The sequence below is a fragment of the Streptomyces sp. XH2 genome (assembly GCF_049725035.1).
In the GTDB taxonomy this organism is placed as follows: domain Bacteria; phylum Actinomycetota; class Actinomycetes; order Streptomycetales; family Streptomycetaceae; genus Streptomyces; species Streptomyces roseoverticillatus.
Genome location: NZ_JBMMMZ010000009.1, coordinates 61,710 through 119,380 on the forward strand (window position 1 = coordinate 61,710; position 57,671 = coordinate 119,380).

A 57,671-nucleotide genomic window follows, 5' to 3' on the forward strand; every position below is an offset into this window, starting at 1 on the left:
CCGGCCGTGACCAGCGCGTAGCGCCCTGCGGGCGGCATTCCGGCGTCGTGGTCGCGCGCAGCGGCGGCGAGTGCCGGCCCGCCCGCCGGCCCCGCGTCACCGAAGCCGCCGCGGCGGCGATCAGCCACCGCGGCGGCGACCGGCGGTGCCGGATCCGCCCGAAGCCGGCCCGGCACCACCGAACCGCACCATCGTGGTCACGCGCCGGCCGCGGCGGAGGGATGCGCCGGCCTCCGGCCCTCCTTCATCCGTCCGCCGCCTCCGGCCGACCGAGACACCTGGAGCCGTCCCGACATGCGCAGTAAGCCCGATACACCCCATGACGAACCCGTCGCGATCGTCGGCATCGCGGCGCTCTATCCGGGCGTACGGGGAGCCGACGCCTTTTGGAGGCACCTGGCCGAACCACCGCCGCCGCCCGGGGCGGCGGCCCCGTCGCTCGCGGACATCGAGGTCGACGTCGCGCAGTTCGGCATTCCGCCCGCCCAGGCCGGCGCGCTGACACGGATGCAACTGCTGATGCTGGAGGCGGCGCGGGAGTGCCTGGAGGACGCCAAGGCCGGCGACCGGACGCTGCAGGCCGAGCGGACGGACGTGGTGGCCGGGGTCTGTGCGGGCCTCGACCGGCAGTACGCCAACGCCTTGCGCGTCGAGGGCAGCAGGTACGCCCGCGAGTTGGAACGGGCGCTGACCGCACCGGAGTTCGGCGGGTCGGCCCGTACGGCCGCGCAGGCCGCCGACGAGCTGCGCACCGCTCTCGTACGGCGCCTCGGGGCGTCGCCGCACGACCGGGTCGGGGAGATGGCCAGCACCATCCCGGCCCGGATCGCGAGCGCCTTCAAGCTGCGGGGCCGCACCCTGGCCCTGGAGTCGGCCGACGCGACGTCGTTCCTCGCCCTCGCGCACGCCCTGGACAGCCTGCGCGGCGGCCTGTCGGAGGCCGTTCTGGTGGTCACGGGCCAGCGCGAGGAGGGGCCGTTCCTGCGGGCGGCGCTCGCGGCGAAGGGCCTCGTCGCCGACCGGACGCGGCCGTTCGCCGCGGACGGCGGCGGCTTCGCGCTCGGCGAGGGCGTGGGCGCACTGCTGCTCAAGCGGCTGTCGTCCGCCGTCCGCGACGGGGACCGCGTCTACGCGACCGTCCGCGGCTGTGCGGTGCGCCACGAGGGGCGCCCGGGTGTGTTCCGCTACTCCACGTCCGTGGAGCGGCGCGCCCGGACGGCCCGCGCCGCGCTGGACGCGTGCGGGGCGCCGCCGTCGTCCGTCGGCTACGTGGAGTGCGGCGGCTACGGCGTGGCGCACGAGACGCGCGCCGAACTCGACGCGCTGAAGGCGGTGTACGCGGAGGCCGGCCCCGGCCCCGTGGTCGTGGGCAGCGTGCGCGACCGGCTCGGGCACACCTTCGCCAACGCGGGCCTGGCGAGCGTCACCAAGGCGGCGCTGGCCCTGTACCACCGGCGCCTGCCGGCCCACCTCGCGCAGGCGCCCGAGCCCGGCCCTCCGTTCCGTACGCTGCCGGAGCCGCGGAAGTGGCACCAGGAGGCGGGCGCCGGGCCGCGCCGGGCCGCGGTCAGCGGCGCGTCGCTGACCGGCACGCTCTGCCACCTCGTCCTGGAGGAGCACGACCCGGACACCGCCGGGCCCGCCGCGGAGCGTCCGCGTACCGCCCGTGTGTCCGCCGCCCCGGAGCCCATCGCCATCGTGGGCTACGGGGGCCGCTTCGGGGACGCGCCCGACGCCGACGCGTTCTGGGCCGCCATGCTCACGGGCGAGGACCGCATCGGGCCGCTGCCGGACTCCCTCCTCGACCGCGAGCTCTACTACGAGCCCGGCAGGCTGAGCCTCACGCGCAGCTACACCGACCAGGGCTCGCCGCTGGAGGTGCCGGCGGCGCCCCCGGAGGGGTTGCGCATCCCGCCGCGCCGCTGGGCGGTCATGGACGCCGCGCAGCGGGTGGCCCTGTCCGTGGCCGGCGAGCTGATGGCGCGCCGCGGCCCGGCCGCCGCCGCGCTGCGCGGTCCGGGCCTGGTCGCGACCGGCACCAATCTGAGCCTGTCCCGGGAGCGGCGCGCGGCCGCGGGGCTGGCCCTGGGCGAGGTGGAGTCGGCCGTGGGCGGGCTCGCCGCGCTCGGCCGGCTGGACGCGACCGAGACGGCGACCCTGCTCGACCTGGTCCGCGAGCGGTACGCGGCGGAGCCGGCCCCGCGCGCGCCGGAGGACCTCGACGGTTCCCTGGCCGGCGGCGTCGCGGCCGTGATCGCGGGCGAGTACGGCCTGGACGCCGTTCCGCTGGGGATCGAGGCGGCGTGCGCGTCGTCGCTCGCCGCGCTGGACGTGGCGGTGGGCCGGCTGCGCTCCGGCAGCGTGGACTACGCGCTGGCGGGCGGCGTCGAACTGCCCTGCAACGCCCGGGACATGGTGCTGTGCTCGGCGCTGGGGCTGCTCTCGCACGGGCGGATCACCCCCTTCGACACGGCGGCGGACGGCTTCACGCCGGGCGACGGCTGCGCGCTGTTCCTGCTCAAGCGCTACGCGGACGCCCGGCGCGACGGGGACGCGATCCACGGCCTGGTGTGCGGGATCGGCGCGTCGAACGACGCGAAGTCCCTGATCGCCCCCGACGCGGACGGCCAGGTGCGGGCGATGCGCCAGGCGTTCGGGCAGGCGGGCTTCGACCCGGCCGACGTGGGCTACCTGGAGGCGCACGGCACGGGCACCCGCGTGGGCGACCGGGTCGAGATCGCCGCGGTCGCGCGGGTGTACGCGAGCCCGCACCGGCGGCGGCCGCTGGAGGTCGGCTCGGCCAAGTCGTTCTTCGGCCACACCTTCGCGGCGGCGGGCGGCGCCGGGCTGCTGCGCGCGCTCCACGCCCTGATGACCGGGGTGCTGCCGGCCAACGCGGGCCTCACCACCGTCAGCCCGGAGCTGGACCTGGACCGCGTGCCCGCGCGCGTCTCCACGGCGACCGGGCCGTGGGAGTCCGCCCCCGGGCGGCCGCGGCGCGCGGGCGTCAGCTCCTTCGGTACCGGCGGCATCAACTATCACGTGCTGATCGAGGAACACCTGGACGGGTCACGATGAACTTCGACTTCGACACCGAGACCGCGGAGATGCGCGACATGGTCGTGCGCTTCGCCCGGCGCGACCTCGGCGACGGCACGGCGGCGCACGACCCGGAGGACTTCCGGCGCCGCTGGCAGCTCGCGGGCAAGCAGGGCATCACCGGTGCGAGCGTGCCCGCCGCGTACGGCGGCAGCGGGCTCGACGCCGTGACGACCGCGGCGCTGATGGAGGCCCTCGGCTACGGGTGCGCCGACCAGGGCTTCGCGTTCTCCGTCGCCGCGCACCTGTTCGCGGCCGTCATGCCGATCACCGAGTTCGGCACCGAGGAGCAGAAGCAGCGCTGGCTGCCGCCTCTCGCCTCGGGCGAGGCGATCGCGGCGCACGCCATCACCGAGCCCGAGGCCGGCTCGGACGCCCTCAGCCTGCGGACGCGGGCCGAGCGCAAGGGCGACGCCTACGTGCTGAACGGCAGCAAGTGCTTCACCACCAACTCCCCCGTGGCGGACGTGTTCGTGCTGCAGGCGGCGACGAAGCCCGGGGGCGGCTTCTTCGGCCTGACGACCTTCGTCCTGGCGGCGGGCACACCCGGCCTGACGGTGGGGCCGCGCTACGACAAGGTGGGCCTGCGGGGCTCGCCGATGGCGGACGTGTACCTCACGGACTGCGTGGTGCCGGCGGCGGACGTCCTCGGCGAGGAGGGCTCCGGCGCGGGCATCTTCTCCTCGTCGATGAAGTGGGAGCGCACGTGCCTGTTCGCCACCTACCTCGGGGCGATGCAGCGCGTGCTGGAGTCCACCGTGGAACACGCCCGGGAGCGCGAGCAGTTCGGCCGGGCCATCGGCGGCTTCCAGGCCGTCAGCCACCGCATCGTCGACATGACGGTGCGGCTGGAGTCGGCCAGGCTGATGCTCTACAAGGCCGCGTGCGGGCTGGCCGCGGGCAGCGACGACGAGATCGCGCCCGCCCTGGCGAAGCTCGCGGTGAGCGAGGCGGCCGTGCAGCTCGGGCTGGACGCCGTGCAGTTGCGCGGCGCCCTCGGGATCCTCGGCGGCGAGGCCGAGACGCTGCTGCGGGACGCCCTGCCCTCCCGCGTCTTCTCCGGCACCAACGAGATCCAGAAGAACAATGTCGCCCGCGCACTGGGCCTGGGCGGGCGGCGCTCCCGAAAACTCCGGCAACGGTGAACCGCATCGGAATACAGAAGGGACTTCCGGCATCGTGGACCTGATTGTGCACCGAATTCGGCTCCGCCCCGGCGTCACACCCGGCCGTTTCGAAACATGGGTGCGGGAGACCGACTACGCGACCTGTCCGGAGCTCCCGAGCGTGCTGTCATTCAGCGTGCAGCGGGTTTCCGGTGACCCGTCCGCGCCGGTGCACTTCTTCGAAGTCATCACGGTGCGCAGCCGGGCCGAGTTCGAGCGGGACACCACGAGTCCCGCCTTCGGCCGGCTGGTCGCGGATTTCGGGGAAATGGCCGAGGTGGTGGACGAAATCACCGGGGTGCGGGTGGAGCCCGGATACCGTGCCGGCGTGGGCTGACGGGCTCCGCTCGGCGGCGCCGGCGGGGTCAGGGGCGGCGCTCCGCCTGCCGCTCCATGGCGTCGATCAGCCCCGTCTCGTAGGCGATGGCGACCGCCCGGGCGCGGGTCCCGGCGTCCAGCTTCCGCAGCACGTGGTGGACGTGGGAGCGGACCGTCGTGTTGGAGATCGAGAGCTTCTCGGCGATCTCCGCGTTGGACCGGCCCTGCGCGAGCAGCAGCATCACCTCGGCCTCGCGCGGGGTCAGGGCGCCGGCCGGCGGCGGGGCGGGGGCGGGGGGCTGCTCGGTGCGGAGCTGGTCGAGCGCCTTGCGGGCGGTCAGCGGCGCGACGATGGCGTCGACCTCGATGACCGTCTTGATCATGCGGATGAGTTCCTCCGGCGGGTCCTCCAGGGAGAGCACGGCGCGGACGCCGATGCGCAGCGCCTCGAAGGCCCTGGGCGTCGTGTCGGACCGGGCGAGCAGGATGACCTTGGCCATCCGGGAGAGTTCGGCGAGTTCGTGGGTGTCGTCGATGCTGAGCGCCGGGGCCACGACGACAATGGCGTCCGGCGCCATCTCCTTGGCGGCCGCCACCGTGCTGCGCACGGAAGTTTTCGTATGTGCTTCCAGGCCGTGCTGGCCCAGCAGTGCCTGCATACCCGCGCCCAGGATGAGCTTGTCGCAGCACAGCAGTATGCGCATACTCATCGAGCCTGCTTCCAGTAAACGGAACGGTTCCTAACGGAGTCGCTTCGGGGAGCAGGCGCTATTGTGGCCGCCGGGGTAGAGGGGGTGAAGACCACCCGAGTCCCCCCGCCGGCGGTGCGATGGCTGATTGACGTCATCTCCGTGGCCACGGCTTCCCCCTGAACGTCTCACCCGACTGTACGCCAGCGGCAACTGACGGCCGGGCGTCCCGCCAGGTTTTGGCGGGAATCTGTCACGGTAAAGACGGGGCAAGGGAGCAGTATCCCCGACCCCGCGCCGTACGCGATCCGGGGCTGGCCGGAATGCTCCGCTGCTTTCCCGTCCCCGGTTCAGACCGTGCGGTGGTCCGCAGCGCCGAGACACCGGGGCGCCGGCGGGAAGGCGGTACGGGGCCGGCCCACACGGCTCGCGAAGAAGAGCCTGCCGGAAAGGCCCAGCCGGTCCTGGAGCACCGTGCGCAGGGAGTCGTGCTGCAGGACGACGCTCAGCGGGTGCAGGGCGAGACCCGCGGACGCCGCGTGCAGCCAGTAGTCGGCGATGCGCGCGCCGCCCCGGAAGGCGTCGGCGACCCCGGGGGACTCGTCGGCGAAGTGCATCAGGACGACGGCGGGGGTGCGCCGGACCTCGGCGGCCAGTCCCCCGGCGAGCGAGCGGTCATAACCGAACCGGCACAGGAATTTCATCACCGGCGGAGCGAGTGCGATCCGCTTGGCGAGCCGCTGCCGGGCCGACATCGGTCCGAAAAGCTGCGTCGCGGGGAAGCCGTCGCCGTGGGCGCGGACCGCCGCCGGGCTCCATCGGATGTAGGAGTGCGTTTCCCGCCAGGCGGCCGGGTGGCTGAAATCTATTCCCCCGTGACGGGCCAGGAACTCGGCGAATATGCCACGTTCATGAATCGCCGTCAGGTGCCGGACGGCGATCGCGGGGCCGCCCGCGGGAGTCCGGCGCGCGAGGTCGCGGAGCAGCCCCGGGGCGAGCGGCTCGTCGTCGTACGGGCCGCGGTTGGTGTGCCGGGCACGGGCCGCGGCGTCCAGGGCGGTCAGGCTCTCGGCGGGCTCCCCGGTGCGGCGCAGCGCGGCCGTCCACAGCAGCGACCAGTCGCGGGGCCACGGGCCGCCGGGCAGGCGGGCGTCCGCGGCTCCCCCTGCCTCGTGGGCCCGTTCCCGGACGAGCGCCCAGCCCTGCGCGGCCAGGGCCCGGCAGAGCATGCGCCAGTACGCGGCGCAGCTCAGCCGCATCTCCAGGGTGTGGGCGGGCAGGGCCCTGAGGCTGCGCCGGCGGTCGGCGGCGAGCGCGAGGTAGACGGTGGAGCCGTCGTCGGGGCAGCCGAGCAGGTCGGCGGCGGCGCGGCGGGCCGGCGGGCTCTCCAGGCGGGCGAGCGCCCAGGGCTGGCAGTTGTGCGAGGAGGGGCTGAGGGCGGCGATCGCGGTGGCGCGGCGCAGCGCCTCGGGGAAGGACTCGCCGAGGCCGGGGGTCCGGGAGTGGGTGGGTGTCATGGGTCCGCTCATCACGTCCATACCAGGGCGAGGAAGTATCCGTCGATGCGCCGGGCCCAGCCGTGCGACGGGCCGTCGCCCGCCGCAGGGGCGTGGCGCAGGAGTCCGGGGCCGGGCCGCCACGTGAAGGCGTGGTCACGGCGCCAGGTGTGCAGGGCGACTTCGCGGGGGTCGACGCGCAGCCCGAATCCGTAGTGCTTGAGCACGGCCTCCTTGCAGGCCCAGCGCAGCGGCAGGGGCATGGTGGCGAGGCGGCGGCGGTCGGGGTCGGCGTGGGCCGCGGCGCGGTGGTCGTCGGCGGTCAGCATGTCGGTGAGCAGGGGCGGCATGCGGCGCTCGTGCTCCAGGTCGACGCCGACGGGGCGCGGCCCGCACACGGCGACGGCGAAGTCCCCGGAGTGCGAGAGGCCCACGTCGACGGGGGCGTTGACGACGGGCCTGCCGGCGCGCAGCCCGTGCGCGACGGCGCCGACGCGGATGTCGCGGGTGCGGCCGGGCCGGCGCCCGTGCCGCCGGCCGTGGGCGAGGACCCCGTGCTTGACGGCGAGGCGGCCGGCGAGCCATTCGTAGCGCCGCTTGGGCAGGTGCAGGCCCGCCGCGTGCTCGGCCTCGTCGTCGGTCAGGTGCCGGGCTTCGAGCGCGGCCCGGACGGCGTCACCCCGCGCGCGCAGCCAGGCGATGGAGACGACGGCCGCGGTGAGCCGGCCGTCGAGCGGCGCGAGGTGCAGCGGCCGGGCGGGGTCGAGGGTCAGCGGCTCGCCGGCGAGCCGGCCGGCGCGGGGGCGCGGCGGGGCCGGGAGGAGGGCGTCAGCGGTCGACATCGGGCGGCAGCAGGAAGGGGTAGGGGCGGTGGCGGACCTTGAGGTGCCAGGCGCGGTCGGCCTTGCGCAGCCGCTGGATGAGCTCCCACATCGCGGCGTCGCCCTTGTAGTACTTGGCGACCTCCTCGGCGGTGAGGGCCGGCGCGATGCGGGCGTTGGCCTGTTCGAGGAAGCCGGGGACGAGGGCGGCGAGCTTCTCCTTGTGGAGGTTGCCGAGGAAGTCGAGGACGACGCCGCGCGGTGTGTAGAACTTGTCGAAGATGGACTTGGCCATGGCGATGCGGACGGCGTCGCGCAGGATCCACGGCAGTGAGGTGAAGAACAGCCGGACGTCGAGGAGTTCGCGGCCGCGGGCGTCGCGCATGAGCGGCGAGGTGACGTCGAGGTAGACGAGGTCTCCGTCGAGGTCGATCCAGTTGGAGGCCTGGGCGTCCAGGCCCAGGGACGGGGAGACGGCGCCGTGCACGGTGTCGAGGAAGCGGGCGAAGAAGTCCTCGGCCCAGTCGCGGCCCTCGCTGTGCAGGAGGCGGGAGACCAGCCGCTTGCCGGGCAGGGCCTCCTGGACGCAGTAGCCGACCGTCCTGCCGGAGGGCAGTGCGGTGTCCCACAGGCGGGTCTCGGCGACGTGGACGCCGGCCGCGGACAGGCGGCCGGTGTACTGGCCGAGGGTGTGCCCGTAGGCCTCGTAGCGCTCGCGGCCGTCGAAGACGGGGAGCCGCTTGCACGCGAAGGCGCCGCGGCCGGTCTCCAGGGCGAGGACGAGGGTGACCTCGCCGTAGCCGAGGACGGTCAGCCCGCGGGGGTCGCCTGCGGCGAGCGCGCGCTGAACCTGCAGTTCGAGTTCCCGGAGGTCGTCCTCCGGGACGGTCAGTGTCATGGCCGGGCCTGCTTTCCTTGTCGGTAGCGGTCATCGCGCATGCCTCCGGACCCTCGCCGCGGGGGGGTCCGCCGTGGCGGCGGGCTCATCTCCCGCCGGAGCCGGCGCATCCTCCTCCCGCCGCGGGGCGGGCACCTCTCCTCTGCCGGGGCCGGCGGACTTCTCCCCCGCCGCGCGGGTCTCCCCCGGTGACGGCGGGCCTCCTTCCGTCGAAGGCCGACCCCCTCCCGCCGCCACGGCGACCCGCCACGACGGCGGTGGGTCCGGCGGAATCCGCGCCCGGCCGGCACCGCCGCGTGAACGGGGTCCGCCGGAACGGCCACACACACCGCCGCGTGAACGCGATCCGCCCGAACGGCAACACACACCGCCGCGCGAACGCGATCCGCCCGAACGGCATCACGCCGCCGTGAAGACCAGCGCCGCGTTCTGCCCCCCGAATCCGAACGACGTGGACAGCGCCGCGTCGAGGGACACCTTGCGCGGGTCGCCCGCGACGACGTCGAGTCCGATCTCCGGGTCGAGCCGCCGGAGGTTCGCCGTGGGCGGTACGAGCGACCGCTCGACGGCGAGGACGGTCAGCGCGGCCTCGATCGCGCCCGCCGCGCCGAGGGTGTGCCCGAGGACGCCCTTGGCCGAGGTGACCGCCGCGCCGTCGCCGAGGGCGCGGCGCAGGGTCGCGGCCTCGATCGCGTCGTTGAGGCGGGTCGAGGTGCCGTGGGCGTTGACGTGGCCGATGTCGCCGGGCGCCGCGTCCGCCTGGCGGAGCGCGGCGCGGACGGCCGCGAGGACGGCCCTGCCCTCGGGTTCGGGCGCGGTGAGGTGGTGGGCGTCGGCGGAGGCCCCGTAGCCCGCGAGGAGCGAGCGGACCCGGGCCCCCCGGGCGCGGGCGTCGGCCTCGCGCTCCAGGACGAGGATGCCGCTGCCCTCGCCGATGACGAAGCCGTCGCGGTCGGCGTCGAAGGGCCGGGAGGCGGCGGCGGGATCGTCCAGCCTGCGGGAGAGCGCGCCCATCTGGGCGAAGCCGGTGACCATGAGGGGGCTGACGCCGGCTTCCGCGCCGCCGGCGACGACGATGTCGCAGGCGTCCTCGCGGAGCAGCTGGGCCGCGGTGCCGATGGCGGTGGCGCCGGAGGAACAGGCCGTTGCGGTGACGAAGTTGGGGCCGGTGGCGCCGAGGTCGATGGCGAGGTTGCCGGCGGCCATGTTGGGCACCAGCATCGGGACGAGGAGCGCGGACACCTTGCCGGGGCCGTGTTCGAGCATCCGGCGGTGCTGTTCCTCCCAGGTGCTCACGCCGCCGAGGCCGCAGCCGACGACGACGCCGACGCGCGCGCCGTCCCACCGCCGCGGGTCGAGCCCGGCGTCGGCGACGGCCTCGCGGGCGGCGACGATCGCGAGCTGGGTGAAGCGGTCGTGCATCAGGACGCTGCGGCGGCCGACGTGCCGGGCGGGGTCCAGGCCGGGGACGGTACAGGAGATGTCGACCGGGAGCCCGTCGAGGGCGGGGTTACGGGCGGCCGCGGAGGCGCCCGCGCAGACCCCGTCCCAGGTCGCCTCGGTGCCGATGCCGGCCGCGGTGACGAGGCCGAGGCCTGTGACGGCGACGGGGGCGACGGGCCTCGCGGCCTTCCCGGGGCCCGCGCCCGCCCCGGCGTCCGTGGCCGTGCCGGCGCCCGCGGCTGTCGTGGCGCTCACGACGCCGTGGCCGCGATCTCGTCCGTGATCACCTTCACCACGGTGGCGATGGTGTCGGTCGGCGCGGCGGCCTCCTCGCCGATCTTCACCTGGAACTCGGACTCGATGACGAGGAGGAGCTCCACGAGGAACAGGGAGTCCATCTCCAGTTCCTCGAAGGTCACGTCCGGCCCGATGGCGCCGCGGTCCACCGCGAAGCGGTCGGCCAGCAGGTCCACCAGCTTGTCGTAGACAGGGCTCATGGTGCGTCCGCCTTTCGTGTGCGTGCACGCCGTCCGGCGCGGTGTGCCGGTCAGTCTGGACGGCCGCGCTGACGGCGGGCTGACCGATGCCTGACCCCGCCACGGGTCAGCCATCCGTCAGCGTCCGGTCAGCCCGGGTGAGCAGACTCGGCACGCCGGAGCCGTCCGCAGTGGAGGAGCGCTCTCGTGGTTCGCACACCTTTCGGGAATGCAGGAAACGCACGGCGTGCCGGGCACGGGTGCCGGGCCCGCGGCGGTGCCCGGTGACGCGGGCGGCCGTGGTGGCCGGCGTGGGCAGCGCGCTGCCGCCGGTGCCCGTGACCAACGCGGAGCTGGTGGCCGCGCTCGACACCTCCGACGAGTGGATCCGGACCCGTACGGGCATCCGGCAGCGCTACTTCGCCCCGGACTCCATGGCCACCTCCGACCTGGCGGCGGGGGCCGGCGCGAAGGCGCTGAAGTCCGCGGGCGGCCGGCCCGTCGACACGCTCGTCGTGGCGACTACGACACCGGACCGGCCGTGCCCGGCGACGGCGCCCACCGTGGCGGCCAAGCTGGGCCTCGGCAGCGTCGCGGCGTACGACGTCGCCGCGGTGTGCTCCGGCTTCGTCTACGCCCTCGCGACCGCGGCGGGGCTCATCGCGCTCGGCGCCTCCGAAGGGGCCCTGGTCATCGGCGCGGAGACGTTCTCCCGGATCCTCGACCCGGCCGACCGCTCCACCGCGGTGATCTTCGGGGACGGGGCCGGCGCGCTGGTCCTGCGGCCCGGCACGGAGGGCGAGGCCGGCGCGCTCGGCCCGTTCGACCTGGGCAGCGACGGCGAGGGCCTGGAGCTGATCACGGTGCCGGCCGGCGGCTCCGAGCGGCGCCCGCACGCGCCGAGCGCGGCGGACCACTACTTCCGGATGCAGGGCAAGCAGGTGTTCCGGCTCGCCGTGCAGCGCATGAGCGGCTCGGCGCGCACCGTCCTCGACCGCGCCGGGTGGCGGGTCGCGGACGTCGACCGCCTCGTCAGCCACCAGGCCAACCACAGAATCACCGCCCGCCTGGCCGACGAGCTGGGCGTTCCCCAGGAGCGCTGCGCCGGCAACATCGCCGAGGTCGGCAACACGGCCGCTGCCTCCATTCCCCTGGCCCTCGACCACGCCCACGCCGAGGGGACGCTGCGGCCCGGGGCCCGGCTGCTGCTGACCGCCTTCGGCGGCGGCCTCACCTGGGGGGCGACGGTGCTCACCTGGCCCGCCCTCGACCGCGACTGACGGCAAGGAAAGCGATGACCCCTCAGAAACTGATCACCGACTACATCGTCGAGGTCTGGATGGACGGCGACGCCGACGGGCTGGAGCCGGACACCCCCATCGACGAGCTGAACATCATCGACTCGGCGGGCGTCTTCGACCTGGTCCACTACCTGCAGCAGGAGTTCCGGATCACCATCCCGCTGCGGCAGATCTCCCTGGCGAACTTCCGTTCCGTCAACGCGATCTCGGACCTGGTCGGCCGGCTGCAGACAGGCGAAGGGACGGCCTCCGCATGACACACCTCATGGACGGCCCGCAGGACACCGTACGCATCCACCGGAAGGTCGTGGGGATCGTCGCGGAGCGGACCCTCTACGACGAGGACCGGCTGCTTCCCGACAGCCACTTCGAGGGCGACCTCGGCATCGACTCGGTGATCCTGGAGTCGATCCTGGTGTCGGTCGGCGAGGAGTTCGGCATCGCGGAGCAGCTGCCCGGCGACATCACGACGATCCGCGAGCTCGTCGCCCGCGTGGCGGGCGCACTGGGCCTGCCCTCCGCGACGGCGCGGCCCTCCGCCCCGGCCGGGTCGGAGGGCGCGGACGCCGTCCTGGAGGCGGTGCTCGCCGGGGCCGTGCGGCAGACGCAGTACCAGCGCAGCCAGCTGGCCCTCGACGCCGACTTCGAGAGCGAGCTCGGCATCGACTCCGTCATCCTCACCTCCCTGGTCGCCGAGGCCGCGCAGGAGCTGGGCCTGCCGGAGACCGTGGTGGGCACCGTCACCGCGAAGACCCTGCGCGGCCTGGCCGCCGAGCTCGCCGCGCTGCTCGCGACGGCGGCCGGGCGGACGGAAGGGCCCGCGGACGCCGGGGACGGCGCCTGGGACGACCGCTCGATGAAGGACTTCACCGAGCAGCGCGACCCCGACCTGTTCGCCAAGGCCCGCAGCTTCGGGGCGTACCGGCGCAGGCGCGAGGAGGAGCGGCTGTACTGGTACGGCATGCCGCTGGTCTCCCGCTGCGAGAACCGGGCCGTCATCTACGACGAACTGGCGGGCCGCGAGCGCGAGTTCCTCATGTTCGCCTCCAACAACTACCTGGGCCTCGCCAACCACCCGCGCGTCGTCGACGCCGTGTGCGACGCGACCCGCACCTACGGCGCCACGCACACCGGTTCCCGCTTCATCGGCGGCACCAACATGCTGCACAAGGAGCTGGAGCGGCGCCTGGCCGCCTTCAAGCAGCGCCCGGCCGCGATCGTCTATCCCGGCGGCTACGCGGCGAACCTCGGCGCCATCTCGGGCCTGGTCAAGAGCTACGACACGCTCGTCGTCGACAAGCTCAACCACATGAGCATCGTCGACGGCGGCCGGCTGTCGGGCGGCATCCGCCGGATCTACCGGCACAACGACATGCGGGACCTGGAGCAGGTGCTGCTCCGCGGCGTGGAGCAGGGCACGGGCGGCGGCACGCTGATCGTCGCCGACGGCGTGTTCAGCATGCACGGCGACGTCTGCGACCTGCCGGAGATCGTGCGGCTGGCCAAGACGTACGGCGCCCGCGTGCTGATCGACGACGCGCACGCGACCGGCGTCCTCGGCGCGCGCGGCTCCGGCACGGCCGAGCACTTCGGCCTCAAGGGCGAGGTCGACCTCGAACTCGGCACCATGAGCAAGGCCCTCGCCGGCATGGGCGGCTTCGTCGTCGGCGAGGAGGAGGTCGTCGAGTACCTGCGGTACTACTCGAACTCGTACGTCTTCGCCGCCAACATCCCCGCCGGGGTCGCGGCCGGGCTGATCGCCTCGCTCGACGTCATCGAGTCCGAGCCCGGGCGCCTGAAGCGGCTGTGGGCCAACATCACCACGCTCCGCGACGGGCTCCGCAAGGCCGGCTTCGACCTGGAGCGCACCGAGAGCGCCATCCTCCCCATCGTCATCGGCGACGAGCGCAAGGCCATGGAGATGGGCCGCGCCGTGCGGGCGCGCGGCCTGTTCTGCCAGACCGTGGTCTACCCGGGCGTGCCGCTCGGCGACGCCCGCCTGCGGGTCAGCGTCACCTGCGAGCACACGCCGCAGGACCTGGAGCTCGCGACCGGGATCTTCATCGAGTCAGCGACGGAGACCGGCGTCCTGCCGCGATCCGAGTGAGCGAGGAAGTGCACACACCATGCACACCACCATGGGCGCCTTCGGCGCCGGCGTGATCCAGCTGCGGCGGGACTTCCCCGCCGGGCAGGCCGGACGGCCCGCCTTCACCGGCGAACACCCCCTCACCTACGGCGAGTTCACCGCCGCCGTCGACGCGCTCACCTGCCGGCTCCTCGACCTCGGGGTCCGGGCCGGCGACCGGGTCGCGATCTGGACGGACAAGCAGCCGCGCTACGCCGAGGCGATCGTGGCCGCGGTCCAGGCGGGCTGCGCGTACGTCCCCCTGGACGGCGGGCAGCCGGCGGGCCGGGTGGAGACCATCCTCCAGGACGCGGAGCCGGTCGTGCTCTTCACCGACCGCCGCCGGCTGGACCTGCTCGCGGGCCGTACGCTGCCCGCTTCCCTGGAGGCGATCGTCACCACGGGCGAGGCGCCGGAAGGCGGCGTCCGCGGTGTACCCGTCCACTCCTGGGACGACTTCGCGCGGGTCCGGGCCGGGCGGGTGACGATCCTGCCCGCGCTGCAGCCCTCCGACCTGGCCGCGATCCTCTACACCTCGGGGTCGACCGGCGTGCCCAAGGGCGTCCGGATCTCCCACCGGAACCTGGCCAACTTCACCGCCTGGGCCCGCGCCGAGCTCGACGTCGGCCCCGGCGACGTCTTCGCCAACCACGCGTCGTTCAACTTCGACCTCAGCACCTTCGACCTGTTCGTCGCCCTGTCGGTCGGCGCCGCGGTGTGGATCGTGCCGGACGCCGCCGCCCGCGACGTCACCGCGCTGGCCGCCGGCATCCACGAGCACGGGGTCACCGTCTGGTACTCGGTGCCCTCCGTGCTGCACCTCCTCACCGCGTCCGGCGCGCTCACCCCCGCCGTCACCCGGAGCCTGCGCTACGTCCTCTTCGCCGGCGAGGTCTTCCCCGTCCCGCAGCTGCGCGCCCTCGCGGACCGGCTGCCCGCCGGCACCGCCCTGTACAACCTCTACGGGCCCACCGAGACCAACGTCTGCACCTACCACCGGGTGCGCCCCGAGGACCTGCTGCGCGACACGCCGGTGCCCATCGGGGCGCCGATCACGGGCGCCCGCGTGAGCGTCGTCGTGGACGGCCGGGCCGTCCACGTGCCCGGCGCCATCGGCGAACTCGTCGTCGAGGGCGACTGCGTGACCCCGGGCTACTGGCGGCGCCCCGACGAGCCCGCCGCCGCCTTCCACTGCGAGGGCCGCCACCCCACCGGCGACCTCGTCAGCTACGAGGACGGGCAGCTCGTCTACCGCGGCCGCAAGGACCGCATGGTCAAGCTCAGCGGCTACCGCGTCGAACTCGGCGAGATCGAGGCCGCGGTGCTCACCCACCCCGCCGTCGCCGAGGCCGCGGTCGTGGTGAAGGCGGACCCGCAGGAGAGCTCCTCCGGCCGCATCGCCCTCTACTACACACTGCGCCCCGGCGCCGCGAAGCCCGGCCTGGTGCGGCTCAAGCAGCACTGCGCCCGCCTCCTGCCCCGCTACATGCTGCCGCACACGGCGACCTGCCTGGACCGGCTCCCGCACAACGCCAACGGCAAGACCGACTACCGGCGCCTTGACCACGAGTCGGCGCAGCAGCCCACCGCAGAGCCCGCCGGCTCTGCCGGCAAATGACGGAGACCATCTTGAGTCGAGGACCGATCGGGAAGCCCTGGCCGGGCGGCGAACCGGAGACCGTGGCCGCGCTGCTCCGACGCCGCGCGGACCGCACGCCGGACGCACTCGCCTACCGCTTTCTCCCCGGTGCCGACGACGCGAGCGAGTCGTGGACCTACGGGGAACTGGACCTGCGCGCCCGCACCGTCGCGGGGCGGCTGCTGCGCGAGAACCTGAGCGGCAAGCCCGTCCTGCTGCTCCACCCGCCCGGCCTGGACTACATCGCGGCCTTCTTCGGCTGCCTGTACGCCGGCGCGGTCGCCGTGCCCGCCTACCCGCCGGACAGCGCGCGCTTCGGCCAGACCATGCCGCGGCTCGCCGCCATCGCACGGGACTCCGGGGCCACGCACGCCTACACCACCGCCGACGTCCGCGACGCGGCCCGCGCCAAGCCGGAGGAGATCTCCGCGCTCGGCCTGGCCGGGCTCACGTGGCTGACGGCCGCCGACCTCGGGCCGGCGGACGCCGGGGCCTGGCACGAGCCGGACACGACCGGCGGCTCCCTCGCCTTCCTGCAGTACACCTCGGGGTCGACGGCCGACCCCAAGGGCGTCATGGTCACCCACACCAACCTCGTCCGCAATCTGCGCTCGATCCACCTGCGCCTGGAGCACGACGAGGACTCCGGGATGGTCTCCTGGCTGCCGCCGTACCACGACATGGGGCTCATCGGCGGCATCCTCACCCCGCTCTACGGCGGATTCCCCGCCCACCTGATGGCGCCCGCGACGTTCGTCCGGCGTCCGCTGCTGTGGCTCGACACCCTGTCGCGGACCCGGGCCTCGACCAGCGTCGCGCCCAACTTCGGCTTCGAGCAGTGCCTGCGCCGCATCACCGACGAGCAGCGCGACGCCCTCGACCTGCGGCACTGGCGGCTCGCCCTCAACGGCGCCGAGCCCGTACGGGCCGAGACCCTGGAGCGCTTCGCCGACCGCTTCGCCCCCAGCGGCTTCGACCGGCGGGCCCTGCTGCCCTGCTACGGCCTGGCCGAGGGCACCTTGATGGTCACCGGCATCGGCCCCTGTGAGCCGCCCGTCCTCGGCTCCTTCGACGCCGGCGCCCTGGCCCGCGGCGAGGCGCGGCCCGCCGCGGACGGCGCGGAGCGGGTGATCCGCGTCGTCGGCTGCGGTGCCCCCGTGCCCGACGTCGAGGTCGCCGTCGTCGACGCGGAGAGCCGCCGGCGGGCCGACGAGGGCCGTGTCGGCGAAATCTGGGTGGCGGGGCCGAACGTCGCCGGTGGCTACTGGGGCCGGCCCGAGGCCTCCGCCGAGGTCTTCGGCGCCCGCATCGCCGACGAGGGCGCCACCCCGTACCTCCGCACCGGTGACCTGGGCTTCCTGCGCGACGGACAGCTCTACGTGGTCGGCCGCACCAAGGACGTCGTCATCGTGCAGGGCCGCAACCACTACCCGCACGACATCGAACTCACCGCCGAGAAGGCGACCGCCGCCGTCCGCCCGGGCAGCGGCGCCGCGTTCGGCATCGCCACGGAACAGGGCGAACAGCTCGCCCTGGCCTACGAGTTCGGCAGCGGCGACCCGGCGGCCGCGCTGGCCGCGCTGCGGACCGCGATCGCCGAGGAACACCAGGTCGCGCCGCACACCGTCGTCCTCCTCAAGCGGTCGACGGTGCCGAAGACCACCAGCGGCAAGATCCAGCGACAGGCGTGCCGCGCGGCCCTGACGGGCCTGGAGCTGTCCGTGGTGGCGGCGAGCGTGGTCCGCGAGGACGCGGGGCCGTCCCTCACGGCCCGTCCGGCCCGCCCGGGCCGGGAGGCGGCTATGGAGACGGTCGCGCGCGTGCTGGGCCGGGCGACCGGCGCGGACGAGATCACGGACCGCACCTTCGCCGGACTCGGCCTGGACTACGCGGGGCTCCTGGACGCGGTGGGCGTGCTGGAGCGGGAGTTCGGCGTACGGCTGCCGGTGGGCGAGCTGCTGGTGCGCCCGCGGGTGGGAACGCTGGTCGAGCTGCTGGCCGGGGGAGCCTACGGCGAGAACGGGACTGTGGAGAGGGACGACGCGGGGAAGGCTGCGGAGGGCCACGGCAGCGGCGGCGTCGCGGACGGGGCCGGCGCGAGCCCGGCCGCAGGCCGGCACCGCGAAGGCACCGTCCTTGACGGGGCCGGAAGCGGGTCCGTGGCCCGGGCCCGCGGCGCCCTCGCCGGCACGCCCGGCGGCGCGCCCCGCAGCCTGCCCGGTGCCGCCGGCATCGAAGCCTGGCTAGCCGACCGGATCGCCGAGCGACTCGGGCTGCGGGCCGCCGCGATCGACCGGGACCTGCCCTTCGCCTCCCTCGGCCTCGATTCCCGGCAGGCCGTGGCCGTCGCCGCCGAACTCGGCGCCTGGCTGGGCCGGGAGCTGCCCGCGGGCCTGGTCTTCGAGCACCCGTCCGTCCGCGCGGTGGCCGCCCGCCTCGGCGCGCAGGCGCAACCGCAGCCCACGGCCTCCTCCCCCACCGCCCAAGCGACCGGCGAGCCCGTCGCGATCGTCGGCATGGGCTGCCGCTTCCCGGGCGCCCCCGACGTGGACAGCTACTGGCGGCTCCTGCTGGACGGCCGCGACGCCGTCGGCGAGGTGCCGCGCGACCGCTGGGACCCCGAGCTCGTGGAGGCGCCGCGGCACGGCGGCTTCCTGGACCGCGTCGACGCCTTCGACGCCCGGTTCTTCGGGATCTCGGCGCGCGAGGCGGAGCGCATGGACCCGCAGCAGCGGCTGCTGCTGGAGGTGGCGTGGCAGACCTTCGAGGACGCCCACGTCGCACCCGCGCGCCTGGCGGGCACCGAGACCGGCGTCTTCGTCGGCATCAGCAGCCACGACTACGCCGAGCTGCAGATGCCGCACCTGGAGGCGGTCGACGTCTACTCGGCGACCGGCAACGCCCAGTCGGTGGCGGCGAACCGGCTCTCGTACCACTTCGACCTGGCCGGGCCGAGCCTGGCCGTGGACACGGCGTGCTCGTCGTCGCTCGCCGCCGTCCACATGGCCTGCCAGAGCCTGCGCGCCGGCGAGTGCCGCACGGCGCTGGCCGGCGGGGTGAACCTCCTGATCACGCCGGGGCTGTCGGTGGCGTTCGCGCAGGGCGGCATGCTGTCCGCGGACGGGCGCTGCCGGACGTTCGACGACGCGGCGGACGGCTACGTGCGCGGCGAGGGCGTGGGCCTGGTGTACCTCAAGCCGCTGTCGGCGGCACTGGCCGACGGCGACCGCGTGCACGCGGTGATCCGCGGTTCGGCGGTGGGCCACGGCGGGCGCGGCAACGGCCTGACGGCGCCGAAGGGTTCGGCGCAGCGGGCGGTGATGGCGCGGGCCCTGGAGCGGTCGGGCCTGGCGGCTCCCGCGGTGGGCTACGTGGAGGCGCACGGCACGGGCACGTCGCTCGGCGACCCCGTCGAGTGGGAGGCGCTGGCGAGCGTGTACGGGCAGGGGCGTGCCGCGGAGGAGCCGTGCCTGGTGGGCTCGGTGAAGACGAACATCGGCCACCTGGAGGCGGCCGCGGGGATCGCGGGGCTCATCAAGGCGGCGCTGGTCACCAAGCACCGCCAGGTGCCGCCGTCGCTGCACCTGCGGGTGCCCAACCGGGGCCTGGACCGGGAGGGCGCGGGGCTGGAAGTGGCCACGGAGCGCCGTCCGCTGCCCGTGCGGGACACGGCGCGGGCCGGGGTGAGCTCGTTCGGGTTCGGCGGCGCCAACGCGCACGTCGTCCTGGAGGCCGCGCCGGACCTGCCGCCCGCCCCCGCGCCCGCGGTCCGGCGCCCGCGGCACGCCCTGTGCCTGTCGGGGCACACGCCCACCGCGCTGGCCGCGCTGGCCCGCCAGTACCGCACGCACCTGGCAGCCCGCCCGGACGCGGATCTGCGGGAGGTGTGCCACTCGGCGAACACCGGGCGGGCGCACCTGGCCCACCGCGCGGTGGTCATCGGCGCGTCGGCCGCCGGTCTGGACGCGGCGCTCGACGACCTGGTGCGCGACCGGCCCTCGACGGCGGCGGTCCGCGGCCACGTGCTGGGCCGGCCCGAACCGAAGGTGGCGTTCCTCTTCGGTGGCCAGGGCACCCAGTACACAGGCATGGCCAAGGAGTTGTACGGCACGCACGAGGCGTTCACGCGCACGCTCGACCGGGCCGGCGCCGTCCTGGAGCCGCTGCTGGGCATTCCGCTGACCCGCCTGCTCTTCGACGAGGAGAAGGCCGGGCTGCTGCGCGGCACGCGGTACTGCCAGGCGGCCCTGGTCGCCCTGGAGGCCGCGCTGGCCGAGGTGTGGACGTCGCTGGGCGTGCGCCCGGCGGCCGTGCTGGGGCACAGCGCCGGCGCGATCGCCGCGGCGGCCGTCGCCGGCGCGGTGTCCCTGGAGGACGCGCTGGTGCTGGCGGTGGAGCGCGGCCGGCTCATGGACGAGCAGCCCGGCGACGGCGCGATGATCGCCTGCGTCGGCGACCCGGACGCGGTCCGCGAGGTGGCCGGGGGCTTCGCCTCGGTCGCGGTTGCGGCGCTCAACACCGGTGACCACGTGGTGCTGTCGGGCGCGGCCGCGGAGATCGCCGCGGCGGGCGACGCCCTGCGCGGGCGCGGTCTGACCGTACGGCCGCTGGTCGTCTCGCACGCCTTCCACTCGCCGCTGATGGCGGGCGCGGCGGATCCGCTGCGGGAGGCCGCGGACCGGATCGCGTTCGCGGAGCCCGCCGTCCCCTGGGTCTCCGACGCCACGGGCGAGCTCACCGGCCGTCCGGACGGCGACTACTGGCGCGCCCACCTGCTCGGCACGGTGCGCTTCGCCGACGGGTTCGCGACGCTGCGCCGGCTCGGCTGCGACGCGTTCGTGGAGATCGGCCCGCACCCGACGCTGCTCAACCTGGGCCGCGCCATGACGGCGGCCGAGCCCGGCGCGGGGGACGGCCCGGCGCCGCTGTGGCTGCCGTCGCTGCGGCGCGGCGGCGACGCGTGGGAGTCGCTCCTGCAGTCCGTGGGACGCCTGCACTGCGCGGGCGGCGCCGTGGACTGGGGCGCGCTCGACGGCGGGGACGCGCCGCGGCACGTCCCGGTGCCGCACGCGGTCTTCGAGCGGGAGTCGTACTGGTTCGCGGCCCCGGCCGCGAGCCGTGCGCGGCGCCCCGCCGTGACGGGCCCCGCCGCGCCCGCTGCCGCGCCGCGGGAGCCGTACGCCCCCGCGGTCGCCGGCCCGGCCGTCGAGGGCAGCGTCCTCGGCCACATCGCGCGGATCTGCGGCTTCCCCGCCGAGCAGATCCCGCCGTACGCCCGGCTCGGCGTGGACCTGGGGTTCGACTCGCTGATGCGGACCGATCTGCAGCGCAGCATCGCCGCCCAATTCCCCGATCGGATGGACGAATTGCACCGTGACCTTCCCGAGGACCCGACGGTACGGGACCTGGTGGACCGGCTGGCCGACGGCGGCGGACCCGTACCGCCCGCCGCCCCCGCCCCGGCGCCGGCCGTTCCGGCCCTGGTGCCGCAGCCCGCGCGGCCGGCGGTCGCGCGGGTGAAGCAGGAGTACGCGTTCGAGGAGTGGGCGGAGTACGCCGAGCTCCAGGGGCGGCTGCGGCAGGCCCGGTCGGGCGGCTCGAACCCGTACGGCCGCTCGCACGAGGGCTTCAACTCCGCCGAGGCGACGATCGGCGGCCGCAAGGTCGTCAACTTCGCCGCCTTCAACTACCTGGCGCTGTCGGGCCACCCGCAGGTGCGCCAGGCCGCCAAGGAGGCCATCGACCAGTACGGCACGTCGGCGTCGGCGACCCCGCTGCTGTTCGGCGAGACGCCGCTGCACCACGAGCTCGACGCCGGGATCGCCTCGTTCCTCGGCACGGAGGCGGCGATCGTCTTCGCGGGCGGTCACGCCACCAACGTGGCCACGGTGGGACACCTCTTCGGGCCCGAGGACCTGATCGTCCACGACGAGTGGAGCCACGACTCCACCGTGCGCGGCTGCGTCCTGTCGGGCGCGCGGCGGCGGCCGTTCCCGCACAACGACTGGGAGGCCCTGGACCGGATCCTCACCGTGCTGCGCGGCCGGCACCGGCGGGCGCTGGTGGTGATCGAGGGCGCGTACAGCCAGGACGGCGACATCCCCGACCTGCCGCGGTTCATCGAGGTCAAGCAGCGCCACGGCGCCATGCTGATGATCGACGAGGCGCACTCGGTGGGCGTGCTCGGGGCGACCGGGCGCGGCATCGGCGAGCACTTCCCCGTCGACCGGGCCGACGTGGACCTGTGGATGGGGACGCTCAGCAAGGCGCTCGGCAGCCTCGGCGGCTACATCGCGGCCCGCGAGCCGATCGTCGAGTACCTCCGCTTCACCGCTCCCCTGCACATCTTCAGCACCGGCATCTCGCCCGCGAACGCGGCGGCGGCCCTGGAGGCGATCCGGGTCGTGCGCAAGGAGCCGCAGCGCGTGGCCCGCCTGCGCGAGCTGTCGGACTTCTTCCGCGCCGGGGCCCGGGAGCGCGGCCTGGACATCGGGGTGTCGCGGGCGTCCGCCGTGATCCCGGTCATCACCGGCGACTGGGAGAAGACGATGGCGCTGTCGAACTCGCTGCTGGAGCAGGGCGTCAACGTCATGCCGATCGGCTATCCGGCGGTCGAGCGCGACAAGTGCCGCCTGCGCTTCTTCATCAACGTCGACCACGGCGAGACCGACCTCGAAAACTCCCTCGACCTTCTGGTGTGATCCCATGGCCACGCTGAACAAGGACACGTCCGGCACCCCCGACCCCGACCCCGGCGCACAGCCCGACGTCCTCGTCACGGGGGCGAGCGGATTCATCGGCGGGCACCTCGTCCGCCGCCTCGCCGAGCGCGGGCACCGGGTGCGCGTGCTCGTCCGCGAGGGCAGCGACCGTTCGGGGTTCGCCGGCTCCGAGGCCGACACCGTCGTCGGCGACCTGGACGACCCCGGCAGTCTGCGGCGGGCCGCGGACGGCGTGCGGCAGGTGTTCAACTGCGCCGGGAAGTCGGCGGACTGGGGCGCCTGGGAGGACTTCCGGCGCATCAACGTCACCGGCGCGGCCAACGTCGTGGAAGCGGCGGCCCTCGCGGGCACGGTGCGGCGTGTGCTGCACGTGAGCACCACCGACGTCTACGGCTATCCCGTACGGCCCTGCGACGAGAGCACCGAGCCGCGCGACACCGGGCTGCCCTACAACCGCAGCAAGCTGCTCGGCGAGCGGGCCGTGCGCGAGGCCGCCGCGCGCACCGGGATGCCGGTGACGGTGGTCCGCCCGGTGTCCGTCTACGGGCCCGGCAGCAAGGACTTCGTCATCGAGATCGCGGACCTGCTGCTGCGCAAGCAGATGGTCTACATCCGCCAGGGCCGCGTCCCGGCCGGCCTGCTGTACGTGGGCAACGCCGTCGATGCCATGATCGACGCGTGTGACTCCGACGCCACGGCGGGGCGCGCGTACAACCTGCGCGACCCCGAGCTGACCACGTGGCGCGAGTACATCGAGGCGCTGGCCCGCGGGCTGGGCGCGCCACCGCCGAAGCTGAGCCTGCCCACCCCGGTGGCCACGGCCGTCGCGACGGTCTCGGAGAAGCTCTACGGCCTCTTCGGCATCAAGGCCCGGCCGGTCCTCACCCGCCACGCCGTGCACCTCTTCGACCGCGACCAGTCGTACGGGATCGGGCGCGCGCAGGAGGAGTTCGGCTTCAAGAGCCCGGTGGGCTTCGAGGAGGGCATGCGCCGCACCGTGGCCTGGCTGGACTCGCCGGAGGGACGCGGGCATGTCGCCCGCTGAGCCGCTCGTCGCCGCCCCGCCCCGGGACGCCCTGTGGTTCCCGCGCTTCGGCGCGCCGCCGCCCGCGGCGGGCGCGGCGGGGACCCGGCTGGTCTGCTTCCCGTACGCGGGCGGCACGGCCTCCGTCTACCGCGACTGGCGCGAGCACCTCGGCGGCGGCGTCGCCGACGTGGCCGCGCTGCAGCTGCCGGGGCGCGGTCTGCGGATGCGCGAGGAGCCGTACACGTCCGCGGAGCCGCTCGTCGCCGCCGTCGCCGACGAGCTCGTGCGGCGGGGGCTCACCCGCGACTACGCGTTCTTCGGGCACAGCATGGGCGCCCTGCTGGCCTACGAGGTGGCGTGCGCGCTGCGGGACCGCGGCGAGCCCGGGCCGCGCCACCTGTTCGTCTCCGGCAGCAGGGCGCCCCACCTGTACGGGGACCGCACCGAGCACCTGCTGCCGGACGCGGAGCTGCGCGACTTCGCCGCCGGCATCGGCGCGCTCGGCGACGGCGACCGGGCGCTGCTCAACAGCGCCTACCTGGACCGCAGGCTGCCGGTCCTCCGGGCCGACCTGGCGGTCTGCAACGGCTACCGGTGGCGGCCGCGCCGTCCGCTGGACTGCCCGATGACGGCGTTCTCCGCGAGCGACGACCCGGTCGCGGACGCCGCCGAGGTGGAGGCCTGGCGCCCTTACACGACGAGTTCGTTCCTGCGCCACCACGTGCAGGGCGACCACTTCTTCCTCACCGCCGACGGCCCCGCGCGGCAGCGGCTGCTGCGGGAGCTGCGGGGCGAGCTCGCCCGGCTCCCCCGGGCCTTCGGCACCCCATCCGAGAAAAGGGAACCGTCATGGACGTACTGAGCCTGGTCAAGAGCGTCAGGGACCGCGTCGGGGAGCCGCTCGGCGACGCCCTGTCCGCGGCGCGGATCGTCGCCAACTGGCGGATGCCGCTGCTGCTCGCGGTGTCGAAGGGCTTCATCACGCCCGTCTACCGGGCGGCCTTCCTCGCCTCGGCCGCGGGCTCGGGCGTCCTCGGCTGCCTCGCCGTGCGCCCCTGCGACCTGGAGTCGCTGGCAGACAAGCTGGGTGCCGCGCAGGACAAGCAGCGGCTGCGGGCCTGGCTCGAACTGGGCGTGCGCCTGGGCGAGCTGGACCGGCGCGAGGGCTGCTACCGGCTGAAGAGCATCCCCGCCCGGGCCCTCGCGCGGGCCGGCAACGACGCCCTGGCGGCCGCGCTGGAGGAGGTGCTGCGCTTCCACGTGCCGGTGCTGCTGGGCGGCCCCCGGATGGCGGCGACCGGCGAGCGCTTCTCGCTGGGCGACCAGGACGGGCTCGTCATCGCCCGCTCCACGCGCGTGATCGAGCCGTTCGTCGAGGCGGCCGTCGCCCGCACCCTCGACCGCGACAACCCCGTGCGGCTGCTGGAGGTCGGCTGCGGCAGCGGCGTGCACGTCCGGCACGCGGCGCGGCTCAACCCGCGCCTGTCGGCCCTCGCGATCGACCTGCAGGAGGAGGTCGCGGAGACGGCGACCAAGAACATGGCCGAGTGGGGGCTCGCCGACCGCGTCGAGACGCGCCAGGGCGACCTGCGCACCCTCGACCTGCAGCCGCAGTTCGACCTCGTGACGATGCACAACAACATCTACTACTTCGCCGAGGACGAGCGCGTGGCGGCGCTGGCGAAGGCGCGTTCACTGCTGGCGCCGGGCGGCAGGATCCTGCTCACCACCTCGTGCCAGGGCGGCAACATCGGCCTGGACGTCCTCAGCCTCTGGTTCGCCTACGCCGACTTCGGCGGCCCGCTGCCCCGCGAGGAGGAGCTCGTCGCGCAGCTGGAGCGCGCCGGGTTCACGGATGTGGAGGCGGCCCGGCTCGTCCCGGGCGAGCAGTTCCGTGCCTTCACGGCCACCAGCAAGTAGCCCATCGCACAGCGCAGTTCCCCGCTCCACGCAGTCCGCTCCACGCAGCCCCCGCGACGGCCCGAGCGCCCAGGAGAGCCCGACATGGCAACCCGTTCCACTGACCCCGTGACCCTCGCGCCGCAGACCGGCGACGTCGTCGTCCTCGGCGGCCCCGGGGCCGCCGACCCGGCCGTCCTCGGCGGCAAGGCGGCCCGGCTCGCCGACATGATCGCGGCGGGGCTGCCGGTGCCGCCCGCCTTCTGCCTCACCACCGGCCTCTTCGCGCGCTACCTCGCCGACACGGGCCTGGCCGGCAAGATCGAGGGCGCCGAGGGCGGGGCGGTCCGCGAGCTGATCCTGGCGACCCGCATCCCCGCGCCGCTCGCCGACGAGGTCCTCGCCGCCTACGAGCGGCTCGGCCGGCCGCGGGTGGCCGTGCGCTCCTCGGCGCTCAAGGAGGACTCGGCGGCGCGCTCCTTCGCCGGCCAGCACGACACGGTGCTGGACGTGGCGGGCGACGCGGCGCTGCTGGACGCCGTCCGGCAGTGCTGGGCGTCGCTGTGGTCCGCGCGGGCCACCGTCTACCGCGACGGCGACGCGGCCGAGGCCATGGCCGTCGTCGTCCAGGAGATGGTGCACTGCGACGTCAGCGGTGTGCTGTTCACCGTCGACCCGGTGAGCGCCCGGCCGCACCGGGTGGTCGTCGAGGCCTGCCGGGGGCTGGGCGAGGGCCTGGTCTCCGGGCGGGTCTCCAGCGACCTGTTCGTCGTCGACGACCGCAGCCTGGAGGTCGTCGAGGAGCGCGTGCGCTACAAGGTGGCCAAGTGGGCGCCGCTGGCACCCGGGAAGATCGGGATGACGAAGGTCGACGCCGCCGACCGCAGCGTGCCCTGCCTGGACCACGCCCGGCTCGCCGAGCTGGCGGGGCTCGGCCTGCGGGTGCGCGAGCACTACGGCAGCGAGCAGGACGTCGAATGGGGCCTGCGGGACGGGGTGTTCCACCTCTTCCAGACCCGCCCGATCACCACCCGGCCGCTCCCCGGCGACGCCGCGGCGCGCGCCGGGACGCTCAGCCCGTACGTGGTGCAGCAGCCGGACCCCGTCCAGCACGGCACCCTGTGGTCCCGCATGGACATCGGGGAGATCTTCGTCGGGCTGATGACGCCGCTCGGCCTGAGCTTCGCCCGCTACTACCAGAAGCACGTCCACCTGGACTGCGCCGCCGCCCTCGGCGTCCGCGACACCGGCGACGCCGACCTGCACATGGGCTACTACCAGGGCCATGTCTACCTCAACATCTCCTACAGCGCCCACCTCCTGGGCCAGGCCCTGCCGACGCGCGACCAGCGCCACTTCACGAAGCGATTCGTCGGCGAGGATGTCGAGGGTGGGGAAGGAGGGGCGCTCGCCGACTACGTGAACCCGTTCGGGAAGTTCCCCGGCGGCGTCGAGGACGTGCTGTCCACGGCGCACTGGCTGCGCTGCACGGCCGCCGAGGCGCTGAAGATGCAGACGCGGTCGCGGGAGATGGTCGCCTCCCGGCTCTACGAGTTCGACCGCGCCCGGCGGCTGGACCTCTCGCGCATGAGCCGCCGCGAGCTGCACGCCGAGCTCACCCGCAACCTCGGTTACTTCCACGACAGTCACGTCGGCTACATGCCGTACTACATCAACGCCTTCGGGTTCTACGGGATCCTCACCGAGCTGTGCCGGATGTGGCTCGGCGAGGAGGGGCAGAACCTGCAGAACCGCATCAAGACCGACATGTCGAGCCTGCGGACCGTGGAGTCCGCGAAGGAGATCTGGGCCGTCGCCCAGGCCGCCAAGGACCGCCCCCGCGTCCTTGCGATCATCAACGAGGAGCCGCTGGAGAACGTCGCGGCGGCGCTGCGCGCGGACGACGAGGGCGCCGCCTTCTGGGACCGCCACATGGAGCCGTTCCTGCGCGCCAACGGCACCCGCGGCCACCAGGAGATGGAGCTCAGCCACCCGCGGTGGATCGACGACCCCTCGTACATCTTCCAGATGATCCGGCGGTACGCCTCCGACGGCTTCTCCGCCGACGACATCCTCAGGCGCAGCGGCGGCTACCACGACGACTCGCGCGAGATCCTCAAGAAGCTCTCGCTGCCGCAGCGCAAGGTGGTCGAGACCGTCATCTCGCTGTACGCGCTGTGCAGCGAGCTGCGCGAGACCACCCGCATGTCGATGATCACCTCGATCTGGCTGGTGCGGAACGTGGTGTACGAGGTGGGCCGGCGGCTGGTGGAGGCGGGCGTCCTGCACTCGCCCGACGAGGTGGCGCACCTGGACTTCGAGGACGTGCGGGCGTATCTGGCGGGGGGAGCCGGAGAGCTGGAGGCGTTCCCCCGGGAGCGGATCGACGAGGCCAGGCGCCTCCACGAGTACCGCAAGCGGCTGCCGGAGCCGCCGCTGACCTTCATCGGCGAGCACGACATCACCCAGGCCGTGCGCCCCGCCCCGGGCGGCGCCCGGCTCAGCGGGCTCGGCGCGAGCCCCGGGCGGGTCATCGGCCGCGCCCGCATCGTGGAGGACCTCGTCTGGCAGGCCGACGAGTTCGAGGCCGGCGAGATCCTCGTGACCCGCTACACCGACGCCTCGTGGACCCCGCTGTTCGCCATCGCCGGCGGCGTCGTCACCGACGTCGGCTCGATGCTGTCGCACAGCTCGATCGTCTCCCGCGAGTTCCACGTGCCGTCGGTCGTGAACACCAAGTACGCGACGCAGCGCATCAGCACCGGGGACATGGTGATGGTCGACGGGGACACGGGGGTGGTGGAGGTGGTCGAAGGCTGATCCACCGCTGATCCGACGTCAGCGCAACCCACCGAGGAGGAACGAAAGATGATCCCCAACCAGTGGTATCCGATACTCCCGGCCGAGGAGGTGCGGAACGACAAGCCCACGGGCGTCCGCCGGATGGGCCAGGAGCTGGTCCTGTGGCGCGACCTCGACGGCAACCTGGTCTGCCAGGGCGCGCGCTGCCCCCACAAGGGCGCGAACCTCGCCGACGGCAGGATGAAGGGCAACTCGGTCGAGTGCCCGTACCACGGCTTCCGCTACGGGCCCGACGGCGGCTGCAAGGCCGTGCCCTCGCTCGGGTCCGGAGCCCGAATACCCGGCTCGCTCCGGGTGCCCGTGCATCCGGTGCGAGAAGCCCACGGCCTGGTGTGGCTGTGGTGGGGCGAGGAGCGCGCCGCATTGCCGGACATCCAGGCGGCTCCGGAAGTGGCGGACAACCCGAAGGTCCACTCGACGCTGCACTGGACCCGCCCGGTCCACTACACCCGCTACATCGAAAGCCTGCTCGAGTTCTACCACATCACGTACGTCCACCGTGATCACTGGTTCAACTACATCGACTACCTGTTCCTCTACGGGACCCCGCGCAAGCTGGGCCTCGACGGCAAGGAGCGCTACCTCTCGGCGACGAAGATCGTCAACCACAAGCTGGAGACCGAGGCCGACGGGCTGACGATGCGCTACTCGTTCGACCACCAGGACGAGGCGGACCCGAAGAACACGACGCACTACGTCATCACGTTCACCTTCCCCTGCCAGGTGCACGTGCGGACCGAGCAGTTCGAGGCGACGTCGTGGCTGGTTCCCGTCGACGACGGGCACACCGAGCACATCCTGCGCTGGTACGAGTACCCGGCGTTCAAACCGCTGCTCCGCTCGGAGAAGCTGCGCCGCATCCTGCCCTGGATGTCGCTGTACATGGAGAAGTGGATCCAGGACGTCCAGGACGTCCGCATCATGGAGCGCCAGGAACCGAAGATCAGCGAGGGAGGCGTCAGCAAGTTCACCCCGGTCGACGAGCTGAACGCGAAGTACTTGGCGATGCGGTCGCGCTTGATCCAGGAAGCGGCGGAGTCGAAGGGGACGGCGGCCGCTCCGCTGCCGCCCGCCGAGACACCGGAGCCCGCGGGCAAGCGCCCGGCAACGGCGAACGGCCGAAGGACACCGAAGGCGTCAGCGAACGGCGAGGGCCTGGCGGCGGTACGGACGAGCGGGGGGCGCTGAACGGGCGCACAGGGCTCCGGGGGCACCAGGGCCCCGGGGCGCTGAAGGATCGGGCTGTGCGGCCCGGCCCCACCAATCCCGCCGACAGCGACGCTGAAGGGTTGGGGTGTGAGGCCCGACCCCACCAATCCCGCCGGCAGCGACGCTGAAGAGTCGGGTTGTGAGGCTCAGCCTCACCGATCCCGCCGCAGCGACCCTGAAGGCTCGGTGTTGTGAGGCCCGGCCTCACACATCCGCCGCAGCGGCGCTCAGCCGCAACGGCGCGGACCGGCGGTGCCGAACCCCGCCAAGCCCGTCCGGGCACGGCCCGGAATGCGAAAAACCCCGGCTGGGAAGCCGGGGTTTTTCTGCTGCGCCGTGCGCGGCGGTCAGCCGCGGGCCGGCACCGGCGCCTCGGCCGCCGGCTCAACCGCGGCCGAAGCCGCAGCTTCGGCCGCGGCCGGCTTCGGGATGAGGAAGGACGTCGCCAGGGCCGCGGCCAGGATGACCACACCCGCGATCATCCCGGAGGTGTACCCCGTGGCGGATGCCGCGTCGTCCGCCGGCTGGACCGCGGTCTTCACCGCGTACAGGACGGCGAAGCTCAGACCCGCGCCCAGGTTGAACGCGCCCGCGTTGAGGCCGGGCAGGAAGCCCGGGTTCTCGCGCGGGGAGAGGACGATGCCGAGGCCGTTGAGGACGATGTTCGCCACGCCCGCGTAGGTGATGCCCACGAGGAGGGACGCCACCAGCAGCAGGGCCTTCGAGTGGGCGGGGATCGTGAGGATCATCAGCACGACGGAGGCCGCGGAGCCGACCAGGCCGATGCGCAGGACGCGGCCGTAGCCGTGGGTGGCCGCGAGGCGCCCGGCCAGCGGGCCCATGGCGAGCCCGGCCAGGGCGTACGGGGTCAGGGTCCACCAGGCGGATCCCTCGGCGCCCATGCCGAGGCCGGCGTCGGCGTCCTGGGCGAAGGCCGGGATGAGGCCGTTCATGACGGCGAAGACACCGGTCATGGTGAGGGTGGTGGTGAGCAGCGTCGCCCACGTGCCGCGCCGGCGCAGGTGCCGGGTGGCGACCAGCGGGTGCGCGGAGCGGTCCTCGGTCCGCCAGAACAGCGCGAACGCGGCGGCGGAGACGACGACGAGGACGGCGATGAGCCCCCAGTTCGCGTCGGCAAGCTTGCCGGCCTCGTTGAGGGCGACGAGCAGCGAACCGACGGACACGACGAGCAGACCGACGCCCGGCCAGTCCATCCGGTCCGCGCCGGGGACCTTGGACTCGGGGGTCAGGAACGCGGCGAGGGCGGCCGCGAGGACGGCGACGACGGCCATGACCCAGAACACGGACTGGAAGCCGTGCTCGTCGGCGAGGAACCCTCCGGCGAGGGAGTCGACGCCGGCGATGCCGCCGTTGACCGCGGTGATCACGCCGAGCAGGGTGCCGTACCGCTTGGGCTCGGTCACCTCCTGGCGCAGCATGATCAGGCACAGCGGGACGACCGGGCCGGAGAAGCCCTGCACGATCCGCCCGGCGAACAGCATGGGCACGCTCGTCGCCAGCGCCGCGATCACACAGCCGGCGGCCATGAGGACGAGCATGCCGACCAGGACCTTGCGGCGGCCGATGACGTCACCGAGCCGCGGCAGGAAGAGCGAGAACAGGGCGGCCGACGTGAAGAAGGCGGTCTGCGTGAGCCCGATCTCGGCGGAGCTGGCGCCGAGGCTGTCCTCGATGCTCTTCAGCGCGGGGCTGAGCATGCTCGCGTTGAGCTGGAAGGCGATGCAGGCGGTCAGGAGTGCGGTGACCAGCACGCCCACGCGGGCAGGGCGGTGGTCGGTAAGAGAAACGTTCATGCCTCGACGCAGGGGGTGAGTGGAGCCTCGCAACACAGCGGACGCGCTGCGCGCACACAGAAAAACCCCGGGACGACGGGGAATCCCGGAAAGGCCGCCGGAGCGTGGCCGCTCCGCCCGGACATCGGGTCGACAGATCACTGAGAGAGCACTGACCTGCGAAAACCCCCGTCGAAGGGGGTCTGTGTCCCCTCATGGTACCCGGGATTTTCCGGGCGCTTCCGGGATCGTTCGACCACGGTCGGTCATACGCCCACGCCATCCGCGGCGGGCGGCGGACGCGTGACACACGGCACACCCCGGGGCGGCCCGCGCCTCGCCCCGGATGCGGGAGCGATGAGATCCGGCCACGTTCGGCCGCCCGGCGCGATCACAGACAACCTGGCGCCTGCATTTGTCATGTACCTCGATGTCGGCACGAATGCGCTGCTCACTGCGGGTGCAGTCGGCCGACGGACGTCCACGGTGCACCCCGTGGCGCTCCTTCCGTCCGCTCCGTCCTCTCGAGGTGCCTGTGCCCACCCATCCGCCCGGATCACACGACCGACCGCTCCTGGCTCGCCGTCAGGGTTCCTCGGCTCCCGCCGTTCCCGCGGTCTCCCGGGGGTGCTCGTGACCGCCGGGAGACCGGGCGGCGGCTCATGGGCCCTCGCCCTGCCGATGCCCGACCAGAAATCGTCCTTCATCCTCACCGGCATGGCCGTCGTCCTGGTGCTGCTCCTCTGGTGGCTGATCCGGGCGGTGGCGCGGCAGGGTGGTTTCCGGCGGGCCTGCCGGCGGGTGGCCTGGGAGTTGCGGGTGACCCGGCGGGCGTTCGCCGCGCCCTTCCGTGCCCGCAGCCTGCACCGCCGCCGGGTCCGCACGCTGACGTCGTTCCTCGCCGACCCGGCCGTTCCCGCCCTGGTCGACCACGCGCTCGCCGACGCGGAGCGGGCGGCCGGGGAGGGCTGCCGCGTACCCGCGGCCGCGGTGAGCGCCGACCGGCAGCGGGTCGCGGTCGTCGTGGCCGGGCGCAGTCCGCGCGCGGCGACGGCGCCCTGGCGGGACGCCCGCGACGAACCGGGCGACTGGACGTGGTCGGCCGGGGCCGCCGCCGTCGGGACCGGTGCGGAGGCACCGCCGGCGCGGCGGACGCTACCGCTCGTCCTCGGTGTCGACCGGCTCTCGGGCGCGACGGTCGTCGCCGACTGGCTGTGCGGGCCGCCCACCGTGAGCCTGGAGGGCGACATCCGGGTGGCCCGCAGCGTCCTCCAGGCGCTGGCGGCGCAGCTCGACCTGCTCGCCGGAGGGCCGGTGGTGCAGGTCGCCCGCGGAGTGCATCCCCGTTTCCCCGGCCGCGAGCTCGACCGGATCCTCGACGAGCTGGAGACCGGACGTTCCGGTGCCGGCGACGGCGACGATCTGCCGGTGGTACTGGTCTGCTGGACCCCGTCGCCCGGCCAGTGGGAACGGCTGGCCGCGCTGTGCGCGTCGGGCCGGGTCCGCGCCCTGGTGGGCGGACGGCTGCCGGGGCACTGCTGGACCCTCCACGCCGAGCCGGGCGGGCGGCTGCTCGGGCCGGGCGCCGGCGTCGACGTGGAGTCCGCCGCGCTGAGCAGGGCGGTGGGATCCGCCGTCAAGAAGTTCCGCCGCCGCGGGACCGGCTGGTGGACCGCCCGCGACGGGCAGGTCCCGCCGACGGGCCCGGGAGGCGGTGACGGGGGCGGAGCTCTCGTGCCCGGCTCCGGCCCGGCGGAAGAGGCGGGGCCCGGTGACGTGTCCGCGCATGCTCCGGCCGGCGGGCCGGAAACGGGGCAGGAGTCCCGGCCGGCCGGGACCACACCGGCCGCGCAGGAGCCGGAGGCGGTTCCTCTCCGGGGGCCCGGTAACCCTGTCCCACCAGCAACGGCCGAGGCCGCACCCAAGACGACCGGCACGACCGCCCCTTCGGCCCCGGCCACCGCTCCCCTTCCCGGGGCCGATTCCGCGCTCCCGCCGGCGGCCGGGTCCGAGCCCGCACCCAACACAGCTGGCACGACCACTCCTTCGGCCCCGGCCACCGCTCCCCTTCCCGGGGCCACCTCTACGGTCCCGCCGGCGCCACCCGGAACCACACCCGGCACGACCGGCCAGACCGTCCTCGCCGCCCCCGGCACCGCTCCCCTTCCCGGGGCCGGTCCCGCCATCCCGCCGCCGCCCGGAACCACACCCGGCCCGACCGGAACAACCGCACACATACCCGGGGGCCCGGCCACCGCTCCCCTTCCCGGGGCCGATTCCGTCCTCCCGCCGGTGGCCGGGTCCGAGCTCGGACCCGGCACGGCCGCCGCACCCGCGGCCCCGGCTCCCCCGGCAGGGGGCGGTTCCCGGGTTCCGCCGTCGGCGGGGGCCGAGCCCACGCGCGGCGCGAGCGCACCCGTACCCGCACCCGCGGCCCCGGAGCCCGGGCCACGCGTGGGCGACTTCGCCGAGCCCGAGCCCGAGCCCGGAGCCGACGCCGGTCGCGGCGGGCAACCCCCCACGGCCACCCTCGGGCCCCCGGCCCCGGACCCGGACCCGGCCCCGGACGCAGGCGGGGCGGTCCCAGGAACCGCCCCCGCCCCCGTCCCCCGCTCCTGGCTGGAGCCGGAGCCCGAGCCCGGCTCCGGGACCGGCCCCCGTCCCGCCCCCGGCGTCTCCGCCGCCCGTACGCATCCGGATCGGACCCCCGAACACCCATGAGACTCTTCGTCAGCCTCACCTCGCCCGGCCCCGACCGGGACCTCGTCCTGGACGTCCCCGGCGGAACCACCGCCGGGGCCCTCGCCGAGCAGCTCGGCGGCCTCGGCGGCGCCGAGCCGCCCGTCCTCCACCTGGGCGACCGCCCGCTCCCGCCCGATGCCACACTCACCGCCGCCGGGCTCCGCGACGGCGTCCGGCTGGGGCTCGGCGGGCCCGCCGCCCCGGAGCCCGCCGACTACGGCGCGCCGCGTGGTGCGCTCCCGCCCCCGTCCCGCACGCCCGACGGCGAGCGCCTGCCGCGGGCGGCGGGCGTGGAGCTGCTGCTCGTCGGCGGGCGGGGAGCCGGGCGCGTCTGGGCCCTGGCGCCCGGGACGCACACCGTCGGCCCTCTGCCGGGCAGTTCCGTACGGCTGGAGGGGCGGGACGTGCCGCCCGCCGGGGTGCGGGTCACCGTGCGCCCCGACGGCACGGTCCTGCTCCACACCGGGGAGCAGGGCGCGCACGTCGCGCTCTCCCGGCCCGTCCCGCCGCCGGACCGGCCGCGCGCCGACGCGGCCCCGCTGCCCCCGGCCCCGCCGGGCGACCTCCCCGACCCGGATGCCGACACCGCCGAGCCGCTCCCGCCGGGCTGGTGCGTATGGCCGCTGGGCGGTGAGCTCGTCCTCGGGGAGTTCCTGCTGCGGGTGGCCGAGCCGACCGAGGCGGACGCCGCCCTTGCGGTCTCCGCGGACGGCGCGCACCTGGACTTCAACCGGCCGCCGCGCATCGTGCCGCCGCTGCAGCCGGAGCGGTTCGTCCTGCCCGCTCCGCCCACTCCGCCCGCCCACCGGGCGATCCCGCTGCTGATGATGCTGTCGCCGCTGGTCATGGGCATCGGCATGGTCCTCTTCCTCAAGTCGTACTACTACCTGGTGTTCGCGCTCTTCAGCCCGGTGCTGGCGCTCGCCAACCACTGGAGCGGCAAGAAGAGCGGCCGGCGCGACCACGTGGCCGCCACCGCCGCCTACCGGACGCGCCGGGCGTCGCTGGAGCAGGACGTCCGGGACAGGGTGGACCGCGAGCGTGCGCTGCGCACGGAGGCCGCCCCGGACCCGGCGACCGCGGGCCTGTGGGCCGTCGGCCCCGGCGCCCGGCTCTGGGAGCGCCAGCGTTCCCACGCCGACCATCTCCACCTGCGGGTCGGCACCGTCCGGCAGCCGTCCCTGCTGACCATCGACGACGCGGCGCGCGAGGACAACCACCGCTCCGTCCACTGGGACATCCCCGACGTGCCGGTCGGGGTGGACCTGGTGGGCGACGGGGTGCTCGGCATCGCCGGGGAGCGCGAGGCCACCGCGGCCCTCGCCCGCTGGGCCGTCGCCCAGGCGGCGATCCTGCACAGCCCGCGCGACGTCCGGATCACCGTGCTCACGGACGCCGCGGGCGCGGCCGGCTGGGAGTGGGTGCGCTGGCTGCCGCACGCCCGGCCCGGACAGGGCGGCCTCGCCGCCCCGGCCCCGGGCGGGCCGGCGGTGACCCTGGGCAACGACCCGGAGACCGTGGCCGCGCGGGTCACGGAGCTCGTCTCGGCCGTCCGGTCCCGCAGCCGCGCCCGGGAGTCGGGGATGGGCGCGACGCTGATCGCCGAGCCCGACCTGCTCGTCGTCCTCGACGGCGCACGGCACCTGCGCGACGTCCCCGGCATGATCCAGGTCCTCAAGGAGGGGCCCGCCGTGCGGGTCTTCCTGATCTGCGTCGACCGCGCGGAGCGGATGCTTCCGGAGGAGTGCGTGTCGGTCTGCTCCGTCGGGGCCCGCGAACTCACCCTGCGCCGCACGGGGCGGACCGATGTGACCACGGCCCGCCCGGACCTGGTCGACGCCGCGTGGTGCGAGCGGATCGCCCGTGCCCTGGCGCCCGTGCGCGACGTGACCCCCGACGGGTCGGACGGCCTGCCCACGGGGGTCGGCCTGCTCGGGCTGCTCGGCCTCGAACCGCCCCACGGCGACGAGCTCGTCCGCAGGTGGGAGCGGCAGCCCGCGTCCACCGGCATGCTGCTCGGCTCCGGCTACTCCGGGCCCGTCACGTTCGACCTCGTCAAGGACGGCCCGCACGCCCTGGTCGCGGGGACCACGGGAGCGGGCAAGTCCGAGCTGCTGCAGACGCTGGTGGCCACGCTCGCCGCGGCCAACCGGCCGGACGAGATGACCTTCGTGCTGGTCGACTACAAGGGCGGGAGCGCCTTCAAGGACTGCGTGCGGCTGCCGCACACCCTCGGCATGGTCACCGACCTCGACAGCCACCTCGTCGAGCGCGCCCTCACCTCGCTGGGCGCCGAACTGCTCCGGCGCGAGCACGTCCTCGCGGGGGCCGGCGCCAAGGACCACGCCGAGTACCGGGCCATGCGGCGGCGCAACCCGTCGCTCGCGCCGCTGCCCCGGCTGGTCCTGGTCATCGACGAGTTCGCCACCCTCGCCCGGGACGTGCAGGAGTTCGTCCCCGGGCTGGTCTCGATCGCCCAGCGCGGCCGTTCCCTCGGCATCCACCTGGTGCTCGCGACGCAGCGGCCCGCCGGAGTGGTGACCGCCGACATCCGGGCCAACACCAACCTGCGGATCTCCCTGCGCGTCACCGACGCCGCGGACAGCCACGACGTCCTGGAGGTCAGCGACGCCGTCGCCATCTCCGCCGCGACGCCGGGCCGGGCGCTGGCCCGCATCGGGCACCGCTCCGTCCTGCCGTTCCAGACCGCCTACGCGGGCACGCCGCGCGGGAGCGGGCCGGCGGCGGAAGGCGGAGGGGGCCCCGTGCCGGTGGAACGGCCCGTCACCGCCGCCGACATCCGCGCGACGGACGTGACGTGGGCTCAGCTCGGGCGCCCGGCGCCCGCGGCGGGGCCGGACCCCGCCGCGGAGGACGACGCCGGCGCCCTGGACGACCCCTCGGCCCCGACGGACCTCACCGCGCTCGTCGACGCGGTCCAGGAGGCCGCCGCGGACCTCGGCATCCCGCAGCAGCCCAGCCCGTGGCTGCCGCCGCTGCCGCACCGGCTCACCCTGGACGACCTGCCCGAACGGCCCGTTCCGGCGGGCCTGCCCGACGGGTACCTCGCCCCGGTGCCCTGGGCGCTCGCCGACCTGCCGGGCACCCAGCGGCAGGAGGCCCTGGAGCTGGACCTCGCCGCCTTCGGCCACCTCTACGTCATCGGGACCCCGCGGTCGGGCCGCTCCCAGGTGCTGCGCACGCTCGCGGGAGCGCTCGCCCGCCGCCACTCCACGGCGGACGTGCACCTGTACGGCATCGACGCGGGCGGCGGCGCACTCGCCGCCCTCAACCCGCTGCCGCACTGCGGGGCCGTCGTGCCGCGCGCCGACCTGGAGCGCCTCGGCCGGCTGCTCGCGCGGCTCATAGCCGAGACGGCCCGCCGCCAGGAGCTGCTGGCCGCGCACGGCGCCGCCGGGCTCGCCGAGCTCCGGTCGCTGCTGCGGCCGGAGGACCGCCCGGCACACATCGTGCTCCTCGTCGACGGCTGGGACTCGCTGGTCGCCCTCCTCGGCGACCACGACGGCGGCCGTCCCGTGCAGGAGCTCACGGCCCTCATCCGCGAGGGCGCGCCCCTGGGCATCCACGTCGTCGCCACCTCCGAGCGGGCCCTGCTGACCGGCAAGGTCGCCGCGCTCAACGACGATCGCCTGCTGCTGCGGCTGACCGACCGGTCCGAGTACACGCTCGCGGGCGTGCCGGCCAAGCGGGTCCCCGAGCTGGTGCCGCCGGGCCGCGCGTGGCGCGGCGGCAGCGGCACCGAGGTCCAGGTGGCCCTGCTGGGCCGGACCGCGGACGGCGCCGTCGCCGCACCGGCAGCCGGCCGCGACCAGGCGGAGGCGCTGCGGGAGATCGGTGCGCGGGCGGAGCGGCGCGACCACGGCGTCCCGGCCGCGCGGCGTCCCGCCAAGGTGCTCACCCTGCCCGCGAAGATCTCCTTCACGGACGCGTACGACAAGGTGCCCGAGGCGCGGCGGAGGCCGCTGTGGGGCCTGCTGGGCATCAGCGGCGACGACCTGGCCCCGCTCGGCGTGGACTTCGCGGCGGACGCCCCGTCGTTCCTGATCAGCGGCCCGCCCGGAACGGGGCGTTCTACGGCGCTGGCGTCCCTCGCGGTCTCCCTGCTGGCCGGGGGCACGCGGGTGATCGCCCTCACCCCGCGGGAATCGCCGCTGCGCGGGCTGGCCCGGCATCCGCTGGCGACCGTGCTGGAGCAGGCGGATCCGCCCGGCGAGGACGTGCGGGCCGCGCTCGACGCGGGCACCGGTCCGGCCGTGGTGCTGGTCGACGACGCGGACCTGCTGTCCTCGATGCCCGCGGCCGACGAGGTGCTGCGCGAGATCGCGGCCACCGGCCGTGACCGGGGCACCGGTCTGGCGGCCGCGGGCACGCCGGAGACGATGACCTCCGCCGGGTTCGGCTGGCTGGGGCAGGCGCGCAGGCTCCGCAAGGGCCTGCTGCTGGCCCCGCAGTCGCCGGGCGAGGGGGACATGCTCGGCGTGCGGCTCCCGTACGACATGCTGCGCGCCCGGCCCGTGCCCGGGCGCGGGCTGACGGTGGATCCGGTGACCGGGGCGCTGGTGTCCCTCCTCGTGCCGGAGACCGTGCTGCAGGGGTGAGAACGGGCGAGGCGCCCCCGGCCGGCGGGCCGGGGGCGCCTCGTGGTGCGTGCGGGACCGCGGGTCAGCCGCCGTTGGTGCTCTTGGCGATGTCCGCGTCCATCTGCGCCACGGCGGTCTTGATCTTCTGGAACTGCTCGGAGAACGTGGTGATGCCCTTCATCGCCTCGCTCAGGGACTGCGTCAGCTTCTCGTACGACATCTTCATCGCCGGGCTGCTCTGCTGCATGAACAGGCCGTTGTCGAGCAGGCCCTCGACGGTCGTCTTCGTGGACTGCAGCATCGGCACGATGTGCGTGACGGCGTCGTTCATGGTCTTGGCGACCTTGTCGATCTCGGCGTAGTCGATGCTGACATTGCCCCTGGCCATGGTTGCTCCTTGCGGTGATGCGGGTGAGGTGGTGCTGCCCCGGCCGGGCCGGCCGGGGTCGGGATGCGGCCGGAACGGCCGTGGTCGGGATGCGGCCGCAACGGCCGTGGGTCAGGATTCGAGGCGCCAGCCCGTGTCCTTGGCCGCGCTGCTGCTGACCCACTTCTCCGTGCGGCCGTCGGGGTCCTCGACGGTCTTCGTCCCGCTGCCGTCCGACTTGATCTCGACGGTCGTGGTCGTCTCGTGGCCCTTGTTGTCGACGGTCGTGTCGATGGTGCCCTTGACGGTCCGTTCCTTGCCGTTCTTGTCGGGACCGGTGGTCGTGTACGTGGTGCGGGACGTCCGCTCCCCGGTCTGGGGGTTGAAGACCGACGTGGTGTCGCCCTTGGTGGTGGTCTTCTTGCCGTCGGTGTCCGTGGTGGTGCTGTCGAAGGTGTTGGTCGTGGTCTTGCGGCCGTCCGGCTCGTCCGTCGTGGTGGAGCGGCCGTTGGAGACGGTGACGTTGCCGGCCCCGTCGGTGGACCGCGACTCGTAGGTGCCGTCGGGCCGGTACGTGGTCGTCTCGGTGCTGGTCAGACCGCTCTTCGAGGTGACCGTCGTGGTGACCGACGACAGCCTGTCGCCGTCGTACGTGTACGTGGTGGTCGTGCTGTTGCCGTTGGCGTCCTGGGTGGTCCAGGCGGCCGGCCGGTCCCCCGGGTTCTTCGGGGCGTCCGGGTCGTTCGGATCCACCTTCCCCTCGGCCACCAGCTTCTGCCAGGCGTCCCAGGCGGACTTCTGCCCCTTCCACAGGTCCGCGGCGATGGCGGCGCCCTGCTCGTTGGCGGCCTTCGCGTGCCGGGCGTCCCAGTCGAACCAGCCCTTGGCCACGTTGTCGTACAGCTCGCCGAGCTTGTCCAGCTTCTCCTCGGAGTCCCGGAAGGCTCCCCTCCAGCGGACGTAGTACTGGCGCACCGCCGTCCTGGCGCCGGGCGAGCCGAGGTCCTCGGCCGAAGCGTCGGGGGTGCGCGTGCGCGCCTCCTGGACCTGGTCCTTCAGCGAGCGGGCCTGCTTCGCCACGTCGTAGAGCAGCTCGTAGTCGACGGCTATGTCGGGCACGGTCGCTTCCTCGCAGTCGCTGGGGTCCTCACGGTCGCTGGGACCTGTCACCCCGACAGATGGCCGTCCCGCACAATCCGTTCACTCGGAACAGGAAAGACTTTCGTTCCTCCGGTGACTTTCGGCACAGAGTGAACCGAAGGGGCTCCGATCCCATCGGACAGGGTGATCGCGCGCTGTACCCGGGAGGGCAGCGCGGTGCGCAAGGGGGAAGGAAGTCCGAGGTGGCCGCGCGTCCTGGTGACTGGAGTGCCGTGGGGCTGAGCGGGGACCCGGTCCCCGGCGACCCCGCCGTCATCAACGGCCTTGCCGACACGATGCACCGGCTCGCCGTCACCGCCGGAACGATCCACGACGGCCTGAACGCGCTGCAGGACACCTCCAGCGAGGGGCAGCGGTTCATCGGCAAGACGGCGGACGCGCTGCGCGGCAAGGTGGACGAGCACCTGAACAAGTTCGCCGGATCGGTCCGCGAATCGTTCCTGATGGCCGAGCAGGCGCTGCGGACCTACGCCACCGCCGTCGCTGATGCCCAGTCAGCGGCCGACCAGGCTCTGAGCTCCGCCCAGGGGCTGGCCCAGGACGACCCCCAGCGGCAGGGGCTCACCGAGCGCGCCTCGACCGCCCGCAGCAACCTGGCCGCCGCCGTCACCCAGCTGAGTCACCAGCTCACCGAGGCGGGCGAGCGGATGCAGCAGCCGACGAGCGCCTGCGAGACGTTCTGGAAGGTCTTCGAGATCTTCACGATCATCTTCTCGGTCCTCGCCATCTTCACCGGCGGCCTCCTCGGCATCATCGCCTGGGCGATGAACGCCGTGCAGTTCGTGAAGGTCGCCGTCGACTTCAGCCAGGGCAAGGCCACGGGCCTCCAGCTGGGGCTGGCCTTCCTCGGCATGCTCTTCCCGTCCACCAAGGGCATCGGCGGCACCCTCAAGGCCATCGGCAAGGGCATCATGGCGAGCGGCAAGGGCTTCCTGTCCGAGGTGGGCCGCATCGCCCTCATGACGGGGACGAGCCGCCTGGTGGTCGCGCCCCTCCTCCTCGCCTCCAAGCTCGGCGGCGGGCTGCGCGGCTTCCTGCCCATGCTCTGGAGCGGCGTGAAGGGCCTGGGCCGCGCCGGACTCGACGACTGGGCGAAGATCACCGGGGGTGTGACGGGCGCGTGGGCCAAGGCCGGCGCCTATGGCGCGGTCACCCTGCAGCGGCTCGGCCGGTTCATGGTGGCGGCCCTGGTGCCCCTCAACTTCGCCGAGATCGGCGTCGTCGGCTTCCGGGGCGCGGCGGCCCTGGCCTTCGCCGACCGGGTCCTCGGCATTCCGCAGCATTCGCTCCGTCAGATGATGGCCCGGGCAGGCGATCTCGAATACCTGATGAAGGCCGGCGCCCCGGCGGCGGCCGGGGCAGGACGGGGCGCCTGGTCAGGCGGCCGGGCGGGCGAGCACCTCGGTGCCGGCCCGTTCGGCGGCCTCCGCTTCGGCCCCGGCTTCGGGTCGGTGTCCACCGACCTGTTCCACCTCTCGCTGACCCGGACCCCCGCCCTCGACTTCACCCAGCTGGGCTTCGCCAAGCTGGGGGACGTCCTGCTGTCGCACCCCGGCACGGCCGTGCACACCGGCACCGGCGCCACTCCCGGCCTGCACGCCGCCACGGGCCTCCTCACCCCGCCCATGCCGGAGAACTTCACGCTCGGCAAGGCCGGTCTGGCCGTACCCGCGTCGGCCGCCGGCGACTCCGCGATCACCTCCCTGACCCGCCTCGACGCCTCCCTGGGCCAGGTACGGCTCGACGGCAACCTGCTGCTCCCGGCCGACACGGCCCTCGGCGTCGTCCACGGGGCCCACCACCCCTCCGGGCTGTCCCTCCTGACGGACGCACCCGTCACGAGCCACGCCGTCGAGGCGCCGGGCGGAATCGCGCACCCCATGGGCGCCCTGGACGACAGCAGCGTCATCGCACGGGGCGCCATCGGCCACGCCGAGGACCTGGCCGACCTCAAACTCCCCGAACTCCTGGCCCTGCAGCAGGGCGACGTCACCGTGCGCAGCATCACCGCGGACGGCATCTCCCTGCGCATCGGCCGCGAGACCGACGTGACGGTCAACGCCCAGTCCCTGGCGTCGCTCGCCAACGGCTCCCACGGCGGCGTCCCGCACGGGGCGCCGAGCGCGGCGGTGCCGCACACCGGCGGCCTCCCCGGCACGGCCGGGCTCCCCGACGGCGCCGTGGCGAACGCGGCCGCGCACACGGCGGCACCGCACGGCGGGGTGCCGGGCGCCCTGCCCGCGCAGCCCGTCGCGCCCGTGACCACGCACGTCGCCTCTCCGCCGCACGGCGCGCCGGCCCCCACGGCGCACGGCGGCGCCCACGCTCCCGCCGGCACTCCGCTCAAGGACACGGTTCCGCAGCCGCCGCACGCGGTGAGCGGCGCCGACATGCCGGCGCCCGTGTCCGCGGCGAACAGCCGCGAACAGGCCCTCGCCCTCCTCAAGGGCGACGACGCCCGCCCCCGCAACGCGGGACTGAGCGCATCGGCGAACGCGCCGGCGGGCGGTGTCTCCTCCCGCGCCGCCCTGGACGCGGCCGGGGTCGCCCCCACCCGCGTGGACACCCAGGCCCTCGACCTGGTGGCCCGGCCGGGCCGCGCCACCGACACCACGGGGGCGCCCCGGCTCGCCCAGGCCGCCCCGCAGCCTCCCGTTCCCCACCCCGGGCACACCGAGCCCGCGGGCGGCGGGGCCGGACGGATGGACGCCCCGGCGGGCACGGGAGACGTCCGCCCGCCCCGGCCGTCCGCGCACGCCTCACCCCTCGGCCCGCCCGCCCCCGTACCGACGCACATCGAGGGGCACGCCGCGGCCACCGTCAGGAACCAGCTCCGGCTCTCCATCGGGCACGCCATCACGGGCGGCGCCGCGGACCGGGCGACGGCCGAGCTCCGCATGCAGCGCTACGTGGCGTACGAGCACTCCCTCGCCAACCTGCGCACCGCCCAGCGCGACGCGGGCGCCGGAGCCCCCCGGACACCCGGCGCCGGGCCTTCCAGCACGCCCGCCCGGGTGCCCTCCACGGCGGAGACCCGGCTGGACGCCGCCCTGGCGGAGGTCAAGGACGCGCGCAAGGCCCTGCGTGACCTCGGCGTCGACCCCGACGCGATGCTGAACGAGGTGCGGTCGCTGAACGTCCGCACCGTCCTGAAGAACGGCGGCGTGCCCGGCGGCGCGGAACGGCCCGACCTCTCCCGGGTGCTCGCCGACGAGGCGGCCGACAACGCGGCGCCCTCGGCGGGGCACGCATCCGACGATCTGCACGCCTCCGACGACCTGGCGGAAGGGCCCCTGGACGACCTCACCGTCCCGCACGGCGGGGAGGTGGAGACGGCACCCGTACCCCTGGGGACCGCTCCGGAGATCACCCCGGCGCCGCCGGCCCCGCACGCGGGCCCCGTGGGCCGGGTCGAGAACCGGTTCGCGGAGGCGGAGGGCCGCCGGACCCAGGACTTCGTCACCGATCCCGTGACGTTCCTCGGCGCGCAGCCCGTCTACACCGGCTTCGACCTCGGCATGAAGGCACGTATGCCCGGTCTGGGCGACGCACTCGTCAACCGGTTCGTCAAGGCGATGGGCGAGGCCCGCGAGCACTGGTTCGTCCTGGTGCGTCCGGGCGACCTCGCGGCCCGGGAAGGCACCCTGATCCTCACCCCCGCCGTGGAAAAGTACGTGCAGGCGTTCGACGAGAACCGGCTGCTCGCTCCCGCGGCACCCACGGCGTCCAAGGAGGCCGCGGAGGCCAGGGCGCTGTTCGAGGAGCTCGGCCGGGACCACCGTGACAAGCTCCTGCGCCCCATGGCCGAGGACCACTACCTCGCCTCGCAGTTCATCCCGTACAAGCCGGGCAGCTCCAAGAACACCGCGGACATCGGCAACGCCGTCATCCGGCGGAACCCCGGCGGCGGCACCGGCTCGGAGTTCGTGTTCACGCCGGACATGACGGGCTGCGCGCTCACCGTCACCGACGTCACCGAGGACAGCTTCAGGGCCTGGCACTACCAGTCGCCCAACGGCTCGGCACAGCGTCAGTTCGCCGCCGAGTTCCGGGGGAGGTTCTCCCCGACCGAGTGGTTCGGCGAATCGAGGTACCTCAGCCCGATGCCGGACTCGGCAACGCACCGCCCCGGGGCGACGAACGTCCTCTGGCGCAAGGCGGACGGCTCCTGGCACATCCTGAGCCACGAGTACCGGGCGCCGTTCACCCTGGAACTCGACGGCTTCACCGTGGCCCGCCCGCCGCGCGAGGTGCCGTTGCGCCTGACTCCGGGCGACGAACTCGCCCGCACCAAGGCCTTCTACGACGCCATGCGCGGGCAGGCCGACCTCGAACTCCAGGGCAAACTGCTGGGGCACCTGCAGACGCCCGGCATCAAGCGCACCGCGCTGATCCAGTTCCAGGAGGACGTCCTCGAACCGGTCACCCGCACCATCCTCGGGGAGGACGCGCAGCTCGCGAAGGTCTCGACCTTCGAGGAGCTCTCGACGACGGTGACGACGCTCAAGGAGCAGCGTCAGACCACGGCGAACGGCGTCAGGCGGGCCCTCCGCGACAGCCCCCTGCCGGATACGGTGAAGAACAAGATCACCTGGACCGTCGGCGAGTTCGAGAACCCCGGGTGGTTCACGGCCGTCGACGAGGCCAACGCCCGCATCCAGGCGGAGAACCACGTTCTGGCTGAGGCCCAACTGCCGGGGCACACCGGTACGGCGACGCCCACCGGTGCCGGCGGGGCCGGAGCCGTCGCTCCGGCCCCGCACGTGACGGAATCCGGTCCCGTCACTCCGGTCACTCACCCGGCAGGGCCCGGCCCCTCCCCCACGGCCACCCATCCCGCAGAGGCCGGCTCCGCCCCTACGGCCACCCACCCGGCAGAGGGCGAAGCGCCCGCACCTGCCCCGCCCGTGTCCCGGGACAAGGGCAAGGGGCGGGCCGACGCCTTCCCGTCACCCGACGGGCACCCCGGTGCCCGGGAGGCGGCACTCGCCATGCAGGAGCGGAGCCGGATCCGCCGGGAGATCATCGTCGGCGGCACGACCGGTCACGAGGCCGAGAACCGCCTCGCCGCATGGACCGGCTACGAGAGGGCCCGCACCAACCTGGGCGAGCTGCAGGAGCGCGCCGATCGGGAGCTCACGGCCACCTCTTCCAGCGGGTTCACAGAGCGTCAGCGGTTCCTCCGGTCCGAAGTCGACGCCGCCGAGATCGAACTGATGCACGCGGAGAACAGCCTGCGTGAGCTCGGCATCGACCCGAGGGCGACGAGCGACCGGATCGACGAGGCCGTGGCGAGGATCCGGACCGGAGACGGGACGGCGCTCGGCGGTTCGCGGCGCGGCGAGCTGCCGCACACCGGTTCGACGCAGCCGGATCCGGCGCACCCGGTCAACGGGGCGACGAACTCCGGCGCGACGGACTCCGGCGCGCCGGCGAGCGGCATGGACGAGCCGGTGCCGGACGAGGCCGTGCCCCACGAGGTCATACCTGACGAGGTCGTGCCCGGCGGGCTCGCGGAGACCGCGCCCGGTCCCGTCCACGCGCCGGAGCCGGTCGCCGCCCCCGCCCCGCGGCCCGTGCCGGCCGTGGGGCAGGTCGACAACCTCTTCGGCGCGCTGGAAGGCGCCCGGTCCGAGGCGTTCTCCACCGACCCCGTGCGGTTCCTCAACGAGCACCCCGTGTCCACCGAGCTCTCCCGGGGCATCCGGGAGCGGATGCCGGGACTGAGCCTCGCGCAGAGCAATGCCTTCGTGGACCAGATGGGTGGCTGGAACCAGCACTGGTTCGTCCTGCACCGGGACAACAGCCTCCCGTTCAGCGAACGCGCCGTGGTGCTCACACCGGCGGTGGAACGGTACGTGCAGGCGTTCGACAGCGGTGAGCTCTTCCCCGATCTCGCCCTCGTGCCCGACAGGACCCGGGAACTGTTCGACGGCCTCCGCTCGCACCCCGGTCTCCTCCGCCCCCTGTCCGACGACCACTACCTCTCCGCGCACTACATCCCGTACAAGACGGGCATCGCCAAGAAGGACGGCGACATCGGCAACGCCGTCATCCCCCGCACCCCGCGGGAAGGAACCGGCTCCGGGTTCGTCTTCACGCCGGAGATGAACGGCTGCGCGATCGCCGTCACCGACGTCACCGAGGACACCTTCAAGGCCTGGCACTACCAGTCCCCCGGAGGCGAGGCCGCCAACGCGTACGCCGCGAGGTTCCGCGCGGGGCGCGGTGGCGACGGCTTCAACGGGCCCGCCACGCCGGAACGCGCGGTGCGGGACTGGTTCGGTGACGCGATGTACCTGACGCCGGAGCACGGTTCCCGGCGGTGGAAGGGTGCCACGAACATCCTCTGGCGCAGGGAGGACGGCACGTGGCACGTGGTGAGCCAGGAGTACCGGGCGACCGTCTCCGGGCACGGCCTGGAGGACATCGCCCTGCGCCGGGGCACCAGGACCTTCCCGCTCGACCTCACCGGCGGCAACACGCTCGCGTACACCCGGCGGATCTACGACGGCATGCGGGTCGAGGACGTCCTGGAGATCGAGGGGGAGCTCGTCTCCGCCTTCGCGACGCTCAGCCGCAGCAACCCCGGGCTGGCGGGGACCCTGCAGAGGAACGTCCTCGACAGGATCTTCGGCGCCCGGATGGCCGAAGAGCGCGCGCTTGCGGAGGCCGGTGACTTCACGGCGCTCGCGCAAACCGCGCAGGACCTCGGGGCCTCGCGCCTCAGAACCGTGGAATCCCTCCGGCAGGTCCTGAACGGCACCGCGCTGGACGCCCCCTTGAGGGCCCGGCTCGACGGCATCCTGGAGCGCTTCGGGAACCCGCGCTGGACCGGTGAGCTGAGGGCGGAGGCCGAGGCCCGGCTCAGCGCCCAGGCTCCGGAGCACGCCCCTGTCCACGTTCCCGAAGGCGCCCCTGCCCACGTTCCCGAGAACACTCCTGTCCACGTTCCCGACGACGTCCCCGCCCCCGGCTCCGTCCCCGACCCCGAGCTCGGAACGCTTCGGATCTCCGAGCCCACGGCCGGCCCCGACCCGGCCGACCTGCCGGTGATCCGGGCCCGGGACGCGTACGCGGAGGCGTACGCCGAGCGTGGCCGGGCCCAGTTCGAGCTCAACGAGTGGAACCAGCGGTTCGCCGGCGGGGCGGGGCCGTCGACCCGGCCGTCGGGGCCGGCGGAGCCCGAGCTCCGGCTCGCGGCCGCCGAAGAGCGGCTGAACGAGGCCGCAGCGGCCCTGGAAAGCCTCGGCGTCAGCCCGCAGGCCGTGCGGGCGGAGATCGAGGAGGCCATCACGAGCAGCGGGAAGAAGGGCAAGGGCCTGCCCGGCGGCATGCGGTGGACCGACCCCGGCGAGGCAGGCCCGGGCACCGGGACGGCCGGAGCGCCGTCCGGCGGGCCTTCGCCGGCCGGTCTTCCCCACCAGGCCCCCGAAGCGGAGACCTCGGCACCTCCGGCCCACGGCCACGCGGCTCCCTCGGACGCGGGCCCGCCCGGTGCCGCGGCCGGGCACCCGGTCCTCGACGACATCGTGCCGGACACCGCGCTCGCTCCTGCCCCGGCCCCGCCGGCGCATGTCGTCGCGCCGGCCCCGTCGCCGCTGATGAGTCTCGCGCCGCAGGACGAACGGCTCACCCGGGCCTTCGCCACGGGGCCCGAGGCCTTCCTCGCCTCGCACGTGGTCTCCGTGCGCTTCCACGAGAACATCGCGTCGAGGTCACCCTGGCTGAACAGCGCTGACATCGCGGGGTTCCTGGACAAGCTGGACACCTGGGAGGGCCGCCACTGGTTCGTGCTCCACCGGGCCGAGGGCGGGCCGGGCCCGGGCACCGCCGTGATGCTCACCCCGGCCGTCGAGAAGTACATCCAGGTGGACGCGGGGCGCGCCGGGCTGGCCAAGTACGCCGGATCCCCTCCCCCGGTGGCGCCGGACGGTGACTACCTGTCCCCGCTGTTCCTCCCGTACATGAGCGGCCTCCCGGAGGTGAGCGCGGACGGAGCCGGCGTCTCGCGGATCGGGAACGTCCGTGTTCCCAGGGTGCCCGGCGAGCACCCCGGGTCCGAATTCGTCGTGACCCCCACCATGAACGGCTGCGCCCTGGCCGTCACGAACGTCGACGAGACCGGGTTCACGGCCTGGCACTTCCAGTCCCCCGGCAGCAGCCAGGGTGCCGACATGCGCTTCCGGCTGCACCAGGACCGCCGGGTGACCGACTGGTTCGGCGACGCGGAGTACGAGACGCCGGTCAAGCGGGGGCAGTACCAGGCCGCCAACATGCTCTGGCACGACAGGGCCACCGGCCGGTGGAAGATCATCAGCCAGGAGAGCGACATGCTCTACAGCAACAGGGGGGAATGGCTCGGGCTCTCCAGGACGAACGACCTCACCCGTGAGCTCCGGCTGGAACCCGGCGGTGAGCTGGCCTACACGAAGACGATCTACGAGGGGCTGGAGGCCACGTACCGGCGGAGGGTCGACCTGGCGCTGGAGAAGATCGACAACAAGGCCGTCTGGAGCAAGGAGCAGTACAAGCTCCTGACCAGCGATCTCATCACCCCGTACAGGCGGCGCATGGACGAGTTCCGCAGGCGGCTGACGGCCCAGCAGGACTTCGCCGGACTCGCCGACCTGGCCGCTGCCGTCAGGGAGAGGCAGACACTGACGGAGGAGAACATCGGGCACACCGTCGATTCCTGGGCCAAACTCCTCAAGCCCTTGGAGTCCCAGGGGGGGCTGGGGGCCCTGTGGGGGACGTCCAAGCCCTTCGAGACGCGCATGGACAACCTCCGTGTGTTCCTGCGCGAGTACCACAACGTGGGCTGGGCCGAACAGCTGCGCTCCGAGGCGCGCGGCCGCATCGCGCCACCCCCGCAACCCGGGGCGAACGGCTGATGAGAAGTTGTGATCACCACCGGCGCAGCCCGGTCCCGCCCCTGTACCCCTGACGGAGCCCCCGTGACAGTCCCCGCCCAGCCGACCGCCACCCACCGGGTGGGCACCGGCGACCCCACTGACCACCCCGGCCTCGCGTCCGCCCTGGCCGCGGCGGCCGAGGGCGACGAGATACGCATCGCCCCCGGCGTCTACCGGGAGGCGGTGCGGATCGAGCGCGGTGTGACGCTGCGCGCCCTCGGCGCGGAAGCCGGCGGACACGCCGGGGCCGTGGTCCTGGCCGCTCCCGGTGACGGCCGGCCCGCCCTCGAAGTGGCGGCGGGCGCACGGGTGGTGGTCGACGGGCTCGTGGCCGAGGGGGACGCCGCCGACCGGCCCGCCGTCGTGCTCGCGGGCGGCCGCACGGAGTGGACCGGCGGCCGGATCGGCACCGGGCGGCTGGAGGTGCACGGGAACGCCGCGCTCGCCATGACGGACACGACCCTGACCGGCGCCGCGCTCGCCGGGATGCTGCTGCGCACCGCCGGAGCCGTCGCCTTCACCGACTGCCGGCTGCACGGCACCGACGGCACGGGGATCGTCGTGGGCGGGTCGACCCGGGTCAGACTGCTGCGCACCGGCATCCGGGGCACCACCGGTTCCGCGATCCGGGTCCGGGAGGACTCCGCCGTCACCCTGCACGACTGCCTGATCGACGGGGCCGGACGGAGCGGGCTGCTCGTCGAGGACCAGGGCTCCGCGCTGCTCGCCGACTGCCGCGTCAGGGCGTGCGCGACGGACGCCGTGCGGGTCCTGGGCAGTTCCCCCGGGGCGGAGGCGGCGGACCCGCAGGCGGCCGACGGCGGGGTCCGGCTGCGCGACTGCGAACTCTCGGGCAACGGCGGGGACTCGGTGCGCGCCGGCGGCCGCGGCGAGGTGGAACTCGCCTTCTGCACCCTGCGCGACAGCGGCGGCTCCGGCGTCAGTGCCGGGGACGACGCCCGGGTCCGGGTCACCGGCACCCGGATCGTGCGCACCGGGGCCGCGGCCGTCGCCGTCCACGGTTCCGCCCGGCTCACCGCCCGCGAAGCCGTGATCCGCTCGTCGGCGGCCAACGGCCTCGTCGCCGCCGACCACTCCGTCGTGCAGCTCGACGACAGCGCCATGGACGAGTGCGCCTACAGCCTCGTCCACGCGGGGGGCAGCGCCGAGGTCCGGCTCCGGGGGCTCCGCATCACCAGGACCCCCGAACACGGCGCTCACCTGGTCGCCGACGCGCGGGCCGTCATCGAGAGCACCTGGATCAGCGACTGCGGCATGTCCGGGGTGGACCTCGCCGGCTCCGTACGCGCCGAACTGCGGGGCGTCGCCGTGCACCGCACGCGCAACGGCGTGACCGCCGCGAGCCGGGGACGGACCCTGCTGCACGGCTGCGAGATCGCCGACAGCGAGCGCGCCGCCGCGGTACTCGGCCCCGGAGACCAGGAGGTCACGGGCGGCAGCCTGGTGCGGGCGGGCACCGCGGGCCTCGTCGTCGAGTCCGGCGCCGCGCCCCGCGTCACCGGCCTGGAGATCCGGGACGCCGCGGGCTCGGGCGTGGTCGTCGCGGGCGGCGCCGAGCCGCGGCTGAGCGGGGTGCGCGTGCTGCGGCCGGCGAAGAACGGGCTGATCGTCGACTCCGGCGGCAGCGGCGTCTTCGAGGAGTGCGAGATCGTCTCCCCCGGCTTCCCGGCCGTCCACCTCGCCGGAACCGCCGCCCCGGTCCTGCGCCGCATCCGGGTGCAGGACGCCGACGAGGACCTGAGCGGCGACCCCGAGGCCGCGCCGACGGTGGAGGAGTGCGTCTCCGTCCGCGTCACGTCACCGCAGTGGCCCGGCCTCGCCGGCGCCCCGGGCCGGAAGAGGGCCCTGCCCGCCGGAGCGGGCGGCCCCGCGGCCGGCACGGTCACGGACGCCGACGGCGACGGCGGCCGGGACGAGGCGGCGGAGCCCGAGGAGAGTCTCGACGACCTCCTCGGCGAGCTCGACCGCCTGATCGGGCTCCGCCGTGTCAAGCAGGACGTCGCCTCGCTCGTGAAGCTCATGCGGATGGTCCACCGCCGCGAGGCCGCCGGGCTCGCCGCCCCGCCGCTCAGCCGCCACCTGGTCTTCGCCGGGAACCCGGGCACCGGCAAGACCACCGTCGCCCGCCTCTACGGCCGCATCCTCGCCGCCGTCGGGCTGCTGGAGCGCGGCCACCTCGTCGAGGCCGACCGCTCCTCCCTGGTCGGCGAGTACGTCGGGCACACCGGCCCGAAGACCCAGCGGGTCTTCCAGGAGGCCATGGGCGGCGTGCTCTTCATCGACGAGGCGTACTCGCTCGCGCCCGCCGCGGGCGGCGGCAACGACTTCGCGCAGGAGGCGGTCGCCACGCTGGTGAAGCTGATGGAGGATCACCGCGACGCCGTCGTGGTGATCGTGGCGGGCTACCCGGACGAGATGGAGCACTTCATCGACTCCAACCCCGGCCTCGCCTCCCGTTTCAACCGCACCCTGCTCTTCGAGGACTACGACGACGCGGAGCTGGTGCGGATCGTGGAACAGCACGCCGACTCCCACCAGTACGAGCTCACGGAGGACGCGCGGGAGGCCCTCGGCGCCCACTTCTCGCGGGTCCCCCGCGACCACCGGTTCGGCAACGGCCGCTCCGCCCGCCAGGCCTTCCAGGCCATGACGGAGCGTCAGGCGTACCGGGTCGCCGAGATCGAGGCGCCGTCGGAGGCGGACCTCGTCACCCTCACCGGGCAGGACGTACCGGAGCCGGCGGGGGCGGCCGACGCGGCCGCGGGAGCGGCACCGGGCGGGACGGCGTAGCGCCGTTCCGGCCGGTGCCGCCGGGCGGCAGGACGTGGCGGGGCGGCAGAGCGTGGCGGACTGTGGCTCAGCCGATCTGCCACTTCTGCTTCTTGGCGCCGTTGCAGGTCTGCAGCTGGAGCCGCAGTCCCTTCGAGCCGCTGTCCGCGGCCTCGACGCACTTGCCGGACTTGGAGTTCACCAGGGACCCGTCCCGCTGGATCGCGAAGGCCTGGGTGGGCTTGCCGTTGCAGTCGGCGAGCTGGACGGCGGCTCCGTCCGCCGTCGAGCCCCGCTGGGTGTCCAGGCAGAGCTTGTCGTCGTAGAGGGACCAGACCTCGCCGTCCGGCCGGAACTCGAAGCGCTGGTTCCGGTCCCCGGAGCAGTCGTCGAGCTCCAGCGGCGCGCCCTCCTTGGACTTGCCGCCGACGATGTCCACGCAGCGCTTCGCGGCGAAGCCCATGACCGGCCCCTTGATCCTGCCGTCGTCCAGCTTCGGGGGACGCGGGATCTCCGGCTTGGCCGGCTGGACGACGCCCTTCTTCGGGGGCTCCTGCGGCAGCGGCTTGATCCCGCCGTCCCTGAAGGCCGTGCCGGGATCGTCGTGGCCGGAGCCGGAGGACCCTCCGGAGCCGGAACCCGTGCTCCCGGAACTGCCGGAACTGCCGGAGCCGGAGGAGCCTGTCGATCCGGTCGACCCGGATGACCCGGTTGCCCCGGACGATCCGGTCGACCCGGACGACCCGCCGGAACCGGAAGCCGAGCCGCCCCCGGAACCCCCGGATCCGGCCGCGGACGTCGACGGGGAGCCGGAGGGCTGCCCCGACCCGCCCTTGCCACCGGTGGCGGCACCGCCGCTGCCCGCCGGCTGTCCCGGCCCGGCGCCCTTGTCCGCGTCCTTGGGACGGCCGGACGCCGAGGAGCCGCCGCCACCGGGCTTCCCCGGCTCCCTGGACGGCTCCTTGGCCGCAGCGACCTTCTTCGTGTCGTCCGAGGTGAACTGGATCTGCTTCGCCAGCGGAACGGCGCCCACGGCGAGTGCCGTCACCGCCGCGGCGGAGGCGAAGGTGATCCACACCCGCCGGCCCGGCAGCAGCCCTCGCCGGGGTATGGACGGACGTCTCGCGAAGACCGCGGAGAAGCCGTCCCGAAGGCCCGTGTCCTCGGGTGACCCTGACGGCCCGTTCGATCCGTTCGGCCTGTTCGTGCGCTCGGGTGACACATCATCTCCGTTGTGGGTGCGAAGCGGTGACGGCAGCGGCCGGCCCGGCCGCGCGGCGCTGCGTCCCGGGCCGTGCATCGTCCACTTCATAGGAGGATATTTCGCGCCAGTGGGATCCGTTTCCCGGCGATCACTTCGACAGAAGGCGATCGGTTCGACAGAAGTGACTGCCAGGATGCCGCCAGCGGTCTGACCAGGTTGCGCCCGAAACGCCCCGGGAGGAATCTGGAAGAGAGGCCTTGGGGCGCCTCGGTAGTACGGGGTGAATGATTCAACACCGGGATGTGAGCACGGTGGTTGATGCTGCAACCAGGCACGGGAGCAAGGGCGGAAAAGAGCCGGCACGCGACTCCCCCGGCACCCGCCGTGACGAGACGTACCGCCGCGACACTCCCCGCCACCGGGTCCGGATCCCCGGCTTCGCGCGTGAAGACGCGGAGACCGGGCTGGGCGACGCCCTCGCCCGGGTGACCACGGCGGCGGGGTTCCGCCCCTGCGGCGGCTGCGCCCGCAGGGCCGCAGCGCTGAACCGGTGGATGGCGTTCGGCGGCGGACGGAACCGCTGAAGCACCACGCATGAGGCAGCACGTCTACGACGCGAACGCGCATCACGACGCGTACACGAGATGGCGGCCTGAGGGCCGCTCCGGCCGCGGAGCCGGACAGAGTGTGCCCGAGGAGGGACCGATGAACCCCGAGACCCCTGACACCGAGGCGGAAGCCGAGGTGCGCCCCTCGCCCTCCGCCGCCGTCATGCCCGACCCCGAGGATCCGCGCCCCGCGCCCGTCCGGCCCACCGTCACCCAAGCCTGCTGCGACTGCGCCACAGCCGGCCCCCTCGACGGCAGCGGGGAGGACAGCGGTGCCGGGGGCTACGTCTACGTCCTGGGCCGCGTCCACGCCGTCTTCCCCGACCTGTCCGTGCAGCGCGAGTTCCTCCAGGTGGCGGGCGCCGGCGGCACCACCTACACCACCGACGCAGACGCGCTCTACCGCGTCCTCTCCGCCCCGGAGAACCGCTACATCGCACGGCAGATGTGCTACGTCCTCGCCGTCCAGGGCGTCGACACCTACATCCTGGAGCCCGGCGACCCCACCGTGCTGGACGACCTGCTGGAGGCCCTGCGCCCGGTCGAGGACCAGCGCGACCTCGCCGTGATCGTCGGCTATCTCGGCCCGGTCGCACCCCCGGACGCCTGTCAGGGACTTTCCGTCCGGATCGTCGGAGTCCAGCACGTCTGGGCCTTCGACAGCAGGGAGCTGATCCAGGCGATCGACCGGCCCGACGACACCTCCGGCGAGGAGTTCGAAAGGTCGGCCGGAGCTCTGCTCGACCGGTTGCTCCAGCTCAGCGACAACGCAGGCACAGAACCGACCGACCGGGCTCTGAACTTCCTGACCGTAAGGGACCAGGAGATCTACCGGAAGACCAACCAGAAATACAGAGAGGGTTACACCCTCTCCGCGGTGGAGGCCCGGCCCTCCCGGCTCAGCGCCGGGTCGCAGACCGTCATCACAGCCGTTTTCTCCTACACCCACCTCCAGACCAACGTCACCGAGAAGTGGTTCACCCGCGTCGGCCTCGCCGGACTCTTCCCCTTCCGGGTGACCCCGCTTCAGAGCTACTACAGCCGATGACGACGAGAGAGAATGAGGCGAACCGAAATGCGCATCCCTGGATTCGCCGTCGAGCCGGCGACATACAGAGCGAACGCCGGCGACCTGATCCTCCCCCAGCAGTTCACCTGCGAGGAGGAACTGGGCCCGGTCTGCCGTCACCACTGCCGGGGCGCGAGCAACTTCCCTGCGTGCGTGCGGCGGTGCCTGAAGCTGGCCTGCTCGAACAAGTGGTGACCTGATACGGGCCTTCCGGATTCACCCGCCCACGTCCGGGCCCGGAGGAATCGGAATAACCTTCCGCTATCGCCCCCACCCCATCTTGTAACGACGACCTTGTGACGGTGATGCGCCGTGACACTTCCCGGATTCGCTTCCACAGCACCCGCCCCGACTACCTGGCGGGACACATCAGGTGATCGACTGCACCCGCAAATGGACATGCACTGCGAAACGCTTTGCACCAATCTGTGCGCGAACGCTTGCGAGAACGCGCCCCCCTGGGAAGCGGGCGACTGCCTGAGTGGCTGCACAGCCCTGTGCGTCGACGAGTGCGAGCCGCCCCACCTCCTGCCCGTGTAGCCCGGCCGCTCCACCCGGCGGCCAGAGGAAGGGGCGCCCATGGACCTCCTGGACCTGGCGGGCCCCATGGACTTGGCCGGCCTCACGCCTCTCATGGCCCGCACCCCTGGCCGGCCCTCGGTTGTCGTCGGCCTGATCGACGGCCGTGTGGCCCTGGACCACCCCGCCTTCGCGGGCCACCCGGTCCGGGAACTGCGCCCGGCCGCGGGTACGGGAGGCTGCCGCCGCGCCGACATCTGCTGCGCGCACGGCACCGCCGTCGCCGGGGTCATCGCCGGCGGCAGGGGTGTCTGCCCTCGCTGCACCCTGATGTCCCGGCCCCTCTTCGCGGATCGCCCGGCCGACGGCGGGCCCGCGACCTGCCTCTCCGGCGTGAGGACGGGAGAACTGGCCGACGCGATCACGGAGAGCGTCGACGCCGGCGCCCATGTCCTCAACCTCAGCATGGCCCAGCCCGCGCCGTCCGGGTTCCGCGACCGGACGCTGGAGGCAGCCCTCGACCACGCCGCCGACCGGGGCGTGATCCTCGTCGTCGCCGCCGGAAACCAGAGCCGGATGCACGCCTCCGCCCTCACCGACCACCCGTGGGTCATCCCGGTGACCGCGTACGACCGCGCCGGGCACCCCATGCCGCAGTCCAATCTGAGTGCGTCCATCGGCCGCCACGGAGTCGGCGCCCCCGGCGATCGCATCCCCGGCCCGGGACTCGGCGACCGCCCCTTCCTCCTGAGCGGTACGAGTGCCGCGGCGCCCTTCGTCACGGGCACGGTCGCCCTCCTCCGCTCGGCCGTCCCCGAAGCCACCGCAGCGGCCGTGCGGTACGCGCTGACCCACGGCCCCGGCCGACGGCGCTCGGTGTCCCCGCCGCTGCTGGACGCATGGGCCGCGTACAAGGCACTTCGCGGCGTGTCCTAGTACCTCCTGCACCAAGCGGACGGTGTGGATCATTTCCCCGCGTCGTCGAACCCTCGGGCCGCAGCAACCTTGTCCGCAAGCGCCTGAAACTCCTCGATCGTGGCACCGCTGGACTCGAACACCTCCCGCTGCTCCTCGCCGAGGATCATCGAGGAGGAGGCCTTCGTGGTGGCAGCGGACAGAGGAGTGCTCCGATCATGAGACGTAGGTGGAAATCTGTTGTGGAGGCAAAGCAGCCAGTGACGCCGACGGCGGCCTGAGTGGCGGCAGGGCTTGAGTGGCGCCGACTTCGCGGCCGAGGGACGATGTTTGGGGAACCCAAGACACGCGAGGCTTGGGAGTGCAGCCATGAACGCAAAGCCCGCCTGCGGGCCGGAAAGAGACCCCGAGTTCTTCGGGGAAATCGAAAAGGTCTTCGCGAAGTACCCTGAGGCCGCCGGTAGATACGCGGTGAGATGCAAGAGGCTGGAGCTCGAAGTACTGAAGATCGATTTCCAAAAGCAAGTAGGGGTTACACGGATCGAGGACGGCCGCATCATTACGGAGTTCCTCGATCGCGACGAGGTCCTCAAGCGTGATAGTGAATCCCCCTGTTGCGAGTGGCCGGCGAACAACGACGGCACATGCAACCATCTTTGTGAAATGTGATTCACATAGAAGGCCAAGCAGCCAGGACGGTAAGGAAGAAGCCGCGCTCCCACTCAGGAGTCAATGCGCAACGTGAACTCGCTCAACGGACCACTTCCAGGCCCGGATGCGGATATGGCGCAGGGTGCCTTGCGTCCAGCGCGCGGGGTCGCCGTCGACCTCGTAGACCAGGCCCGCCAGGTGATGCGGTCGTCCGCGTCGACGTCGGCCTCAACCAGCAGGTGGACCAGGAGCCGCTCTTGAGCGGCTTCCCATGCCGGCGAAGGTCTCGAAGGTGCGGTCCGGCTGGACCCGGACCCGCCCCGACCACACACTCGTTGACTGCTGCCAGTCACGGTGACGGGTGCCGGGCTATGCCGACACCGCGCACCGAGTAGTCCGGATCCTCCTTGACCGTGGACAGGCCGAACATGATGTCCAGGCCGATGATGAGTGCCCGCAGGATCGGCCTGGGGGCGTCGGTCCGGTTGCTCCTCGGATTAGCTCTGCCGGGATCGCTTCAAGCGGGCCGCGCAGCCTGATCCAAGATCTCCGACCGGTCGGTCTCGTGGTTGGTCACGCCGCCGGTTCAGGAAGACCCCGTTTCCGTGGGTCACGCGGTGGGTCACGCGGAGCCTCATCAGACCCCGAAAAACAGAAAAACCCCAGGTCAACTGGGGTTCCTGCTGGTGTCCGAGGGGGGACTTGAACCCCCACGCCCGATAAAGGGCACTAGCACCTCAAGCTAGCGCGTCTGCCATTCCGCCACCCGGACAGGTGATCTCCCGCAGGGCGATCCCCGCGGCGACATGGAGAAGAATACCAAGGTTTCGGAGTGCTTCTACGCCTCTGCCCTGCGGAAACGTCCTCCCGCACCTGAAGCGGAACGCGGTGGCCCTTCACGCCCCCCAAGGGCCGAGGTTGCACGGCGCGAAGGCGGGCGCTGGCCGAAAGCAGTCCGCAAAAACAGAAAAACCCCAGGTCAACTGGGGTTTCTACTGGTGTCCGAGGGGGGACTTGAACCCCCACGCCCGATAAAGGGCACTAGCACCTCAAGCTAGCGCGTCTGCCATTCCGCCACCCGGACAGGTGATCTCCCGCGGAGCGATCCCCGCGGCGACATGGATAACAATACCAAGGTTTCGG

General features: G+C 73.8%; 33 protein-coding genes and 2 tRNA genes (1 of these 35 only partly in view). 23 read left to right on the forward strand and 12 right to left on the reverse strand.

The features are described 5' to 3' along the window. The 4 genes from ACOTKD_RS19390 to ACOTKD_RS19405 form a co-directional block, all read left to right on the forward strand. A protein-coding gene (locus ACOTKD_RS19390) for an AfsR/SARP family transcriptional regulator (protein ID WP_424890229.1) crosses the window boundary here: on the forward strand, positions 1-21 show its final stretch. It extends 708 nt beyond the left edge of the window; only the last 21 of its 729 coding nucleotides appear in the window; the start codon falls outside the window, past its left edge; it ends in the stop codon at positions 19-21. A 273-nt stretch (positions 22-294) separates the two neighbouring features. After that, a complete protein-coding gene (locus tag ACOTKD_RS19395) occupies positions 295-3,078 on the forward strand; it encodes a polyketide synthase (protein WP_424890230.1) in 2,784 nt (927 codons plus the stop codon). After that, positions 3,075-4,244 (forward strand): L-prolyl-[peptidyl-carrier protein] dehydrogenase, encoded by a 1,170-nt coding sequence (gene redW / locus ACOTKD_RS19400; protein WP_424890231.1) that lies wholly within the window; start codon positions 3,075-3,077, stop codon positions 4,242-4,244. Before ACOTKD_RS19395 ends, redW begins: the two co-directional genes overlap by 4 nt. Positions 4,245-4,278: 34 nt before the next feature. Next, positions 4,279-4,602, forward strand: coding sequence for a RedY protein (locus tag ACOTKD_RS19405; RefSeq protein ID WP_424890232.1), 324 nt, complete (start codon positions 4,279-4,281; stop codon positions 4,600-4,602). A 28-nt stretch (positions 4,603-4,630) separates the two neighbouring features. Here the strand turns inward: ACOTKD_RS19405 and ACOTKD_RS19410 are convergent, their stop codons facing one another. The 6 genes from ACOTKD_RS19410 to ACOTKD_RS19435 form a co-directional block, all read right to left on the reverse strand. Continuing rightward, positions 4,631-5,293 carry a LuxR C-terminal-related transcriptional regulator gene (locus ACOTKD_RS19410; RefSeq protein WP_424890233.1) on the reverse strand — a complete coding sequence of 221 codons (663 nt, stop codon included), beginning with the start codon at positions 5,291-5,293 and terminating at the stop codon, positions 4,631-4,633. 329 nt (positions 5,294-5,622) lie between these two features. After that, positions 5,623-6,789 carry a RedV protein gene (locus ACOTKD_RS19415; protein WP_424890234.1) on the reverse strand — a complete coding sequence of 389 codons (1,167 nt, stop codon included), beginning with the start codon at positions 6,787-6,789 and terminating at the stop codon, positions 5,623-5,625. 11 nt (positions 6,790-6,800) lie between these two features. Further along, entirely contained in the window at positions 6,801-7,610 is an 810-nt protein-coding gene (locus tag ACOTKD_RS19420; protein WP_424890235.1) for a 4'-phosphopantetheinyl transferase family protein, read from the reverse strand. Further along, positions 7,597-8,487, reverse strand: a complete 891-nt coding sequence (locus tag ACOTKD_RS19425; protein ID WP_424890236.1) for a DUF6206 family protein — start codon at positions 8,485-8,487, stop codon at positions 7,597-7,599. Before ACOTKD_RS19425 ends, ACOTKD_RS19420 begins: the two co-directional genes overlap by 14 nt. 399 nt (positions 8,488-8,886) lie before the next feature. Next, on the reverse strand, positions 8,887-10,056 hold the full coding sequence (locus ACOTKD_RS19430) for a beta-ketoacyl-[acyl-carrier-protein] synthase family protein (RefSeq protein ID WP_424890492.1): 1,170 nt from the start codon (positions 10,054-10,056) through the stop codon (positions 8,887-8,889). Between the two features lie 125 nt (positions 10,057-10,181). After that, the gene (locus ACOTKD_RS19435) at positions 10,182-10,427 is read right to left on the reverse strand and encodes an acyl carrier protein (RefSeq protein ID WP_424890237.1); all 246 of its coding nucleotides are present in this window, start codon (positions 10,425-10,427) and stop codon (positions 10,182-10,184) included. A gap of 263 nt (positions 10,428-10,690) precedes the next feature. On the opposite strand from ACOTKD_RS19435, the gene ACOTKD_RS19440 reads away from it, so the two are divergent. The 10 genes from ACOTKD_RS19440 to ACOTKD_RS19485 all read left to right on the forward strand — a co-directional run bounded on the left by ACOTKD_RS19440 (position 10,691) and on the right by ACOTKD_RS19485 (position 29,172). Beyond that, complete coding sequence (locus tag ACOTKD_RS19440; RefSeq protein WP_424890238.1) at positions 10,691-11,686, forward strand: beta-ketoacyl-ACP synthase III; 996 nt, start codon at positions 10,691-10,693, stop codon at positions 11,684-11,686. Between the two features lie 14 nt (positions 11,687-11,700). Beyond that, positions 11,701-11,964 (forward strand): acyl carrier protein, encoded by a 264-nt coding sequence (locus ACOTKD_RS19445; RefSeq protein WP_030367727.1) that lies wholly within the window; start codon positions 11,701-11,703, stop codon positions 11,962-11,964. Continuing rightward, entirely contained in the window at positions 11,961-13,814 is a 1,854-nt protein-coding gene (locus ACOTKD_RS19450) for an aminotransferase class I/II-fold pyridoxal phosphate-dependent enzyme (RefSeq protein WP_424890239.1), read from the forward strand. Before ACOTKD_RS19445 ends, ACOTKD_RS19450 begins: the two co-directional genes overlap by 4 nt. Before the next feature lie 19 nt (positions 13,815-13,833). Further along, positions 13,834-15,453, forward strand: coding sequence for a D-alanine--poly(phosphoribitol) ligase (locus ACOTKD_RS19455; protein ID WP_424890240.1), 1,620 nt, complete (start codon positions 13,834-13,836; stop codon positions 15,451-15,453). Positions 15,454-15,464: 11 nt separating this feature from the next. Then, positions 15,465-22,175, forward strand: coding sequence for an aminotransferase class I/II-fold pyridoxal phosphate-dependent enzyme (locus tag ACOTKD_RS19460; protein ID WP_424890241.1), 6,711 nt, complete (start codon positions 15,465-15,467; stop codon positions 22,173-22,175). A gap of 4 nt (positions 22,176-22,179) precedes the next feature. Then, on the forward strand, positions 22,180-23,241 hold the full coding sequence (locus tag ACOTKD_RS19465) for an NAD-dependent epimerase/dehydratase family protein (protein ID WP_424890242.1): 1,062 nt from the start codon (positions 22,180-22,182) through the stop codon (positions 23,239-23,241). Continuing rightward, entirely contained in the window at positions 23,228-24,085 is an 858-nt protein-coding gene (locus ACOTKD_RS19470; RefSeq protein ID WP_424890243.1) for a thioesterase II family protein, read from the forward strand. Before ACOTKD_RS19465 ends, ACOTKD_RS19470 begins: the two co-directional genes overlap by 14 nt. Further along, positions 24,073-25,143 (forward strand): methyltransferase domain-containing protein, encoded by a 1,071-nt coding sequence (locus ACOTKD_RS19475; protein WP_424890244.1) that lies wholly within the window; start codon positions 24,073-24,075, stop codon positions 25,141-25,143. Before ACOTKD_RS19470 ends, ACOTKD_RS19475 begins: the two co-directional genes overlap by 13 nt. 84 nt (positions 25,144-25,227) lie before the next feature. Next, the gene (locus tag ACOTKD_RS19480) at positions 25,228-27,942 is read left to right on the forward strand and encodes a PEP/pyruvate-binding domain-containing protein (RefSeq protein ID WP_424890245.1); all 2,715 of its coding nucleotides are present in this window, start codon (positions 25,228-25,230) and stop codon (positions 27,940-27,942) included. A 48-nt stretch (positions 27,943-27,990) separates the two neighbouring features. Continuing rightward, complete coding sequence (locus tag ACOTKD_RS19485) at positions 27,991-29,172, forward strand: Rieske 2Fe-2S domain-containing protein (protein ID WP_424890246.1); 1,182 nt, start codon at positions 27,991-27,993, stop codon at positions 29,170-29,172. A 368-nt stretch (positions 29,173-29,540) separates the two neighbouring features. Here the strand turns inward: ACOTKD_RS19485 and ACOTKD_RS19490 are convergent, their stop codons facing one another. Next, positions 29,541-31,007, reverse strand: a complete 1,467-nt coding sequence (locus ACOTKD_RS19490) for an MFS transporter (RefSeq protein ID WP_424890247.1) — start codon at positions 31,005-31,007, stop codon at positions 29,541-29,543. Positions 31,008-31,619: 612 nt separating this feature from the next. On the opposite strand from ACOTKD_RS19490, the gene ACOTKD_RS19495 reads away from it, so the two are divergent. Continuing rightward, the gene (locus ACOTKD_RS19495) at positions 31,620-33,707 is read left to right on the forward strand and encodes a hypothetical protein (RefSeq protein ID WP_424890248.1); all 2,088 of its coding nucleotides are present in this window, start codon (positions 31,620-31,622) and stop codon (positions 33,705-33,707) included. Continuing rightward, on the forward strand, positions 33,704-38,347 hold the full coding sequence (locus ACOTKD_RS19500; protein WP_424890249.1) for an FtsK/SpoIIIE domain-containing protein: 4,644 nt from the start codon (positions 33,704-33,706) through the stop codon (positions 38,345-38,347). The genes ACOTKD_RS19495 and ACOTKD_RS19500 overlap by 4 nt, the downstream gene beginning before the upstream one ends. A gap of 64 nt (positions 38,348-38,411) precedes the next feature. Here the strand turns inward: ACOTKD_RS19500 and ACOTKD_RS19505 are convergent, their stop codons facing one another. Then, a complete protein-coding gene (locus ACOTKD_RS19505) occupies positions 38,412-38,717 on the reverse strand; it encodes a hypothetical protein (protein WP_424890250.1) in 306 nt (101 codons plus the stop codon). A gap of 111 nt (positions 38,718-38,828) precedes the next feature. Beyond that, positions 38,829-39,815 carry a WXG100 family type VII secretion target gene (locus tag ACOTKD_RS19510; RefSeq protein WP_424890251.1) on the reverse strand — a complete coding sequence of 329 codons (987 nt, stop codon included), beginning with the start codon at positions 39,813-39,815 and terminating at the stop codon, positions 38,829-38,831. A 224-nt stretch (positions 39,816-40,039) separates the two neighbouring features. On the opposite strand from ACOTKD_RS19510, the gene ACOTKD_RS19515 reads away from it, so the two are divergent. After that, the gene (locus ACOTKD_RS19515) at positions 40,040-48,751 is read left to right on the forward strand and encodes a hypothetical protein (protein ID WP_424890252.1); all 8,712 of its coding nucleotides are present in this window, start codon (positions 40,040-40,042) and stop codon (positions 48,749-48,751) included. 63 nt (positions 48,752-48,814) lie between these two features. Beyond that, positions 48,815-51,583, forward strand: a complete 2,769-nt coding sequence (locus tag ACOTKD_RS19520; RefSeq protein WP_424890253.1) for a right-handed parallel beta-helix repeat-containing protein — start codon at positions 48,815-48,817, stop codon at positions 51,581-51,583. A gap of 67 nt (positions 51,584-51,650) precedes the next feature. On the opposite strand, the gene ACOTKD_RS19525 is transcribed toward ACOTKD_RS19520, so the two are convergent. After that, complete coding sequence (locus tag ACOTKD_RS19525; protein WP_424890254.1) at positions 51,651-52,640, reverse strand: ricin-type beta-trefoil lectin domain protein; 990 nt, start codon at positions 52,638-52,640, stop codon at positions 51,651-51,653. Between the two features lie 437 nt (positions 52,641-53,077). On the opposite strand from ACOTKD_RS19525, the gene ACOTKD_RS19530 reads away from it, so the two are divergent. The 5 genes from ACOTKD_RS19530 (at position 53,078) to ACOTKD_RS19550 (ending at position 56,546) form a co-directional block, all read left to right on the forward strand. After that, complete coding sequence (locus ACOTKD_RS19530; protein WP_424890255.1) at positions 53,078-53,350, forward strand: hypothetical protein; 273 nt, start codon at positions 53,078-53,080, stop codon at positions 53,348-53,350. Positions 53,351-53,471: 121 nt separating this feature from the next. Then, positions 53,472-54,422, forward strand: coding sequence for a hypothetical protein (locus ACOTKD_RS19535; RefSeq protein ID WP_424890256.1), 951 nt, complete (start codon positions 53,472-53,474; stop codon positions 54,420-54,422). Between the two features lie 27 nt (positions 54,423-54,449). Next, positions 54,450-54,638 carry a hypothetical protein gene (locus tag ACOTKD_RS19540; RefSeq protein ID WP_424890257.1) on the forward strand — a complete coding sequence of 63 codons (189 nt, stop codon included), beginning with the start codon at positions 54,450-54,452 and terminating at the stop codon, positions 54,636-54,638. A 384-nt stretch (positions 54,639-55,022) separates the two neighbouring features. Next, positions 55,023-55,898, forward strand: coding sequence for a S8 family serine peptidase (locus ACOTKD_RS19545; RefSeq protein WP_424890258.1), 876 nt, complete (start codon positions 55,023-55,025; stop codon positions 55,896-55,898). 348 nt (positions 55,899-56,246) lie between these two features. After that, entirely contained in the window at positions 56,247-56,546 is a 300-nt protein-coding gene (locus tag ACOTKD_RS19550) for a hypothetical protein (protein ID WP_424890259.1), read from the forward strand. 666 nt (positions 56,547-57,212) lie between these two features. On the opposite strand, the gene ACOTKD_RS19555 is transcribed toward ACOTKD_RS19550, so the two are convergent. Next, a tRNA-Leu gene (locus tag ACOTKD_RS19555) sits at positions 57,213-57,300 on the reverse strand. A gap of 224 nt (positions 57,301-57,524) precedes the next feature. Then, positions 57,525-57,612, reverse strand: a tRNA-Leu gene (locus ACOTKD_RS19560). Between the last annotated feature and the right edge of the window lie 59 nt (positions 57,613-57,671).

Excerpts from the sequence above, each read along its gene's own strand:
- ACOTKD_RS19415 (WP_424890234.1), bottom strand. The coding sequence starts at position 6,789 with ATGACACCCACCCACTCCCGGACCCCCGGCCTCGGCGAGTCCTTCCCC.
- ACOTKD_RS19455 (WP_424890240.1), top strand. The coding sequence starts at position 13,834 with ATGCACACCACCATGGGCGCCTTCGGCGCCGGCGTGATCCAGCTGCGG.
- ACOTKD_RS19425 (WP_424890236.1), bottom strand. The coding sequence starts at position 8,487 with ATGACACTGACCGTCCCGGAGGACGACCTCCGGGAACTCGAACTGCAG.
- ACOTKD_RS19480 (WP_424890245.1), top strand. The coding sequence starts at position 25,228 with ATGGCAACCCGTTCCACTGACCCCGTGACCCTCGCGCCGCAGACCGGC.
- ACOTKD_RS19500 (WP_424890249.1), top strand. The coding sequence starts at position 33,704 with ATGAGACTCTTCGTCAGCCTCACCTCGCCCGGCCCCGACCGGGACCTC.
- ACOTKD_RS19470 (WP_424890243.1), top strand. The coding sequence starts at position 23,228 with ATGTCGCCCGCTGAGCCGCTCGTCGCCGCCCCGCCCCGGGACGCCCTG.
- ACOTKD_RS19435 (WP_424890237.1), bottom strand. The coding sequence starts at position 10,427 with ATGAGCCCTGTCTACGACAAGCTGGTGGACCTGCTGGCCGACCGCTTC.
- ACOTKD_RS19505 (WP_424890250.1), bottom strand. The coding sequence starts at position 38,717 with ATGGCCAGGGGCAATGTCAGCATCGACTACGCCGAGATCGACAAGGTC.
- ACOTKD_RS19420 (WP_424890235.1), bottom strand. The coding sequence starts at position 7,610 with ATGTCGACCGCTGACGCCCTCCTCCCGGCCCCGCCGCGCCCCCGCGCC.
- ACOTKD_RS19535 (WP_424890256.1), top strand. The coding sequence starts at position 53,472 with ATGAACCCCGAGACCCCTGACACCGAGGCGGAAGCCGAGGTGCGCCCC.
- redW (WP_424890231.1), top strand. The coding sequence starts at position 3,075 with ATGAACTTCGACTTCGACACCGAGACCGCGGAGATGCGCGACATGGTC.
- ACOTKD_RS19395 (WP_424890230.1), top strand. The coding sequence starts at position 295 with ATGCGCAGTAAGCCCGATACACCCCATGACGAACCCGTCGCGATCGTC.
- ACOTKD_RS19490 (WP_424890247.1), bottom strand. The coding sequence starts at position 31,007 with ATGAACGTTTCTCTTACCGACCACCGCCCTGCCCGCGTGGGCGTGCTG.
- ACOTKD_RS19540 (WP_424890257.1), top strand. The coding sequence starts at position 54,450 with ATGCGCATCCCTGGATTCGCCGTCGAGCCGGCGACATACAGAGCGAAC.
- ACOTKD_RS19550 (WP_424890259.1), top strand. The coding sequence starts at position 56,247 with ATGAACGCAAAGCCCGCCTGCGGGCCGGAAAGAGACCCCGAGTTCTTC.
- ACOTKD_RS19475 (WP_424890244.1), top strand. The coding sequence starts at position 24,073 with ATGGACGTACTGAGCCTGGTCAAGAGCGTCAGGGACCGCGTCGGGGAG.
- ACOTKD_RS19445 (WP_030367727.1), top strand. The coding sequence starts at position 11,701 with ATGACCCCTCAGAAACTGATCACCGACTACATCGTCGAGGTCTGGATG.
- ACOTKD_RS19410 (WP_424890233.1), bottom strand. The coding sequence starts at position 5,293 with ATGAGTATGCGCATACTGCTGTGCTGCGACAAGCTCATCCTGGGCGCG.
- ACOTKD_RS19545 (WP_424890258.1), top strand. The coding sequence starts at position 55,023 with ATGGACCTCCTGGACCTGGCGGGCCCCATGGACTTGGCCGGCCTCACG.
- ACOTKD_RS19450 (WP_424890239.1), top strand. The coding sequence starts at position 11,961 with ATGACACACCTCATGGACGGCCCGCAGGACACCGTACGCATCCACCGG.
- ACOTKD_RS19465 (WP_424890242.1), top strand. The coding sequence starts at position 22,180 with ATGGCCACGCTGAACAAGGACACGTCCGGCACCCCCGACCCCGACCCC.
- ACOTKD_RS19485 (WP_424890246.1), top strand. The coding sequence starts at position 27,991 with ATGATCCCCAACCAGTGGTATCCGATACTCCCGGCCGAGGAGGTGCGG.